The organism is Thalassospira sp. ABD4_177 (assembly GCF_056160125.1).
The window spans coordinates 2,696,155-2,753,825 of sequence record NZ_JBSWWO010000001.1; the positions used below are offsets into that span (position 1 = coordinate 2,696,155).

The 57,671-nt window shown below is 54.7% G+C and carries 50 protein-coding genes (2 of these 50 only partly in view); 22 read left to right on the forward strand and 28 right to left on the reverse strand.

Going from position 1 to position 57,671, the window contains the following annotated elements:
- The 3 genes from ACXAF0_RS12395 to ACXAF0_RS12405 all read right to left on the reverse strand — a co-directional run.
- Nucleotides 1-409, reverse strand: partial view of an ABC transporter permease gene (locus ACXAF0_RS12395; RefSeq protein WP_475346152.1) — the beginning only. Its footprint begins 1,181 nt before the window's first position; only the first 409 of its 1,590 coding nucleotides appear in the window; it begins with the start codon at nt 407-409; its stop codon lies off the left edge, out of view.
- A gap of 188 nt (nt 410-597) precedes the next feature.
- Nucleotides 598-1,716, reverse strand: coding sequence for an extracellular solute-binding protein (locus ACXAF0_RS12400; protein WP_475346153.1), 1,119 nt, complete (start codon nt 1,714-1,716; stop codon nt 598-600).
- 89 nt (nt 1,717-1,805) lie between these two features.
- Nucleotides 1,806-2,909, reverse strand: coding sequence for an ABC transporter ATP-binding protein (locus tag ACXAF0_RS12405; RefSeq protein WP_475346154.1), 1,104 nt, complete (start codon nt 2,907-2,909; stop codon nt 1,806-1,808).
- 447 nt (nt 2,910-3,356) lie between these two features.
- On the opposite strand from ACXAF0_RS12405, the gene ruvX reads away from it, so the two are divergent.
- On the forward strand, nt 3,357-3,881 hold the full coding sequence (gene ruvX / locus ACXAF0_RS12410; protein ID WP_475346155.1) for a Holliday junction resolvase RuvX: 525 nt from the start codon (nt 3,357-3,359) through the stop codon (nt 3,879-3,881).
- A gap of 58 nt (nt 3,882-3,939) precedes the next feature.
- On the opposite strand, the gene ACXAF0_RS12415 is transcribed toward ruvX, so the two are convergent.
- Nucleotides 3,940-4,755, reverse strand: coding sequence for a VOC family protein (locus tag ACXAF0_RS12415; RefSeq protein WP_475346156.1), 816 nt, complete (start codon nt 4,753-4,755; stop codon nt 3,940-3,942).
- A gap of 251 nt (nt 4,756-5,006) precedes the next feature.
- Here ACXAF0_RS12415 and ACXAF0_RS12420 point away from each other — a divergent pair, with 251 nt between their 5' ends.
- The 7 genes from ACXAF0_RS12420 (at nt 5,007) to rnr (ending at nt 15,650) form a co-directional block, all read left to right on the forward strand.
- Complete coding sequence (locus tag ACXAF0_RS12420; protein ID WP_475346157.1) at nt 5,007-5,930, forward strand: AEC family transporter; 924 nt, start codon at nt 5,007-5,009, stop codon at nt 5,928-5,930.
- A gap of 145 nt (nt 5,931-6,075) precedes the next feature.
- Nucleotides 6,076-7,035, forward strand: a complete 960-nt coding sequence (locus ACXAF0_RS12425) for an aspartate carbamoyltransferase catalytic subunit (RefSeq protein ID WP_297021309.1) — start codon at nt 6,076-6,078, stop codon at nt 7,033-7,035.
- Nucleotides 7,032-8,354 (forward strand): dihydroorotase, encoded by a 1,323-nt coding sequence (locus ACXAF0_RS12430; protein WP_475346158.1) that lies wholly within the window; start codon nt 7,032-7,034, stop codon nt 8,352-8,354. Before ACXAF0_RS12425 ends, ACXAF0_RS12430 begins: the two co-directional genes overlap by 4 nt.
- Nucleotide 8,355: 1 nt before the next feature.
- Nucleotides 8,356-9,003, forward strand: a complete 648-nt coding sequence (gene plsY / locus ACXAF0_RS12435) for a glycerol-3-phosphate 1-O-acyltransferase PlsY (RefSeq protein WP_475346159.1) — start codon at nt 8,356-8,358, stop codon at nt 9,001-9,003.
- Nucleotides 9,004-9,069: 66 nt separating this feature from the next.
- Nucleotides 9,070-10,347: a DNA-processing protein DprA gene (gene dprA / locus ACXAF0_RS12440; protein ID WP_475346242.1), complete on the forward strand. Its 1,278-nt coding sequence runs from the start codon at nt 9,070-9,072 to the stop codon at nt 10,345-10,347.
- A gap of 170 nt (nt 10,348-10,517) precedes the next feature.
- Nucleotides 10,518-13,163: a type I DNA topoisomerase gene (gene topA / locus ACXAF0_RS12445; RefSeq protein WP_475346160.1), complete on the forward strand. Its 2,646-nt coding sequence runs from the start codon at nt 10,518-10,520 to the stop codon at nt 13,161-13,163.
- 48 nt (nt 13,164-13,211) lie between these two features.
- Nucleotides 13,212-15,650: a ribonuclease R gene (gene rnr / locus ACXAF0_RS12450; RefSeq protein ID WP_475346161.1), complete on the forward strand. Its 2,439-nt coding sequence runs from the start codon at nt 13,212-13,214 to the stop codon at nt 15,648-15,650.
- Nucleotides 15,651-15,736: 86 nt separating this feature from the next.
- Here the strand turns inward: rnr and ACXAF0_RS12455 are convergent, their stop codons facing one another.
- Nucleotides 15,737-16,519, reverse strand: coding sequence for an Hpt domain-containing protein (locus ACXAF0_RS12455; protein WP_475346162.1), 783 nt, complete (start codon nt 16,517-16,519; stop codon nt 15,737-15,739).
- A gap of 257 nt (nt 16,520-16,776) precedes the next feature.
- On the opposite strand from ACXAF0_RS12455, the gene ACXAF0_RS12460 reads away from it, so the two are divergent.
- From ACXAF0_RS12460 to rpmG, 3 genes are all read left to right on the forward strand, one after another.
- Complete coding sequence (locus ACXAF0_RS12460; protein ID WP_475346163.1) at nt 16,777-17,112, forward strand: DUF983 domain-containing protein; 336 nt, start codon at nt 16,777-16,779, stop codon at nt 17,110-17,112.
- Nucleotides 17,113-17,183: 71 nt separating this feature from the next.
- Nucleotides 17,184-18,815, forward strand: coding sequence for a S41 family peptidase (locus ACXAF0_RS12465; protein WP_475346164.1), 1,632 nt, complete (start codon nt 17,184-17,186; stop codon nt 18,813-18,815).
- Between the two features lie 94 nt (nt 18,816-18,909).
- Nucleotides 18,910-19,077 carry a 50S ribosomal protein L33 gene (gene rpmG, locus ACXAF0_RS12470; RefSeq protein WP_008890790.1) on the forward strand — a complete coding sequence of 56 codons (168 nt, stop codon included), beginning with the start codon at nt 18,910-18,912 and terminating at the stop codon, nt 19,075-19,077.
- Between the two features lie 105 nt (nt 19,078-19,182).
- On the opposite strand, the gene ACXAF0_RS12475 is transcribed toward rpmG, so the two are convergent.
- Together ACXAF0_RS12475 and ACXAF0_RS12480 are read right to left on the reverse strand one after the other, a co-directional pair.
- Complete coding sequence (locus ACXAF0_RS12475; RefSeq protein ID WP_475346165.1) at nt 19,183-19,557, reverse strand: DUF423 domain-containing protein; 375 nt, start codon at nt 19,555-19,557, stop codon at nt 19,183-19,185.
- 238 nt (nt 19,558-19,795) lie between these two features.
- Entirely contained in the window at nt 19,796-20,476 is a 681-nt protein-coding gene (locus ACXAF0_RS12480; protein ID WP_475346166.1) for a Crp/Fnr family transcriptional regulator, read from the reverse strand.
- A gap of 245 nt (nt 20,477-20,721) precedes the next feature.
- On the opposite strand from ACXAF0_RS12480, the gene ACXAF0_RS12485 reads away from it, so the two are divergent.
- The gene (locus tag ACXAF0_RS12485) at nt 20,722-21,558 is read left to right on the forward strand and encodes an alpha/beta hydrolase (protein WP_475346167.1); all 837 of its coding nucleotides are present in this window, start codon (nt 20,722-20,724) and stop codon (nt 21,556-21,558) included.
- 105 nt (nt 21,559-21,663) lie between these two features.
- Nucleotides 21,664-23,451, forward strand: coding sequence for a gamma-glutamyltransferase (ggt, locus tag ACXAF0_RS12490; RefSeq protein WP_475346168.1), 1,788 nt, complete (start codon nt 21,664-21,666; stop codon nt 23,449-23,451).
- Nucleotides 23,452-23,530: 79 nt separating this feature from the next.
- Here ggt and ACXAF0_RS12495 read toward each other — a convergent pair whose 3' ends face one another.
- Nucleotides 23,531-24,196: an HAD family hydrolase gene (locus ACXAF0_RS12495; RefSeq protein ID WP_475346169.1), complete on the reverse strand. Its 666-nt coding sequence runs from the start codon at nt 24,194-24,196 to the stop codon at nt 23,531-23,533.
- 14 nt (nt 24,197-24,210) lie between these two features.
- Nucleotides 24,211-24,561 (reverse strand): ArsC/Spx/MgsR family protein, encoded by a 351-nt coding sequence (locus ACXAF0_RS12500; RefSeq protein ID WP_475346170.1) that lies wholly within the window; start codon nt 24,559-24,561, stop codon nt 24,211-24,213.
- 144 nt (nt 24,562-24,705) lie between these two features.
- Here ACXAF0_RS12500 and dusA point away from each other — a divergent pair, with 144 nt between their 5' ends.
- The 4 genes from dusA to ACXAF0_RS12520 are packed head-to-tail and all read left to right on the forward strand — an operon-like array spanning nt 24,706 to nt 29,861.
- Nucleotides 24,706-25,701 carry a tRNA dihydrouridine(20/20a) synthase DusA gene (gene dusA, locus ACXAF0_RS12505; RefSeq protein ID WP_475346171.1) on the forward strand — a complete coding sequence of 332 codons (996 nt, stop codon included), beginning with the start codon at nt 24,706-24,708 and terminating at the stop codon, nt 25,699-25,701.
- A complete protein-coding gene (gene mnmC, locus ACXAF0_RS12510; protein ID WP_475346172.1) occupies nt 25,698-27,734 on the forward strand; it encodes a bifunctional tRNA (5-methylaminomethyl-2-thiouridine)(34)-methyltransferase MnmC2/FAD-dependent 5-carboxymethylaminomethyl-2-thiouridine(34) oxidoreductase MnmC1 in 2,037 nt (678 codons plus the stop codon). Before dusA ends, mnmC begins: the two co-directional genes overlap by 4 nt.
- A gap of 56 nt (nt 27,735-27,790) precedes the next feature.
- On the forward strand, nt 27,791-28,945 hold the full coding sequence (locus ACXAF0_RS12515; protein ID WP_475346173.1) for a 3-phenylpropionate MFS transporter: 1,155 nt from the start codon (nt 27,791-27,793) through the stop codon (nt 28,943-28,945).
- 58 nt (nt 28,946-29,003) lie between these two features.
- Nucleotides 29,004-29,861, forward strand: a complete 858-nt coding sequence (locus ACXAF0_RS12520; RefSeq protein WP_475346174.1) for a class I SAM-dependent methyltransferase — start codon at nt 29,004-29,006, stop codon at nt 29,859-29,861.
- A gap of 3 nt (nt 29,862-29,864) precedes the next feature.
- Here ACXAF0_RS12520 and ACXAF0_RS12525 read toward each other — a convergent pair whose 3' ends face one another.
- The 18 genes from ACXAF0_RS12525 to ACXAF0_RS12610 form a co-directional block, all read right to left on the reverse strand.
- On the reverse strand, nt 29,865-30,419 hold the full coding sequence (locus tag ACXAF0_RS12525; protein ID WP_475346243.1) for a GNAT family N-acetyltransferase: 555 nt from the start codon (nt 30,417-30,419) through the stop codon (nt 29,865-29,867).
- A complete protein-coding gene (locus tag ACXAF0_RS12530; RefSeq protein ID WP_475346175.1) occupies nt 30,382-31,551 on the reverse strand; it encodes an ABC transporter permease in 1,170 nt (389 codons plus the stop codon). Before ACXAF0_RS12530 ends, ACXAF0_RS12525 begins: the two co-directional genes overlap by 38 nt.
- Nucleotides 31,548-32,546 carry an ABC transporter permease gene (locus tag ACXAF0_RS12535; RefSeq protein WP_475346176.1) on the reverse strand — a complete coding sequence of 333 codons (999 nt, stop codon included), beginning with the start codon at nt 32,544-32,546 and terminating at the stop codon, nt 31,548-31,550. Before ACXAF0_RS12535 ends, ACXAF0_RS12530 begins: the two co-directional genes overlap by 4 nt.
- Nucleotides 32,547-32,624: 78 nt before the next feature.
- Nucleotides 32,625-34,556: an ABC transporter substrate-binding protein gene (locus ACXAF0_RS12540; RefSeq protein ID WP_475346177.1), complete on the reverse strand. Its 1,932-nt coding sequence runs from the start codon at nt 34,554-34,556 to the stop codon at nt 32,625-32,627.
- Entirely contained in the window at nt 34,553-36,481 is a 1,929-nt protein-coding gene (locus tag ACXAF0_RS12545) for an ABC transporter ATP-binding protein (protein WP_475346178.1), read from the reverse strand. The genes ACXAF0_RS12540 and ACXAF0_RS12545 overlap by 4 nt, the downstream gene beginning before the upstream one ends.
- A gap of 2 nt (nt 36,482-36,483) precedes the next feature.
- A complete protein-coding gene (locus ACXAF0_RS12550; RefSeq protein WP_475346179.1) occupies nt 36,484-37,155 on the reverse strand; it encodes a hypothetical protein in 672 nt (223 codons plus the stop codon).
- On the reverse strand, nt 37,146-37,904 hold the full coding sequence (locus ACXAF0_RS12555) for a polysaccharide deacetylase family protein (protein WP_475346180.1): 759 nt from the start codon (nt 37,902-37,904) through the stop codon (nt 37,146-37,148). The genes ACXAF0_RS12550 and ACXAF0_RS12555 overlap by 10 nt, the downstream gene beginning before the upstream one ends.
- On the reverse strand, nt 37,901-39,043 hold the full coding sequence (locus ACXAF0_RS12560; protein ID WP_475346181.1) for a glycosyltransferase family protein: 1,143 nt from the start codon (nt 39,041-39,043) through the stop codon (nt 37,901-37,903). The genes ACXAF0_RS12555 and ACXAF0_RS12560 overlap by 4 nt, the downstream gene beginning before the upstream one ends.
- Nucleotides 39,043-39,645 (reverse strand): histidine phosphatase family protein, encoded by a 603-nt coding sequence (locus ACXAF0_RS12565; protein WP_475346182.1) that lies wholly within the window; start codon nt 39,643-39,645, stop codon nt 39,043-39,045. Before ACXAF0_RS12565 ends, ACXAF0_RS12560 begins: the two co-directional genes overlap by 1 nt.
- A complete protein-coding gene (locus ACXAF0_RS12570; RefSeq protein WP_475346183.1) occupies nt 39,642-40,784 on the reverse strand; it encodes a glycosyltransferase family 4 protein in 1,143 nt (380 codons plus the stop codon). Before ACXAF0_RS12570 ends, ACXAF0_RS12565 begins: the two co-directional genes overlap by 4 nt.
- A gap of 11 nt (nt 40,785-40,795) precedes the next feature.
- Nucleotides 40,796-42,073 (reverse strand): glycosyltransferase family 4 protein, encoded by a 1,278-nt coding sequence (locus tag ACXAF0_RS12575; protein ID WP_475346184.1) that lies wholly within the window; start codon nt 42,071-42,073, stop codon nt 40,796-40,798.
- Nucleotides 42,074-42,092: 19 nt separating this feature from the next.
- Entirely contained in the window at nt 42,093-43,295 is a 1,203-nt protein-coding gene (locus ACXAF0_RS12580; RefSeq protein ID WP_475346185.1) for a glycosyltransferase family protein, read from the reverse strand.
- A gap of 133 nt (nt 43,296-43,428) precedes the next feature.
- Nucleotides 43,429-45,003, reverse strand: a complete 1,575-nt coding sequence (locus ACXAF0_RS12585) for an MBL fold metallo-hydrolase (RefSeq protein ID WP_475346186.1) — start codon at nt 45,001-45,003, stop codon at nt 43,429-43,431.
- An 85-nt stretch (nt 45,004-45,088) separates the two neighbouring features.
- Nucleotides 45,089-46,342, reverse strand: a complete 1,254-nt coding sequence (locus ACXAF0_RS12590; RefSeq protein ID WP_475346187.1) for a molybdopterin molybdotransferase MoeA — start codon at nt 46,340-46,342, stop codon at nt 45,089-45,091.
- Between the two features lie 82 nt (nt 46,343-46,424).
- Nucleotides 46,425-48,113, reverse strand: coding sequence for an ABC transporter permease (locus tag ACXAF0_RS12595; protein WP_475346244.1), 1,689 nt, complete (start codon nt 48,111-48,113; stop codon nt 46,425-46,427).
- A gap of 154 nt (nt 48,114-48,267) precedes the next feature.
- Nucleotides 48,268-49,293: a Fe(3+) ABC transporter substrate-binding protein gene (locus tag ACXAF0_RS12600; protein WP_475346188.1), complete on the reverse strand. Its 1,026-nt coding sequence runs from the start codon at nt 49,291-49,293 to the stop codon at nt 48,268-48,270.
- A 236-nt stretch (nt 49,294-49,529) separates the two neighbouring features.
- Nucleotides 49,530-50,546 carry a Fe(3+) ABC transporter substrate-binding protein gene (locus tag ACXAF0_RS12605; protein WP_475346189.1) on the reverse strand — a complete coding sequence of 339 codons (1,017 nt, stop codon included), beginning with the start codon at nt 50,544-50,546 and terminating at the stop codon, nt 49,530-49,532.
- A gap of 182 nt (nt 50,547-50,728) precedes the next feature.
- Entirely contained in the window at nt 50,729-51,562 is an 834-nt protein-coding gene (locus ACXAF0_RS12610) for a 3'-5' exonuclease (protein WP_475346190.1), read from the reverse strand.
- Nucleotides 51,563-51,926: 364 nt separating this feature from the next.
- On the opposite strand from ACXAF0_RS12610, the gene ACXAF0_RS12615 reads away from it, so the two are divergent.
- Together ACXAF0_RS12615 and ACXAF0_RS12620 are read left to right on the forward strand one after the other, a co-directional pair.
- Entirely contained in the window at nt 51,927-52,973 is a 1,047-nt protein-coding gene (locus ACXAF0_RS12615; RefSeq protein ID WP_475346191.1) for an ABC transporter substrate-binding protein, read from the forward strand.
- A 157-nt stretch (nt 52,974-53,130) separates the two neighbouring features.
- Entirely contained in the window at nt 53,131-54,906 is a 1,776-nt protein-coding gene (locus ACXAF0_RS12620) for a pentapeptide repeat-containing protein (RefSeq protein ID WP_475346192.1), read from the forward strand.
- Nucleotides 54,907-54,945: 39 nt separating this feature from the next.
- Here the strand turns inward: ACXAF0_RS12620 and ACXAF0_RS12625 are convergent, their stop codons facing one another.
- The gene (locus ACXAF0_RS12625; RefSeq protein ID WP_475346193.1) at nt 54,946-55,314 is read right to left on the reverse strand and encodes a thiol-disulfide oxidoreductase DCC family protein; all 369 of its coding nucleotides are present in this window, start codon (nt 55,312-55,314) and stop codon (nt 54,946-54,948) included.
- A 195-nt stretch (nt 55,315-55,509) separates the two neighbouring features.
- Between ACXAF0_RS12625 and ACXAF0_RS12630 the strand changes: the two genes are divergently transcribed.
- The 3 genes from ACXAF0_RS12630 to ACXAF0_RS12640 form a co-directional block, all read left to right on the forward strand.
- A complete protein-coding gene (locus ACXAF0_RS12630) occupies nt 55,510-56,373 on the forward strand; it encodes an ABC transporter permease (RefSeq protein ID WP_475346194.1) in 864 nt (287 codons plus the stop codon).
- On the forward strand, nt 56,373-57,401 hold the full coding sequence (locus ACXAF0_RS12635; protein ID WP_475346195.1) for a quaternary amine ABC transporter ATP-binding protein: 1,029 nt from the start codon (nt 56,373-56,375) through the stop codon (nt 57,399-57,401). The genes ACXAF0_RS12630 and ACXAF0_RS12635 overlap by 1 nt, the downstream gene beginning before the upstream one ends.
- Before the next feature lie 93 nt (nt 57,402-57,494).
- Nucleotides 57,495-57,671 carry the start of an HD-GYP domain-containing protein gene (locus tag ACXAF0_RS12640; RefSeq protein WP_475346196.1) on the forward strand. 927 nt of this gene lie beyond the right edge of the window, so the window shows 177 of its 1,104 coding nt (coding positions 1-177); it begins with the start codon at nt 57,495-57,497; its stop codon lies beyond the right edge, outside the window.

The window sequence follows — 57,671 nt, forward strand, 5'->3', positions numbered from 1 at the left end:
CAGACATCATCTCGAACCAGAAGGAACCTTCTTCAAAGGCGGGATCAATGTCTTCAAGCGGGTCCTGCCAGAGTTCGCCCATATCATCAAGCGAACGACCGGTGGTCCGGAACAGCGATGATACGCCGGTTTGTTCGTAGTTCAGGCGCGTACCAAGGCGCGTATGCTGCTTTGCTTCCCCGGCTTTGAACAAATCGATGTAAAGATTGCGATAAACGTCTTCGTGCGGCGGTTGACCGGTGGAACCGTCCCATTCGGACAGTGCAACAACGGTGCCCGGAATCGTATTGGGCACGATATCGTTCTCAACCGACCGGAAAAGCATCGAGAGGATCGGTACGATAAAGGTCACCACCACAAAAATCAAAAGCGGTGCAACCAGCATGAGCGCGCGCATCTTTTGGCGCATCAATGCTCTTCGTAGACTTTGTTTTAGTGGTCTGCCATCAGCAGCTAACACTACTTCTTGTGATGTATCACCCATTACGCCCCCGTAAGCCTGCCCCGGTGTTTTCGGTCTGTTTTATCGACTGGCAATTTATTTATAGCGATCTTAGTCGGTAAAGGGGGCCGCGCACGGCCCCCTTCCCTTAGCTCTTATTGAGCGAGCCAAGCCTGGAACTTGGCATCGATGTCGTCACGGTAGTCAGCCCAGAACTCGTAGTTGTAGAGGAACGTGTTCTTGGCGTTGTCCGGATCGGTCGGCATGTGCGGAGCCATGTCGATACCGAGGTCTGCATGCTTACCAACAAGCGGTGCCGAGGAGAAACGAGCCGGGCCATACGAGATGTATTTAGCCTGGTCAGCAAGACGCTGGGTGTCGGTTGCGAACTTCACGAAGTCCAGAACGCGATTCAGGCGATCTTCCGGAAGACCTGCCGGAATGATCCATCCGTCAAGGTCGAAGACCTGTGCGTCCCAAAGCATGGAGATCGGCTGATCCTGTTCAACGATTGCGGAGAACAGACGACCGTTATAGGTCGAGCCCATAAAGACTTCGCCGTCAGCCAGAAGCTGCGGGGTATCTGCACCAGCACTCCACCAGATGACGCTGTCTTTGATGGTTGCCAGTTTGTCGAGAGCCTGCTGCTGGCCTTCTTCGGTTTCAAGAACGCTGTACACTTCGTCCTTGGCAACACCGTCACAGAGCAGAGCCCATTCCATGTTGTTGATCGGGCGTTTCTCAAGCGAACGCATGCCCGGATAGGTTTCGGTGTCGAACAGGGCACAGATGTCGGTCGGTGCCGAGGTTCCGTCCGGAACCATATCGTTACGATAACCGAAAGTGGTCGAGTAAACGATCTGCGGAATGAAGCAATCGCTTACGAGGAGATCACCGAAGTCATCTTCTGCAGAGGTGCCGTCCGGCGCTGCTGCAAGAACTTCGTCCGGATCGATTTCCATTGCAAGGCCTTCATCGCAAAGGCGCATTGCGTCAGCAGCAACAACGTCAACCAGATCCCAGGTTACGTTGTTTGCTTCGTTCATCGCACGCAGTTTTGCAACAGCTTCAGCGGAGCTTTCATCCCAAGTGATCGAAACACCCGAGTTGTTCTCCATGTAAGGCTCAGCATAAGCCTTGATCTGGCTGTTCTGGTATGCACCGCCCCAGCTGACGAGGGTCATGTCCGATGCCATATGGTCATCGGCATATGCCGCACCAGTTGCGACAACGAGCAGAGCTGTTGAAGCAGTGAGGGTTTTAATGAGTTGCATTAATAGACTCCCTGATTGTTTCCCGGACTATTCGTTGAGGACCAGCACCCGGGCGTGCAGGTCCTGTATCTGCCTGACTCAAAGATTAATTACGACGCGTCGAGCGCGCGGCAATCCTCTGCAAGCCAGCCGATTTCAATCTCTGTCCCCGGCGTCAGGCGAACCTGATCGGGTGCGTTCCTGGTTTTGATGATGAACTCATCATTTCCAGCCACACGCAAACGTGTACGGAATATATCACCCATATAGATGAATTCGAGCACCTCGGCCTTGAGCGTATGAGCATCTTCATGCAGACGATCACGGTTATATTCGACACGTTCAGGACGGATCGAAACACGCGTGCGTTCGCCAACTTCGCTCACATTGACCGGAACGGCATCGATGACTTCGCCACCATCAAGCTGAACAACACAGGTGTTGCCCTTGATTTCCTTGACGATGCCTTCGAGCGTATTGTTCTCACCGATAAACTGCGCAACAAAGCTGTTCTCGGGTGCTTCGTACAGTTTATCTGGCGGTGCAAGCTGCTGAATACGACCATCATCAAACACAGCGACGCGGTCTGACATGGTCAGTGCCTCGGTCTGGTCATGGGTCACGTAAACAGTGGTAATGCCAAGCTGATGGGCAAGGTGCGTAATTTCAAACTGCATCTTCTCACGAAGCTGCTTGTCGAGTGCGCCAAGCGGTTCATCCATCAGAACCAGTTCCGGCTCAAACACCAGTGCACGTGCCAACGCGACACGCTGCTGCTGACCACCGGAAAGCTGTGCCGGACGACGGCCGCCAAAGCTGCCCATTTCGACCATGTCGAGTGCGCGCTTGACCTTTTCTTCCTGTTCCGCCTTGCCCATTTTGCGGACTTCAAGCGGGAAAGCCAGGTTTTCGGCGATCGTCATGTGCGGGAAGAGTGCGTAGTTCTGGAAGACCATGCCGATACCACGCTTGTGCGGCGGGATATCGTTGATCGAAACGCCACCCAGACGAATATCGCCGTGAGTCGCAGTTTCAAAACCGGCAAGCATCATAAGGCAAGTTGTCTTTCCTGACCCTGACGGACCAAGCATCGTCAGGAACTCGCCCTTTGGCATGGTTAGGTTGAGATCTTTAACGACGAGTGACTCGCCGTCATAGCTTTTTTGTACACGTTCAAACTCAACGAACGCTTCATTCGATGCACCGTCGGCCAAACCCTATACCCCCTGATATGTCATTGTTTGTTCAGCGTTTTCGCTCTTGGTGATTATTCTATGCGGAAATCCACTGGAACCAATCCAGAATGACGGTTCCTGAACCCCATGGATAGAAGCATTGCGACACTACCATGTAACAGGTGCGCTGCGTCTGCCTGTTTTGTCTCTCTCAAGATGACCTGCATAAATGCGGTCAGTGTGCCTCGCCCTGCTTATTTCGATTTCGATTAATTTCTGCAGTGCGACATTAAAACAAACCTGCTATGGCACTTCAACCCCCCATAATTCATAAAGATTTTTCCGCTAGGAAATCCGCCATTCTTTGCGGTGTTTAGTATAAAATTCGCTTATGTGCGCAAATGAGCATGTTTTCTTCCATAAATCGGAAAACGATAGACTTGCTTTGCACTGGAAATTCCCGGCAAACACACCTATAAGGTCGCCATGATTTGTAATGATACTCAGGAAATGCTGCGGTTCTTGCCACCGGCAGCACGTGTTTTGGGCCTTGACCTTGGTACCAAGACAATTGGCGTTGCCCTGTCGGATGTCGGGCTTCAGATTGCTTCACCTTATGAACTGATCTCGCGCAAGAAGTTCACGCGAGACATCGCGCAGCTTTCTTCGATCATCGACAAGCAGAATGTCGGCGGCATCATTATCGGCTTCCCGCGCGAGCTTGACGGTACGATCGGCAAGGCCTGCCATCGCGTCTATGCGTTTGTCGATGAAATGGAAAAGTATATCGACCTGCCGGTTCTGATGTGGGACGAGCGCCTGTCGACCAACGCCGTCGAACGTATCCTGATCGACGAAGTCGACATGACCCGCAAACGTCGCGCTGAAGTCGTCGACAAGACCGCCGCTGCCTATATTCTGCAAGGGGCGCTGGACCATCTGAACCGCCATACGGATCCCGGCGAAAACGCCGAACCCGATGAAGACGATATCGAGGCTGACGAAAACTAATCCGGCCAGATGTCTTGGCAAAACAGTTCAAAGCTGCCTGTTTATTCAGGCAGCTTTTTTATTTGGTCCGTATCACCATCATCACGCCAAAGAATCGTGATGGCGGGAGAATAAGGGCATCCCCCTGCTCGATCGCGCCCATGGCAATGGCCGCGTCAGAGATCTTGGCAAGATCATCCACAATCAACTCAAACCCGGCAAATCCATCAGTCGGGAAAGCCGGATCTTCAATGCCAAAGCGCTCGACCAGCTCATCGCCATGCAAGGCATCGACGATCCCGTCGACTCCGATCTCGGCATAAAAGTCTCGCACGGCGTCCGCCGCCCAGTGGTCAATCACGACCTTGCCAATTCTGAGCGCCCCGTTCTCATGGCTCTGATAAGCCGGGAAATAGAAATTCTGGACCGGATGACGATGCTGGCAGACAAACGTCACCGCATGGCGCAGCAACGGGTGGTTCGCGTAGGCAAGCGAGAATGCTACGCCAACCGTGTCCCCTTCGGGCGTCTTTGCATCCCGTTCGAAGTGAAACACCGGCGGGACAGCTGCCCCTGCGGCCATGAACCTTTCGCGGTCCTGCTCGGCATCGTCGGACTGCAGGGCAAGCATCGACATACCTTCACGTTGGCGCAGATAATCACGATTATAGATCGGAAAGGAGAACGGCTGGGCAAGTTCGGTCTCGGCAATCTTGGCTGGATCAACGACGGAAAGAAGTTCGATATACATCCCGTCCAGCTGCACCAGCGCATTACCGGTTCCGAAGGGATGAACTGCACGCGGAGTCACTGTGAAGCCAAGCTTTGAATAAGCGGCGATAGCGGCATCAAGATCATTCACACATAAGACAATGTGATCAATCGCGCGTGTCATGGCGTCCCTTTCCTTGAATATTCAGCGACCTGGACGACTTTTGAGTGCAAGCAGTGTATAGACGCCAAAACCTGTTGGCTGTGCTGACTATCACATCAAAAAAAGCACGGGCAAAGAACAACTGGCGCACAAATGAATTTTAGTCACCTGAACGGGTGACGGAGCGCGAGTGTATTTCACCGGGGCCACATTGATGGTAACACTGGGGCGGTATTGACCTTTTCTCCGCACATCGTGCTGAAAGTCCGTTGATGATCGCCGTCCTGTCCGCCTTGCTGCCAACCTTTGCCCTGATCGTTCTGGGCTATGTGTTGCGTGAACGGAAATTTCTGCCAGACAGCTTTTGGCCAGGTGCGGAAAAGCTGACCTATTTCATCACCTTTCCCGCCCTTTTGTTTTCCAACACGGCAAAAGCCGACCTCGGCAGCCTGCCGCTGATCGGGATTGCGACGGCGATGCTCGGCACGATTGCCATTTGCACGGTCCTGATCCTGGCGGCCCGCCCCCTTCTTAAGGTATCTGCGCCGACGTTCTCGTCTCTGGTTCAAGGCGCCATTCGACCCAACACATATATCGGGCTTGCTGTTGCAGCCGCCTTGCTTGGAACCCATGGCCTGACCGTCACGGCACTTTGCGTGGCGCTGGTTGTCCCGACCGTAAATGTCATATCAGTTCTGGCCTGTGCACATCTGGGCGACAATGACCGCAAGCCGGGCGTTTTATCCCTGCTCCGTGATGTTGCAAAAAATCCGCTTTTAATTGCCTGCGTTTTGGGCAGCGTATTTAACCTGCTTGATATCGGGTTATCGCCCATTGTGAGACCGTTCCTCGAAGTTCTCGGCCGTGCGGCCCTGCCCGTTGGCTTGCTGGCAGTTGGTGCGGGTCTAGATATAAGTGCAGCACGCCGCGCGGGTTTTCCGGTTGGTGTTTCAACCATCGGCAAGCTGGCGCTGAGCCCGGCAATTGCCGCAGGCCTCTGCTTGATGCTAGGGCTGCCCGCGACCGAACTTGCGGCTGTCGTGCTTTACGCTGCCCTTCCCTGTTCTGCCAGCGCATATGTTCTGGCCCGCCTGATGGGCGGTGACGCGCAAATGATGGCCAGCATCATTACCGTGCATACCCTTGCCGCCATCGCCACCATGCCGGTGATCGCTATTCTGGTTCAGGTTGTTTGATCGCCACAGTGAGCTGACCAATTGGTCAGGAAAACACAACCAATTGGCGGGAATATTTACCTTTTCGTGACTGGGGCAATTCGTTATGCTCCGCGCGAAATTCTTGCAAGACCATCCAAGGGAAATGTGCAACGCCATGAGCGTCATGGGACCAGCGGCGGATCATTATCCGCACCCACACCTCCTCGGGATCGAGGGCCTGACCCCCGGGGAAATCACCCTTATTCTGGACCGCGCCCAGCACTATGCGGAAAAAAACCGCTCCGCTGACAAGACCAGCAATATTCTGGCCGGCGCGACAGTTGTTAATCTGTTTTACGAAAATTCGACCCGGACGCTGACATCGTTTGAACTTGCCGCCAAACGCCTTGGCGCAGATGTCATCAACATGACGGTCGGCACAAGCTCGGTCAAAAAGGGTGAAACCCTGATTGATACAGCCATGACCCTGAATGCCATGAACCCGGATGCGCTTGTTGTCCGCCATGGTGACAGCGGTGCGGTCAAACTGCTGAGTGAAAAGGTCAACTGCGCAGTCCTTAATGCCGGTGACGGTCGCCACGAACACCCGACCCAGGCACTTCTCGATGCGCTGACCATCCGCCGCCACAAGGGACGCCTGCACCGGCTTAATGTTGCGATTTGTGGCGACATTGCCCATTCGCGGGTCGCACGATCCAATATCCTGCTTTTGAACACCATGGGATCACGTGTGCGCCTGGTGGCGCCGCCGACCCTGATCCCGTCAAAGATTGACCGAATGGGCGTTGAAATCTTCCACGACATGGAAGAAGGCCTGAAAGACTGTGACATCGTCATGATGCTGCGCCTGCAGTTGGAGCGTATGGAAGGAAGCTTCATTCCGTCTGTGCGCGAATATTTCCATTTCCATGGCCTTGATCGCGCCAAACTGGCCAATGCCAAGCCCGACGCGCTCATCATGCATCCCGGTCCGATGAACCGCGGGGTCGAGATCGACAGTGAAGTCGCTGATGACGTTGAACGTTCCGTCATTCGCGAACAGGTCGAAATGGGAGTTGCGGTGCGCATGGCAGCGCTTGAATTGCTCGTGCAGAACCACAGAAAGATGGGAGGTCAGGCATGAGCCCCGCAATTCGCGCCAAGGGTGCCGGCAAAAAGGCCTTCATCAATACCCGCCTGCTTGATCCGGTCAAACAGACCGATGAAACCGGCGGCCTTCTGATCGAAGATGACACCATCCTTAAAAGCGGTCCGGACATTACCGAAACCTCGGTTCCAGAAGGCTTTGAAGTGATTGACCTTGGTGGCGCCTGCCTGGCGCCTGGCCTGGTCGATATGCGTGCTCAGTTGCGTGAACCGGGTTTTGAGCATCAGGAAACCATCGAGACCGCTGGCAAGTCGGCCGCAATTGGTGGTGTCACAACCATCATCGCCCTGCCCAACACCGATCCGGTGATTGACGATGTCGCGGGCGTCGAATTCATCGCCCGGCGTGCACGCAAGGTCGGTTTGGCCAAGGTCTTTGTCTATGGCGCGGTTTCCAAGGGAATTGCCGGTCAGGAAATCACCGAGATGGGCTTGCTTCATCAGGCAGGTGCTGTGGCGTTCTGTGATGGCATCAACACCATTGCCAGTGCGCGCCTGCTGCGCCAGGCACTTTCCTATTCCGCCTTCTTTGACGGCATGATCGTTCAGCACCCCGAAGAGCCCGAACTTTCCAAGGGTGCCGCCATGAATAGTGGCGAACTGGCGACCCGACTTGGCCTTACAGGCGTTTCTCCACTCGCCGAAGTCATTCAGATCGAACGTGACCTGCGCCTTGTTGAAATGACCGGTGGGCGTCTGCATTTTGCCCATATCTCGACCGGGGAATCGGTTGATGTCATCCGCAAGGCGAAGAAACGCGGCCTGAAAGTCACCTGCGATACGGCACCGCCCTATTTTGCACTGAATGAGAATGCGGTTTCGGACTACCGTACCTTTGCCAAGCTTTCCCCGCCGCTTCGATCCGAAGATGATCGTCAGGCAATTGTTGCGGGCTTGGCCGACGGTACGATTGATGCGATTGCATCGGATCATAACCCGCAGGATGCCGATTCAAAGCGCCTGCCCTTTGCGCAGGCCGCAGCGGGTGCTGTCGGATTTGAAACACTGCTTCCGATGGCGCTGGAGCTTTATCACAATGATCACATGTCGCTTCTTGACGTGATCACCAAACTGACCCGCACGCCAGCAGAACTGGTGCGCATCAAGGGCGCTGGAACGCTTGGCGAAGGAACGGCTGCCGATCTTGTGATCTTTGATCCGGATCGCCCGTGGAAAATTGATCCCTATCAGTTCCAGTCGAAATCCAAAAACTCCCCATTTGATGGCCGTTTGACGCAGGGACGCGTATTGCGCACCCTGATTGATGGTCGCGAAGTCTTCTCGGAAGGTGCCTGAAATGGAACTTGATGCCACCTACAAGGCAATGTTGATGTCGCTGCAAGTTGCGACCGTGTGTGGTTATCTGCTGGGCTCGATCCCGTTCGGACTGGTTCTGACCCGCATGGCCGGCCTTGGTGATATCCGACAGATCGGTTCCGGTAACATCGGTGCGACAAACGTTCTGCGCACCGGGCGCAAGGGGCTGGCCTTTCTGACCCTGATCGGGGATGCCGGCAAAGGGGCCTTTGCCGCCTTGCTGTTCACCCACCTTTATGGTGCCGAACAAGGCATTTTTGCCGGCGGTGCCGCAGTGTTTGGTCACATGTTCCCTGTTTGGCTTCGGTTTAAAGGCGGCAAAGGGGTCGCGACGACCCTTGGCACGCTGGCTGCTGTTAACTGGATCATGGGGCTTTGTGCAGCCCTGACCTGGCTGGTCATGGCGCTGATTTTCCGCATTTCATCGCTTTCGGCATTGATTGCGATGATTGCAGCCCCGCTGGCGGCGTTCTTTATCGCCAATGATCCGGGTGCCGGATGGCTTGGGGTGTTTCTTGCCGTAATCGTCTGGCTTGCCCATCACGCGAATATCGGTCGATTGCTGCGCGGTGAAGAACCCAAAATCGGCCAGAAGAAAAAGCAGGCTGACGAAGAAACCACTGCGTAACCGACGCAAACCGCCCCTTCGAATAGCTTGACGAACGAACGCCCGGATGATCACAATCCGGGCGTTATGCATTTTCCCGACCAACAACCCACGCGATTATCACAATCAGAACGCCTTGCACGCATGCGGCTGGCGCGCAGTACCAATGTTGGTCCGGTTACATTTCGCAAAATGCTTGAACGGTTTGGCTCTGGCCGCAACGCGATTGAAGCCCTGCCCGATATCATTGCACATGCCAAAACACCGCGACAAATCAAACTGGCCACCCGCGATGAAACGGTTACCGAAATTGAGACCGCCAAGGCATGCGGGGCAAAACCAATTATATTTGGCGATCCGGAATATCCCACCCTGCTAACCCGCATCGATGACGCGCCGCCCTATTTCTATGCCATCGGTCGGATCGAGCTCCTGACGAAAACTGCCATCGGCATCGTGGGGGCGCGCAATGCCTCGGCGACTGGGTGCGGTTTCGCCCGAAAGATCAGCCATGAACTGGTAACTGCAGCCTATGTGGTCGTGTCAGGCATGGCACGTGGCATTGATGGCGCGGTACATAGCGCAGCCCTGCAACGCACAGGCGGCGGGGCTGCTGGAACTGTTGCCGTTCTCGGAGGCGGTGTGGATGTTGTGTACCCACGTGAACATCAGGAGCTCTACGAGAAGCTTTGTGATCATGGCTGTGTGATATCGGAAATGCCGCCCGGCCTGAAACCACAGGCACGCCACTTCCCCCGGCGCAACCGCATCATATCCGGTCTGTCTTATGGGGTTGTCGTTGTTGAAGCTGGTCGTAATTCCGGTTCCTTGATTACCGCACGATTTGCCGCCGAACAGGGACGTGATGTCTTTGCCGTTCCGGGTTCGCCAACCGATCCGCGCGCGGCTGGTCCAAACAGTCTGATCCGCGATGGGGCGATCCTCTGCGACTCTGCCGACGTAATTTTGGATGCGGTCCGCCAGGCCGAAAAGAACAGCAATCTGTTTGAAGAATTTCACACCTTCAACACAGACGCCCGCACAGAGAGCGTAAACCCGTCCTCGGGCACATATGCTGAGATCTATGCTTCTGTTGAGCAGGACGCCGTGACGCGTAATATGAATAAAACGCCGCAACCAATTGAAATAACTACAGTTGAAAGCGATTCTGCCGACGACATCACCCCTGTCGAAGATGCCGAGAAACTGTTTGATTTGCTCTCGTCATCTCCCCTTCTTGTGGATGAGCTCATCCGTACGTCGGACTTGCCTGCCGAACAGGTTTCGACAATTTTGATTGAACTCGAACTTGCAGGAAGGGTTGAACGTCACCCCGGAAATAGGGTATCGCGTATCGCCAAATGAGAGTCGCGTCGAAGTCGGATGTGACAAATATTGTTGTGATTTGCCGCAATTTGCGCAATTTGATCTGAAAAACAGCCACACACTATAATATATGTGTGCAGACCTTCAGGTTACTGACGACACAGCATAATGACCGCCTTCGGGCGCAAGAACCGGACACGAAAAACGTAATGAATCTTGTCATCGTCGAATCCCCGGCCAAAGCCAAGACGATCAACAAATACCTCGGTGACGATTATAAGGTGCTGGCCTCGTTTGGTCATATCCGCGATCTGCCGTCCAAGGATGGTTCGGTCGATACCGACAACGACTTTTCGATGGTCTGGGAAACAGATGGCCGCTCGGAAAAGCAGATTCGCGAAATCGCATCGGCGGCGCGGGATTCTGACACCATTTACCTCGCGACTGACCCGGATCGCGAAGGAGAAGCCATTTCCTGGCATATTCTTGAAGTTCTCGAGCAGAAAAAACTGCTCCGCGGGCGCGATGTCCATCGCGTCGTGTTTCACGAGATCACCAAGAAAGCCGTAACCGACGCCATCGCCAATCCGCGCGAACTCAATCAGGAACTGGTTGATGCCTATCTGGCGCGTCGTGCCCTTGATTATCTGGTCGGCTTTAACCTGTCGCCGGTTCTGTGGCGCAAGCTGCCCGGTTCGCGGTCGGCCGGTCGTGTTCAGTCCGTTGCGCTGCGCCTGATCTGCGAACGCGAGATCGAGATCGAGGCCTTTAAGCCCGACGAATACTGGTCGCTTGAAGCTGGCTTTGCCGTGCCGGAAGGCAAGTTTTCAGCACGCCTTACCCATCTTAATGGTGAGAAGCTCGATAAACTTGCGCTCGGTGACGAAAACGCCGCCAAAATCGCCAAGGAAAAGGTCGAAAGCCGCAGCTACGCCGTTTCCAAGGTCGAGCGCAAAGATGTCAAACGCCGTCCGCAGCCGCCTTTCACCACATCAACCCTGCAGCAGGAAGCATCGCGTAAGCTTGGCTTTGGCGCAAAACGCACCATGCAGCTTGCCCAGCGCCTGTATGAAGGTGTCGATATCGGTGGCGAGACTGTCGGTCTGATCACCTATATGCGTACTGACGCGGTTATTCTGTCACAAGAAGCGCTTGCGGCGGCGCGCCGCCTGATTGGCAAGGATTATGGTGACGAGTACCTTCCGGCCAATGCACGCAACTTTGCCAATAAAGCCAAGAACGCACAGGAAGCGCACGAAGCGGTCCGCCCGACCGATCTGTTCCGCCGCCCGGAACAGGTTTCGCGGCATCTCGACAAGGATCAGCTGGCACTGTACACCCTGATCTGGAAACGCACAGTGGCGTGTCAGATGGAAGATGCCCGCTTTGATCAGGTGGCGGTTGATCTGTCGTCGAATGACAATCATGTGGTTCTGCGTGCCAACGGCTCTGTGGTGAAATTTGATGGCTTCCTGAAGCTTTATCAGGAAGGCAAGGATGACGAGTCTGATGACGAGAAAGATCGTCGTCTGCCGCCGCTGAAAGAAGGTCAGAAACCCGACCTTGACAAGGTCAGCATTGATCAGCACTTCACCCAGCCCCCGCCCCGCTATACCGAGGCGAGCCTGGTCAAGAAGATGGAAGAGCTCGGCATTGGTCGCCCGTCGACCTACGCATCGATCATCTCTGTCCTGCAGGATCGAAACTATGTGCTTTTGGAACGGCGTCGTTTCATTGCACAGGACCGCGGCCGTCTGGTAACCGCCTTCCTGTCGAAGTTCTTTGAACGTTATGTGCAGTACAACTTCACAGCCGACCTTGAAAACCAGCTTGATGAAATCTCGATGGGCAAGCTTGCCTGGAAAGACGTTCTCAAGGACTTCTGGAAATCGTTCAAAGGCAATGTTGACGAAGCCAAGGAACTGAAGATCACCGACGTTCTTGATGCGCTTCAGGTGATGCTGGAAAACTATCTGTTCCCGCCGCGCGAAGACGGCACCGATCCGCATAAATGCCCGAAATGCGATGATGGCCAACTCAGCCTCAAGCTCGGCAAGTTTGGCGCCTTCCTTGGCTGCTCGAACTATCCGGACTGTAACTATACCCGTCCGCTGGTCGCTAATGAAAACGGCGCTGATTCCGAACTTGATGCCGGTCCGAAGGTTTTGGGCGTCGACAAGGATACCGGCAAGGAAATCACCCTGCGCAAAGGGCCGTACGGAGTTTATGTCCAGCTTGGCGAAGAAGAGGAAGTCGAAGGCAAGAACGGCAAGCCCAAAAAGGTTAAACCAAAGCGGACCTCCCTGCCCAAGGGCCTGGAGCCATCCGTTGTCGACCTGACCAAGGCAGAAGAGTTGCTGACCCTTCCGCGCACTGTCGGGATTTTCCCGGAAACCGGCGAGGAAATGAAAGCCAACATTGGCCGTTTCGGCCCCTATGTTCAGGCCGGCAGCATCTTTGCATCCCTTAAGGCCGATGACGATGTTCTGACCATCGGTGAAAACCGGGCCATTACCCTGATCGCAGACAAGCGCGAAAAGGCCGGCAAGGAAATCGGCAAGCATCCGGATGACGGCGAACCGATCTTTGTTGCCATCGGCCGTTGGGGACCGTTCGTAAAGCACAAGAAAACCATCGCCAATATCCGCGATGTAGAGCGCGACGACATCACGCTTGAAATGGCAATCAAGGCGATCAAGGACAAGGAAGTCAAGTCGGGCAAAACATCCAAAACCACGACAAAGAAAACGGCGACCAAGAAGACAACGGCGAAAAAAGCTCCAGCCAAAAAGAAACCTGCTGCCAAGAAAACCGCAGCGAAAAAGACAACCACGAAAAAGGCGGCGGCGAATTAATCGCCGCCTTCCTTTTCTCTGGAATACCTATGAAAGGACGCCGCACCGTTGGCGAACGATACTGAAGACAAAAAACACTTCCCGACCAAGGAAGAGATTGTCGAATTCATCGATATGAGCCCGACACCTGTCGGCAAACGCGAGATTGCGCGCGCCTTTAACATCAAGGGCGCAGCCAAGATCGAACTTAAAAAGATCCTGAAAGAACTGAAAATCGGCGGCGATGTCGTCAAGGGACGCCGGCGTTTTGACAAACCAGACCGCCTGCTCCCGGTTGAGGTTCTTGAAATTACCGGCATCGATGATGATGGCGAAGTTCTAGCCAAGCCGAATGTCTGGAAGCACGACTATGACCCGCCGCTGATCGTCGTCAAGTCGATCCGCCGAGGTGGCCCGAGCGCGCCGGGCATTGGTGACAAAATTCTGGCCAAGCTGCGCTATACCGGCAAGCATACTTATGAAGCCAGCATCATGCGGGTCCTTGGAAGTGGCCCACAGCGCGTTTTGGGACTTTATCGGCCCAACGAACGCGAAGGCCGCGTTGTGCCCACAGATCGCAAGGATAGCGGCGAGATCGCCGTCCCGCTGGATGATCACCCTGATCTGGAAAGCGGCGCGCTGGTTCTGACCGAAATCCTGCCGGGCAAGCATTTCGGGCTGCGCAAGGGCCGCATTACCGAGGTTCTCGGTAATATCAACGAGCCGAAATCGATCAGCCTGGTGTCGATCCATGCGCGTGGCATTCCGTTTGAGTTCCCACCAGAAGTTGAACTTCAGGCGCGGGAATCCAAGGCAACCCCGCTGGGCAAGCGCACCGATCTACGTGACATCCCGCTGGTCACCATTGATGGCGCAGATGCGCGCGATTTTGACGATGCTGTCTGGGCCGAAGCCGATCCGGATCCGGAGAATGAAGGCGGCTGGCACATCATGGTCGCGATTGCCGATGTGTCCTGGTATGTGCGCCCGGGCGATGCGCTTGATCGTGAAGCAGTCAAACGCGGCAACAGCTGCTATTTCCCGGATCGCGTGGTTCCGATGTTGCCGTTTGAGTTGTCAAACGGCTGGTGCTCGCTTGTTCCGCACGAAGATCGCGGCTGTATGGCCGTTGAGATGTGGCTTGATAAGCATGGCCACAAGCTGCGCCACAAGTTCTGCCGCGGGATGATGCGCTCTGCCGCGCGCCTGACCTATGATCAGGTACAGCGCGCCATGGATGGTCAACCCGATGACACCACCGGGTCACTGGTCGATACCATTATCAAGCCGCTTTACGGCGCGTTTAACGCCTTCCTCGAAGCGCGCAAGAAGCGCGGTGTTCTGGAGCTTGACGTGCCAGAACGCAAGATCGAGCTCAATGATCAGGGCCAGATCATCGCCATTGCGCCCCGCGCGCGCTTTGACAGTCACAAGCTGATCGAAGAATTCATGATCGCGGCCAACGTGTGTGCGGCCGAGGAACTTGAACGCATCAAGCAGCCCTGCATGTATCGTATCCACGATGCACCGAGCGAAGAAAAGCTTGAAGCCCTGCATGAATTCCTTGAAGGCGCCGGGTATAAGCTCAACAAGGCATCGGTTCTGCGTCCGCGTGACTTCAACCGGATCCTTGAATTGGCCAAAGACACGCCAGAGGCCGAACTGATCAACACGGTCGTGTTGCGCAGTCAGTCACAGGCGATGTACAGCCCCGACAATATCGGGCATTTCGGGCTTGCGCTTAAGAAATATGCCCACTTCACCTCCCCGATCCGACGCTATGCCGACCTTCTGGTCCATCGCGCCCTGATCGCGGGGCTCAAACTTGGCGAAGGTGGCCTCACGCCCGAAGAAGGCGAACGGTTCGAACAGATTGGCGAAGATATCTCTGGCACGGAACGCCGCGCGGCCATGGCCGAGCGCGACGCGGTTGACCGGTATGTCGCGGCCTATATGTCCGATAAGGTTGGCGCAGAATTCCCCGGCAAGATTTCCGGGGTGACGCATTTCGGCCTGTTCATATCGCTGAACGAAACCGGTGCGGACGGTCTGGTGCCGATTTCCACCCTGCCCGATGATTACTATGTGCATGACGCCGCAAGTCATGCACTGGTCGGACAGAACCGCGGCAAGAAGTTCCAGTTGGGCGATTCCGTTGTCGTGCGCATCGCTGATGCCGATGCTGCCACCGGCTCTTTGGCGCTGCGTCTGGCTGAGCATGCCGAGATTACCGAACGTGACCTGATCGAACGTCCACGCGGGCGCCGCGGATCAGGCAAACGGCGCGGTAGCCCGGGCGATCGCAGCCACCGTCATGGCAACAAACCAGGCTTCCGGTCTGGCCCGCGCGATGGCAAGGGTGCCGGCGGTGGTTCCGCCACCAAATCAAAAGGCAAAGGTGCCAAGGCTGGTGGTAAGAAAAAGACCACGCCGAAAAAGCAGCGCAAGCTGGTGGCATCAAACCGGGCATCGCGCAATGCGGCCAAGCACAGTTCCAAACCGGAATAGGTCGTCCGGTTCGCATTCAAACATCAAAAAAAGGCGGTCCTTTCGGGCCGCCTTTTGCTTTTACGTCCGAGTGAACTGAGCAGTCCTCAAAGCATGGTTTCAACAAACTTTGAAAGTTGCTCTGACGTCTGTTTGCCGCGGTTGCTGATAATCGCAACGTTGTCTGGCAAACCTTCCAGATCCGGGTGGGACGCCTCGAAACTTGTCAGCAGGCCGAGTTTTTTGTCTTCCAGTGTCTTCATCGCCGCCAGCGCCCGGATCAGCTCAATCCCGCTTAATCCGTCAAGGACTGCGGCCGTAATCACGGCATCTGGACGCGACTGTACGACGGTCTGGAAGGCCTCGACAGCTGATCTGGCGGTGATTGTCCGAAAACCTTTCTCGCGCAGCTCACGCTGCAGGAAATGGCCCTGCACGGCCGTTGCTGTCACCAGAAGGACTTCCTTGTCCTGGGCGACGGCAACGTTGGATGCCTCGTCTTTTTCATCGGCCTTGGCACTTCGGGTCGGCAAGGAGCGCAGGATGCGGGTTTCTTCCTCGGCCTGTGGATTGGTGCCACTTTCGATGATTTCCCGAATCCAGCTGGTGAAATCAACCAATGAGGCGGCCTCAAGATCGTCAATCTCGGTCAGATCGGCGATATAATCCTCAAGCCGGTGCGCAATTGCCCCGACCAGCGGGAACCCGAAGGATCCGGCAAGGCCTTTTACCGTGTGGGCTTCGCGCCGAAGTTCGGCAATACCGGGTTCGGCGGCATCCATCCCCCCGGCAACGCGATCAATCGTTGTTTCAATGCGATCAATGCGTTCAAGTGTGTCCTCAATGAAATCCTGTTTCAGACCGGCAACGACTGCGTCCGCATTTCCCATTGGGCACTCCTTTGGCAACTGCCCGATCAAGCAAACGTGACCTCAAATGCGCCCATAAGGCGAATAACACGGGTCGATTTTACTTGCTTGCGCGACCGAACATCATGATGATGGCTCACCGTCTCAATGCCCGTTTTCGTCACCCGGATCAAGTGCGCGCTGAGATGTGACAGGAGTAAATTTTGACCATGAATGCCCCACACGATCTTTCCCCCGATACAAACGATACGACCCAAAATCAAAATGGCAGCCGTCTTATGACCGGGCTTCGCCGCGGGTTTCGCCGCAAATGTCCGAATTGCGGCCATGGCTTTGCCTTCGGTGGATATCTGAAGCTGCGCCCGGAATGCGATGTGTGCAGCCACCCGATCGGGGAATATCGCTGTGATGATGCCCCGCCCTATTTCACGATCTTTCTGGTCGGGCATATCGTGGTCCCCGGCGCACTGGCCGTGGAACAGAATTTCAGCCCGTCGCTTGCCTTGCAGCTTTCAATTTGGCTTCCGGCGACGGTTGCATTATGTCTTGGATTCCTGCCCTTTATCAAAGGTGCTGTGCTTGGCACACAATGGGCCATGCGCATCAAAGGATAGCCATTGGCCAAACGCCAATTTTTCCATTAGAATGCGTAGGTTATCTAACCTGAATTAAACGGATTGTTTAGTTGGCCGCACTGGGTATTTCGCAGAAAACACATGACATCACCGACATCAGGTCGCAGGCGTTGAAACGCATCTGCGCGGCAGTCGGGATTTCGCTTTTTCTAACCGCCTGTGCAAGCTCGGACCATGTTGGTGTAAGCTCCCCGGACGATCCGCAAACCCGTGAATTGATTTCCCAAACCATTGAGCTGGTTGCCACGCGCTATATTGACCCGATCAGCCGCGAACAGATTTTGGTCAACTCACTTGATGGGCTGTCGATGATTGATGACGCCATCCGTGTCGACATAACGCCGTCTGATCTGGTGCTGCAATATGATGCCCGTACGGTGGACCGTATTGCCCTGCCCGCGGTGTCGGGCGATGCCAATGATCGCGATAACCTGCAGGTCTGGTCCGAAATCACGCTTCATGGTCTGGCCAGCTACCGCGCGCATTCAGCCAAACTGCGCAATGCACCGACCAAAGATGTCGAGTCTGCACTGATCAGTGGCGCGATCCGCAACCTTGATCGTTATAGCCGCTACGAAGGCCCGGAGCGCGCCAAGAATGCGCGCAATCGCCGTGATGGCTATATCGGGATCGGGGTTCGGGTTGTTGGCGGCACAGGGTACCCCATCGTCAAACTTGTCCATCCTGAAAGCCCGGCGTCCCGTGCGGGACTTAATCCCGGTGATCAGATCCTGACCATCGACGGGCGGGATATGTATGGCAAGGCCAGCCGCTACACCGCCGACCTTTTGCATGGCGAAGAAGGAAGTTCTGTTCTGATCGAGGTAAATGCCGCCAATAGTGCCGCCATAACCCCGATGGAAATTCTGCGCGAACGCGTGATTGACCGCACCGTTTTTGCCGAAATTCGCGACAATGTCCTGATTGCGCGGCTCAGCAGCTTTAATTCCGCGACTGCCTCCACCCTTGCCGATAACATCATGAAGGCCAAGCTGTATGACGGCGGCCTTCAAGGCGTTGTTCTTGATTTGCGCGGCAACCGTGGTGGCCTTTTGCAGCAGGGTGTGGCTGTTGCCGACCTGTTTCTGGCGGACGGACCGATTGGCAAGACGTTTTCGCGTGTGACCGCCGCGCGCCACATCTTCAAGGCCGAAACCAACGACCTGACGGATGGTGTGCCGCTTGTCGTCCTGATTGACGGGCGCACAGCGTCCTCTGCCGAACTGGTGGCCGCAGCCTTACAGGACCGTCACCGTGCCGTCCTGATCGGCTCTACAAGCTTTGGCAAGGGATCTGTTCAGGCGATCAATGACCTGCCAAACCATGGTACGCTAACCTTCACCTGGTCACGCATGACAGCACCATCGGGCTACACCTTTGACAGAATCGGTCTTTTCCCCGCCATCTGCACGCAAGCTGATGGTGGCAGCACCGCAACACATCAGGTAACCGATGCCCTGTCACAGCGCGACAAAATCGCTTCGGTCATGATGAAATGGCGCAATCTTGATTATCAGGATGAAAAATCCCGTCGCGAACTGCGTGATGTCTGTCCGGCCAATTCAAATGGCGCCACATTTGACATCGACGTCGCCCTGGAACTGCTGAAAAATCACCGTGAATACAAGAATCTGGCCTATGCCGGACAAGAGGAAATCGCCGATACATTTGCCAGCCAATAAATTTGCATTCTTTTTTGCCAAAATGGCTTGACACTCAGGCGATAACCTTTATGTTCCGCCGCCTGAGATACACCTGAACACAGGATGCAGAGACATGGCGAAGCCCGCTTCGATCCTCGTAAAGTTGGTAAGCACCGCAGACACCGGTTACTTCTATGTTGTTAAGAAGAACCCGCGGAATACCACCGAGAAATTCCAGTTTCGCAAGTACGACCCGGTCGTGCGTAAGCACGTCGTGTTCAAAGAAGCGAAAATGAAGTAATTCTGTTCTTCGGAACAGATTGCAAAGATCAAAAAAGACGTGTCCTTCGGGATACGTCTTTTTTGTTTCTACTCAGCTCTCGGCAAAACCCCGGCGCGAAAGATATCAGCCAAAACGCCGATACCCGGCAGCTGCCAACAACAGCCAGCCCCCGATAAACGAAAACCCGCCAATCGGAGCCACGGCCCCAAAGCCAGACATGCCAGTAAAGGCGATGGCATACAAAGATCCGCAGAAGAACAATATGCCGACAAGCATCGCATAGGCCGCGATGCGCAGGAATTTTTCATCGGGCACATGATGCACAAGACCGGCAATGGCAGCCAAGGCAACAGCATGGATCAATTGATAATGCGCGCCCTTTTCGACAAGGCCGCGCGCATAGTCCATTTCACTGCCTGCCATACCGTGGGCCGCAAACGCGCCCAACGCGACGGCCACTGCCCCATTCAGTCCGGCCATAACCACAGATACACGCATTACAGGCTCCCTGTCTTAAACTAAGCAATTGTTTCGCTTACCTTAGACAGGCCCGTGGAGCCGCGCCATGCGAAAACGCAAAAAAATGGCCGTACAAATAAATGTACGGCCAGTAACTCTCTTGGGGGAGATGTGCCGGAACATCGAAATGTCCGCCACACCGATATAGTTACCTGCCAAGTGCCCTATTCTCTGTGACAGTCATCACATAAAGGCAAAAAAATCATCCAAATATAAGCTAGTGGATCGACTCGCTGAGGAATTCTTCCAGTCTGCGCACATCAGGCACAAGTAACCCGCTATCGACTTTCTCTACCAGATTGCGACGCGCCAGCGTCCCCATGACGCGCGCCACGGTCTCGCGTGATGTACTCACCCGACCGGCGATTTCGGAATGAACCGGTACGGGTGAAAGAAGGGCCGTGCCACTGCCGTCACAGACGCTGGTGGCCCGACGCAAAATCTCTGCCACCACGCGTTCGTTGGCTCCGAGCGTACTGACATCGACAATCCGTCGTGTCGAATTGCGCACGATCCTTGCCAACTCCCCGATCACATTCCAGGCGACGGATGGATGGCTTTTGACAACTTTTTCGAAATTGGCCGGGCTCAGAATACCGACATTGGTATCGTTCACAGCAATAACACAGGCCGAACGCGGCTCCCCGTCAATCGCAGAAAGCTGCCCGACACAGCCGCCAGCGCCAATTTCCTCAAGCGTGATTTCACGCCCGGAAAGCGAATAATTGACGATCCGAACGCGCCCCGAAAGGATCAGATACACGTCCGAACTGTCAGACTCTGGCTCGATAATTTGCGCCCCGGCCGAAAATGTCTTTCGGTTAACGTGACGTTCGACATCTGCTATCGCGCTCTCATCGAGATCCGCGAAAATGCCGACCACAGATAATTTAACCATATCCCCCAAGCTTTTCACTACGGTGTTGTTCTTATCTGGACGCCAGATTTTTGGCATCCCCTCACGTCTTTTGCTGTCCCGGACGCAATCATAAGCAAACAACTTCAGACTGACAATCATTGCCAAACCAAAGTTGTATCCCCACTTGTGATTAGACAGAAATATGCTGCATGTGCGAACATAATGGATATCTGATCAGTCAAGGCGTCTATTTGCATTCATCCCGTAGCGCGAGGAGACAGGCCATGAGTCCCGATTTGGAGATTTTCCGCCGCAGCCCAACCGGCAAACCCAAAAGCAAACATCCATTGGTGTTCGTGCATGGGGCCTATACCGGGGCGTGGTGCTGGAACGAACATTTCCTGACCTGGTTTGCTGATCGCGGATTTGAAACCGTCGCCTTCTCGTTACGCGGCCATGGCGGAAGTGGTGGGCGCGAGTTGCGCAGCCTTGCTTCCATTGATGATTACGTCGAAGACCTTGAAGAGGTCGTCGAGACCCTTGGCAAAAAGCCCGTGCTGATTGGCCATTCGATGGGCGGCTATATCGTTCAGAAGTATCTCGAACGTCACAGTGCAGAAGCCGCTGTCCTTATGGCGTCTGTCCCGCCAGAAGGCCTGATTGCCAGCAACGCCATGATGGCGATGGCCCAGCCCGACCTTTATTTCCAGATGTTCTGGCTGCAGGCCATTGGGCCGCATACCATGCTGCGTGAACGGCTTGGTCGCGCGATGCTGTCACCTGACATCGCAGAAGACGAAGGCATGATCTATTTCGGGCGCCTTGAAACCGAAAGCCAGCGCGCAATCGCTGATATGATGGGGGCCAACCCGATTTTCCTGTCAAAGGAAGACGTGCCGTCCATGCTGGTGATGGGCGCGCGATATGACGAAATCATTCAAAGCGAGCTGATCCATCACACAGCAAAGCGTTATGGCGCGGACTATGCCCTAATCGAGGATATCCACCATGCCATGATGCTCGATAAAAACTGGGAAAACGTCGCCGAAACCATGCTGGAATGGCTGCAGGTCAAACTCGTCAGTCAGCAGCGCAGCAAGGGCAACAAGACAGCTGCCTGAGGTAAACAACACCTGATTTTTACTGCACATTGACACCCGCATCTGCCACGATGCGGGTGTTGTTTTTTATATACACGCTCTCTAGCAAACCGAGAGGTCTGGAACATGCCCCACAACGCTTCCGTCTCTGTCGCATTGATCAAGTCTGTGGTGACAGCAGCTCTTTTATCGACCTGCCTGATTGAGGGTGCTGTTGCCCAGCAAACAACGGACGCGATCGCGCCCGAAGCAAGCACAAGCGGCGCGTCCAACCAGACCCGTGGCATAGTCACGGCCAATGACTGGATGATCAGCGCTGCCAACCCGCTTGCGGTCGAAGCCGGCGCCACTATTTTGCGATCCGGCGGCAACGCCATCGATGCCATGGTCGCCATTCAGACCATGCTTGGCCTTGTGGAGCCGCAATCATCCGGGCTTGGGGGTGGTGCCTTTCTGATTTACTTCGATGCGAGAAGCGGACAGCTCACCACCCTTGATGGGCGCGAGACCGCACCACTGAACGCGACACCAACACTGTTCCAAGACGAAAATGGTGAACCGCTTAAATTCTATGACGCTGTTGTTGGTGGCCGATCGGTTGGTACGCCGGGCACCCCTGCCCTGATGAAAGCCGCACACGAAAAATGGGGTCAAATGCCCTGGAAGACCTTGTTTGATCCGGCAATCAATACCGCCACCAACGGCTTTGAGGTCTCGCCACGTCTTGCCACACTCATCGCCAATGATCAGGAAAAGCTGTCCCGCGATCCTGAAGCGAGGGGATATTTCTTTGATACCGATGGCGCACCCCTGACGGCGGGCACACTGCTTCAAAACCCGAAATACGCCAAGACGCTGCAAGATATTGCGACCAACGGGACGGTGAATTTCTATCAGGGACAAATTGCCCAGGATATCGTCGAGAAGGTCAAGGGAGCCGACTGGAACCCCGGCGTACTGTCACTTGCCGATTTCGCCAACTACCAGGTCAAGGAACGCCAACCTGTCTGCGTCGAATATCGTGGTCTTGATGTATGCGGCATGGGTCCCCCCTCGTCCGGGGCGCTGACCGTGGGGCAAATACTTGGTCTATTGGCCCCCTACGACATTGCCACCATGGGTCCGGATTCCGCGAAAAGCTGGCGGTTGATTGGCGATGCATCCCGGCTGGCTTTTGCCGATCGCGGGCGTTACATGGCAGATATCGACTTTGTCCCGATGCCACTCAACGGGTTGCTCGACAAGTCCTATCTGGCGGAGCGATCAAGGCTGATTGATCGTGAAACAGCACTCAAAACGGTCGAACCGGGCACGCCAAGCTTTAGTCACACCATGCGACAGGCAGATGACGAAGCCATTGAGCTCCCCAGCACCAGCCATTTCTCGATTGTTGATATCTATGGCAACGCGGTTTCGATGACCACCACCATTGAGAACGGCTTTGGATCACGCCTTATGGTCAATGGTTTTATGCTCAATAACGAGCTGACCGATTTCTCGTTCCGAACCCATGTTGATGGCATACCGATCGCCAATGCCCCGGCACCCGGCAAACGACCACGTTCATCCATGGCGCCAACCATCGTCATGAAAGATGGCAAACCCGTGATCATTACAGGGTCACCGGGTGGATCACGCATCATTGGGTATGTGGCGCAATCACTGATCGGCATGATTGATTGGAACATGGCCCCACAGGATGCCATTGACATGCCCCATCTGGTCAACCGGTTTGGCACCTTTGACCTTGAGGCCGGAACTGATGCCGAAAGCCTTGCGCCAGCCCTTGAAGACATGGGTTTCACAACCAGCATTCGTGACCTTAACTCCGGCATTCACGCCATCATGGTAACGGAAGACGGCCTGATTGGCGGAGCAGATTCGCGCCGCGAAGGCATCGTGGTTGGTCAATAAGGATCAGAGATCGTCAATAGAAAACGGGCAGCGCCCTCACGATGCTGCCCGTTCGTTTATTGAACCGTTATCAGTCGGTCTATACCCAATCTGCCAACAGGCGATAAAGGTCCTTGTGATCGGATGCGATATGATGCGCTCCAGCATCGCGCAAATATTCCGCTGGCGTAATATCAACAAGACCAACGGTCGTCGCGCCCGCTGCAACACCGGCCCGCACGCCATTCTGGCTGTCATCAACGACAATACAGTCGCTGATATCCAGACCCAGCCTTTCGGCGGCCAGCAGGAACACATCCGGATGGGGTTTAGCATTGGCCACATCATGGGCGGAGCATATCCGGCCTTCAAAGCGATCCTTCAGCCCTACCTTGCCAAGCGATACTTCCATTTTGGCATGTGGTCCGTTGCTGCCGATCGCCATGGGAATGTCATTCGCCTCAAGCAGATCAAGTACCGGCTCAAGATGCGGGAAAGGCGCAAGGTCATTGCGAAACGCGACAAATGTGCGCTCATAACATTCAGACAGCCAGTCGTCGGGCAAGGTGATCCTGAACATCTTTTCCATTTTGGGCGGCACCATTGCCAGTGTGCCGCCAATGAAAAGATCGTGGGTCTTGTCCATGTTCATGTCGCAGCCATAATCGCAAAGCTGCTCTGTCAGCACACGACAGGCCAGCGTTTCGGTATCGACCAAAACACCGTCACAATCAAAAATCACGCCCCGAACGACAGGCTTTTCCATGGATAAATCCCTTATCAACCGGCCAATTCGGTCCAGCATGCCTCATCATAAGCGACCGTGCGGGTCGATCCGAAATCGACCACCGGGCGTTTGATCACGGTCGGGTTCGCGGCAAGCACTGCGGCCGCTGCGGCACCGCCATTTTCCAGCGTCGCCTTGTCCTCATCGCTCAGGTTGCGATAGCTCGGTCCGCGCTTGTTGATCAGAACTTTGCCGCCGACCTCTTCAAGCCAACCTTCGATGGTTTTGGCATCAATCCCGTCGACCCGGAAATCATGGAGCTTGTTTTCGATGCCCTTGGCGTCAAACCATTTCAGGGTTTTGCGGACAGTGTCGCAGTTCTTGATGCCGTAAATCGTAACCATATCAAATCCTGTGCTTTAAAATCTTCGGGATGCAGCCATGCATCGCGCAATCGGTTTTGACCCTAAATCCCGGAACCTATATAAAGACCGCGCTTGGAATACAGCAACCCTCTTCACCCCGCTTTGATGAAAAACGGTAGGCATATGACTGTTAATCGGCGTATTTCCGTCGCCCCGATGATGGATTGGACGGATCGGCATGATCGCTATTTTCTGCGGCAGATCAGTCGTCATACGTTGCTTTATACCGAAATGGTCACAACCGGCGCCATCCTGCATGGCGGGGTTGATCGGCACCTGCACTATAACGATGCCGAACATCCGATTGCGCTTCAGCTTGGCGGCAGCGATCCGGATGATCTGGCGCGTGCGTGTGAGATCGCCAATCAATATGCCTATGACGAAATCAATCTGAATTGCGGCTGCCCGTCTGATCGCGTTCAGAACGGGGCATTTGGCGCCTGCCTGATGGCGACACCCGATATTGTTGCGACTTGCGTAAAATCGATGATTGCCGCCAGTGACGCACCGGTCACCGTCAAAAACCGCATTGGTATTGATGATCAGGAAGATTACCCGTCGCTTAAACGCTTTACCGAAACGGTAGCCGAGGCTGGCTGTAAAACCTTTATCGTTCATGCCCGCAAGGCGTGGCTCAAGGGCCTGTCGCCCAAAGAAAACCGCGAAGTCCCGCCGCTTAAGTATGAACTTGTCTATCAGCTGAAACAGGAATTCCCCGAGCTGGAAATCCTGATCAATGGCGGCATCAAGACGCTTGATGAAACCGAAGAACACCTCAAACAGGTCGATGGTGTCATGATCGGGCGTGAAGCCTATCAGAACCCGTATGTTCTGGCCGATGTCGACCGCCGTTTTTATAGTGATGATGCCAAGGCAAAAACACGCCATCAGGTGGTTGAAGCCATGCTGCCCTATATCGAAGAACACCTTAAAGAAGAACATGGCACCATTGGCCACGTGACCCGCCATATGCTGGGCCTGTTCCAACAGATGCGCGGTGCGAAACAATGGCGCCGCTACCTCAGCGAAAATGCCCATCGCAAAGGCGCAGGCACCGAAGTCGTGCGCGAGGCCCTGGCACTTGTCCCCGAACAGGATGACGAGGTCCTGTCTGCATGACCGCCAAGGATGTAACCAAGGCACCAGACGGTGATGGACCAAGGCCTGCTGGCGAAATAACCTGGCGCGATGGCGACGTGCCCTACTCACCGCATTTTGGTGACATCTATTTCAATCCCAAGGATGGGCTGGCTGAAACACGCTATGTGTTTGTCGAAGGTAATAACTTGCCAAATGCCTGGCAAGTCTGCGAAAACTTCGTAATTGGCGAAACCGGCTTTGGCACAGGGCTTAACTTCCTTGCAGCCTGGCAATGCTGGGACAGTGACGACAACCGTTCAAAACGCCTGCATTTCGTTTCGGTCGAGAAATACCCACTATCACGCGATGACATGATCCGTGCGCATCAAAGCTGGCCGGAACTCTCGCACTATTCGGCGCAGCTTGCCGATATCTGGCCGCATGAAACCATGTTGCCCGGTGTGCATCGGTTTTCGCTAGTAGATGGTGCTATCAGCCTGACCCTTTTGATCGGGGATGCGATTGAATGCTGGTCGGGCTATGACGGGAAAATTGATTGCTGGTTTCTTGATGGCTTTGCCCCGTCCCGCAATCCCGACATGTGGCATCCGGATCTGTTTGCGGCACTTGCTAGCGCATCCAACCCCGATGGCGCAAGTCTTGCCACCTTTACCGCCGCCCGCATTGCGCGGGACGGACTGGAAAGTGCGGGCTTTGAGATCAGCAAACGCAAGGGGTTTGGCTATAAACGCGACATGATCACTGCTACCCTTCCTCCACGCGAAGAGGTAGCGACTGCGTTCGAGATTGCCGATGATCCATGGTTCAATCTGCCGCGCGCCCAAAACGCAAAGTCAGTCGCCATCATTGGTGGCGGTCTTGCCGGTGCGGCCTGTGCCAATGTCCTGAAGGTCCACGGCTGTGCGGTCACGCTTTTTGAAAAGGCCGATCAACTGGCCAATGCCGCTTCGGGTAATCCGATTGGGATGCTGGAACCCTATTTGACCGTTGATGACGCGATCATGGGCCGGTTCTATGAGGCCGGTTATCGTTTCAGCCATCGTATGATCAAACGGCTTTCTGATCAGGGACTGGTCGAAGCCGATTTCTGCGGCGTGATTGATCTTGCGACCAGTGATCGCAAACGCGAACGGCTCGATGGTCTGATCGCGCGGCTTGGCGATAAGCCCGATCTTGTTGAGCCACTTGATGCGGGTCAGGCGTCAGAACGATTTGGCCTGCCCTTGCCCCATGACGGTGTTTTTTATCCCTCTGCCGGATGGGTCAATCCGCCCTCCGTCGTGCGCAATCTTGCAGATGGCATTGATGTTCGCCTGTCGACAACGATCACAGGCATCAAAGACGCCGACCCGGGCAAATGCCTAACCGATCAGAACGGCTTGGAATATGGTCCGTTTGATACGATCATCATTGCAGGTGCCTTTGAAACCCGGTTGCTTGAGCAAACCCGATGGCTCGAAGATCACCTCAACCCGGTTCGCGGACAGATCAGTTTTATACCCGAGGACGTCGTATACGGTGCGTCAGAAGGCGGAGCGATCAAACGCGTCCTCAGCCACAAGGGCTATGTCACACCGGCCCGCAATGGCAAGCATGTCTTTGGCGCCACGTTCGGCCGTGATGATACCAGGACCGACCTCCGTCAGGATGATCATGCGTTTAACATCGCCCATCTTGGCAAGGTGCTGCCCGACATTGCAGAGAAACTCTCACCAGACATCCTTGACGGGCGTGCGTCCTTGCGCACAACAACAGCGGATCATTTGCCACTGATTGGTCCGGCACCGGATTTCGACGCCTACCTTGCGGCCTATGGCGATATCGACAAGGGTAAAAAAGGCGCCCGATATGTCGATGCGCCCTACCACAAAGACGTGTATATCTGTACCGGCTTTGGGGCGCGCGGCTTGATCGGCGCCCCACTTGCCGCCGAGATTCTTGCCAGTGAGATTTGCGATATGCCCCTGCCTCTGGAAAAAGCGCTGATGCATGCCATTCATCCGGCGCGGTTCATTATTCGTGGCCTTAAACGGCGGCAAATCACAGCATGAAAACACCAAGCGCCGCCGCGTCCCCAACACCCTCGCCGGACAAGGATCCTGATCGCATGAAAACAGCGACCATCCTGGCGCTGTTCTTTTCCGGGTTGTTCCTTATTCAAGGTGTGTTTCTGCCCTACTGGCCGGTCTGGCTGAAATCACAAGGTCTGTCTGCGGCTGAAATCGGCATCCTGCTGTCGCTGCCCAACTGGGTACGTGTCTTTGCCGATCCATTGATTGCCCAACGCGCGGATCGCACCGGTAACCGCAAGACACCGATGCTGTGGCTTGCCGGGATTTATGTGGTTTCAATTCTGGCCTTTCCGCTTTCAAGTGACTTCTGGTGGCTTGCAGGTCTGTCGGTCGTGATCGGCTTTACATTCTCGCCACTTCTGCCGCTTGGCACCACCATCACGGTCCATGAATGCAAGGCGCGTGAACTTGATTACGGCCGGGTCCGGCTTTGGGGATCACTCGCCTTTATTCTGGCGTCCTATGGCGCGGGTTGGGTTCTTGACGGTACCTCGACAGAATGGATCGTCTGGATGCTGTTCGTTGCCGGGATTGTCAATTTTGCCATCACAACCCGCATGCCCGATCCACAAACCGATCGTCCTTTGCGGTCCGGATCGTCGCTGGTCTATCTGCTGCGCAAACCGGTTTTTCTCATCTATCTGGCTTGCATCGGCTTTGCACAAGGGGCACATGGCACCTACTACGCCTTTGCGTCGGTCCATTGGGAATCGGTTGGGTTTTCCCATGAAATGATCGGTATTTTCTGGTCGATCGGTGTGATTGCGGAAATCGTTCTGTTTGCTGTTGCCGGGCGATTTGTCCGTGGCCGGCATCCCGGCATTCTGTTTGCGTTGGGCACCGCTTCGGGGATTTTACGTTGGATTGTGCTGGGCACAAGCGGCAATCTATGGTTGATTATCCTTGTTCAACCCCTTCATGCCATGACATTCGGGATCACACATTTGGCAGCCGTAAGTTTCATCGCCCGCGCCATACCATCACAACTGGCCACATCGGCGCAAAGCCTCATGGCGACGCTGTCGATGGGGGTGTTCCTTGGCACCAGTATCTGGATATCCGGGCCGCTTTACGATCTGTTCGGATCACAGGTTTACTACCTGATGGCCGCATTCTCGGCGATTGCGTTTTGCTTTGCCATCTGGCTAACCCGGACATGGCGTGGAGAGGACCAGACTTTTTGCGACTGAATAATAACATCTGCAAGAAACGACCGACCGCAATATTGAACTCAAAGGGGCCTTTAATATGACCTCCATGCCGTTCTCTCGCAGAATGCGCCGTTGGAAACTTGGTTTGAAAACCCTGTTTGGTAGTGAACCTGCCGGCTATTTCATTCCCTATCGTTACGCCAGTGAAACTGCAAAGGCGGTTGGGCGCCCGACCTACCCGGCCATTGAAACCATGATGGATACGGCAGCCCCGACGATGAAGGCATGGCTGACCAAGGCCGCCCAGTATCAGGAGGCTTTTGCAAGTTTCGGCAACGCAACCCCGCCCGAGCCCCGCTGGCAACAAAGCTGGTTTCCGCGCCTTGATGGCATGATGGCCTATGTCTTTACCCGGGAATTTCGACCAGACCGCATCATCGAAATCGGATCGGGTCATTCAACACGGTTTTATTACCGCGCGATCAAGGATGGCGAACTTGAAACGGCGTTTCATGCAATCGATCCCGCCCCGCGCGCAGATATCGCAAAACTGCCGATCAGCATTGAACGGACCATTGTCCAGAAAGCCGATCCCGCGGTTTTCAAAACCCTGACCGGGGCGGACTTTCTGTCAATCGATTCCAGTCATATCCTGATGCCCGGTACTGATGTTGATCTTCTGTTTTCATCGGTCATCCCGACACTGCCAAGCGGTACGATCATCCACATCCACGACATCACCCTGCCGGATGACTATCCCGAAATCTGGCAATGGCGCGGATATAACGAACAACAGGGTGTGGCAGCACTTCTGGCCGGTGGCGGCTTTGAAATCATGTGGTCAAGCGCCTATGCCACGACCCGCATGAGCGATGAAGTACATCAATCGATCGCCAATGGCATTCATCTGCCCGACGGGGCACATGAGACCAGTCTGTGGCTGCGCAAAAAGTAATCCTTATTTTGGGCGTGCATGCCTGAAAACAAGGTCATTCGGATCAGGCCGCTGCGCGGTCTGGTCCAAAACGGCACCAAGGCGTTCCGCCAGAGTAATAGAACGATCATTTTCTGGTGCGATGTAACTGACAAGCGTTGGCAAGCCGCGCGCGTTAAACGCCCAATCACTCAAGGCCGTTGCTGCCTCAAACGCATATCCCTTGCCTTCTGCATTCGGATACACAAGCCAACCTAATTCATATTCAGGGAACGGCGGCCCAAAATTGATGCCCACTTGACCAACGCAATGACCGGTCGATTTCTCATCCATCATCAGCGCACCAACGCCGAACAAATCCCATTGAGCAGCATCGCGACAAAACATAGCCCATGCACCCTCAGCATCATATGGGCCGCCCATGTGTGCTGAGCGCTTTGACGCAAGCATGGACGCGTAATCCGGCCAGTCGTCAAACGACATCCTGCGCAGTATCAGGCGTTCGGTCTCAATCCTAGGGGCCTTAGACGACATAATCCGCTCAGTTCTTGTAGGGGTCGGCTGCATCCCGCAGCCCATCGCCAAGGAAATTAAAGGCCAGAACCACAATCACCACCGGCACCACTGGCAACATCAGCCATGGATACACCGCGACCGCATTGATGTTCTGTGCCTCGTTCAGCAGGACGCCCCAACTGGTCACAGGCGCGCGCAGGCCAAGCCCAAGGAAGCTCAGCGCTGTTTCGCCCAAGATCATGTTGGGGATGGAAAGTGTCACCGAAGCAATCAGATGACTTGCGAAGTTTGGAAGAAGATGACGGCCGATAATGCGTTTTGGCTTGGCCCCCATCAATCGGGCCGCCAGTGCGTAATCCTCTTCGCGTAGCGCAAGCAGCTTTGATCGCACCGCACGGGCAAGCCCTGTCCAGTCGATCAGGCCCAGAATGATCGTAATCCCGAAATAGATCAGAATGGGGCTCCAGGTGACCGGCAAGGCCGCCGAAAGCGCCATCCAAAGCGGGATTTCAGGCAAGGAACGAATAACTTCAATCGTGCGCTGCGCAGTGGCATCGACCCAGCCACCATAATAGCCGGCCGCGCCCCCGATCAGGATCCCCAGTAGGAAGCTCACCGAAATACCGACAAGGCCAATTGTCAGTGAAACACGCGCGCCGTAAATGATGCGCGAGAACATGTCACGCCCAAGCCTGTCCGTACCCAGCATAAACAAGGTGCCGTTTTCTGAGGGGCAGACGAAATGGAAATCCATATCGACCATGCCCCAGAATTCATATTCATCCCCCGAGCAGAAAAAACGCAACGGCTCGATCCGGTCCGGATTAACCGTGTAGGTCGGCTTGAGCGTCTCCATATCAACGGAGAAATCGGTCCCATAGGTAAATGGCCCGACAAATTCGCCGTCGTGGAACAAATGCACGCCCTGTGGCGGATGGTGAATGTATTCGGAGCTGCGCGTTTCCTGCGCATAGGGCGCGATAAATTCGACAATAAACACCGACGCATACATGATCGCCAGAATGATCAGCGAAAAATACGCCAGACGGTGACGTTTCAGCCGCCGCCACATCAACTGCCACTGCGACGCCAGGAAGTACTTTTCCTGTTCGGGTGTCAGCTCCTCACGCTCCCATGGATTAAACGGGGCGGAATCAACAAAATGCTCGTTACGCTTTTCGGTTTCCTTGCTCATTTACCGACCCCTCCCTGCAAACGGATACGGGGATCAAGCCAGGCGAGCAAGACATCGGAAACAAACATCCCGACAACCGTCAGAAGTGCCAGGAACATCAGGAACGAACCGGCCAGATACATGTCCTGACTTTGCAGCGCTGTCAGGAGCATCGGCCCCGTGGTCGGCAGAGACATCACAACCGACACCAGAACAGACCCGGACACCACCTGCGGCAGGATATTACCGATATCGGCAATAAACGGATTGAGCGCCATGCGCAGCGGATATTTGAACAACACCTTTTTGGGTGACAGCCCCTTGGCATGGGCGGTCACGACATATTGCTTACCCAATTCATCCAGAAGGTTCGCGCGCAGACGACGGATCATGGAGGCCGTGCCGGACGTCCCGATCACAACAACCGGCGCCCAAAGATGTTCGACAACCGAGATCATCTTGCCAAGCGACCAGCCCTCATTGATGTATTCCGGATCCATCAGTCCGCCGATAGACGTGCCAAACACGACGTTCGCGTAATAGAGCAGGATGAGCGCAAACAGAAAGTTCGGCATTGCCAGGCCAAGGAAACCGAGCAAGGTAAAGCCATAGTCGCCCCAGCTATATTGTCGGGTGGCGGAATAGATCCCGATCGGGAAGCTGACGATATAGATGAACAGAACCGTGCTGAAATTCAGCACCAGCGACAGCCAAAGCCGATCCCCCACGACCTCTGTCACCGGCAGGTTATATTCAAACGAGAAGCCAAGATCGCCCTGCAACAGCCCCCATGCCCATTCGGCGTACTGAACATAGATCGGTTGATCGAGCCCATATTGCCGTTTGAGAAACTCGATCTTCGCCGGGTCGACGGCCTCGCCCTGGGCCTGCAGCTCGTTAAGGTACGTGGTCAGAAAGTCGCCAGGGGGAAGCTGAATGATCACGAACACCAACACACTGATCAGGATCAGTGTCGGTATCATCACAAAAAGCCGTCTTGCCAGATAGGTCAGCATCGGCGCTGTCGCTCCCCCGAGGTCGTTTCACGCCATTCCCTCAACGGCGAAGAAACGACACGTTTTTGATTTAAAAGATTATCTGTCCCACCAGAAGGTATCAGGTCGATAAATCCCAAAGAACGCCCCCGGCTCCCAGCTATGAATGCCTTTTTCCGGGACGTTGCGCATATCCTTGTCTACGATAACCGGCTGCGGCACATTGCCGATCAGACCGATCGAAAACATGTTTTCCGAATTGATATCCAGAATGGCCTGCCATGCTTCTTTCTGGCCGGCTTCATTGCTGGTTTGCCATTTCTGATACTGTTCCATCAGTTCCTTGGCAGCTGGCATATCCGGTGCTTCGCCTGCTTCACCATCGGTTTGATAGTACTGGCCCCATTTCGGCCATTGCAGGCTGTCTTGCAGAACGGGGACAAACTCATCCGGTGCAGTGTTGGGCGTGGCCAGTCCGTTATCAATACCGTTAAAGATCGACATGATGGTTTCGCCGCTATAGGCACGGCTACGCATGACTTCGCGCTGCAAGCCTTTAACGAGCATCTTGATGCCGACCTGACGCCAGCTGTCACCAACCAGCTCCAACATATCGTCATGTTCTGGGTTCTCGCCGGAGGTCTCGACAATGATTTCCATCGGACGACCGTCCGGCAACAAGCGAATGCCTTCGTCGTTACGCTCGTCCAACCCCATTTTATCAAGCAAGGTGTTTGCTGCCTTGATGTCAAAATCGGTGTAGCTTTCGCGGTATTCCGGTTTAAACAACGGGCTTTTTGGCAGAACCGTATTGTTGGTCGGCTTGGCCAAGCCAAAGAACATCACACGATTGATCTCGGTCCGGTTGATCGCAAGCGACAGCGCGCGTCGGAAACGCACATCACGCAGAACATCGCGCCAAACCGGATCGCTGCAGGTCAGGTTGGGATAAAGAGCTGCATAGGCACCTGCCCCCACATCCCACAGACGCACGTTATAGTTCTGCTTCGCTTCGGATTGTTTCAGGAACGTATAGTCCTTCAGCGACAGAATTCGGCTTTGCAGATCGACCTCGCCCGCACCGACCTTGGCCGGAACAAGCTTGGCGTTCGAAATATTGAAAATCATGCGATCGATATAGGGAAGCTGGTTCCCTTCCGGATCGACCCGGTGATAATACGGATTGCGGACATATACGAACCGGTCTGACGGTTCTTCCGTCGTGATCAGCCACGGCTCAAGCGACGGACGATGGATGTTTGACAGCTTGTAAGGCCGGTCCATATCCGTATGCAAAACCGCCCAGCTCCGAAGCCCGCGCTCTTTAACGATGGCGTCAAGCTCGCCCGCATCGCGGTAGTTCTCGTGAAACTGTTTCAGATAGTGCGCCGGGCGATAGATAAAGGGCGGACGTGTGCCAGCCAGCTCCGTCAGGAAGAACGGGTTTGGCTGTGACCAACTGTATCGCACCGTATATTCATCAAGAATTTCAAAGGTTGCCGGTTCATCCCCGACAAACAGGAAACGCGGCGGACCGACCGGGAACAATTCGTCATTATTGACGATGTCTTCCCAGTAATAGCGGAAATCCTCGGCCGTCAACGGCGCTCCATCAGACCATTTGTGACCTTTGCGGATATGCAACGTAAACGCGTTGCCTTCCTCGTTGACATCAAGCGCTTCTAGGATATCAGGTTTGAGGTTAAGGTCCTGATCATAGCCAACCAGCCGCGCATAGCCGTAAACAACCGCCATGCGGATATCTTTGGATCGTCCCATGATGGTGGTGAACTCCCCACCATATTTGCCGATTTCCTTGCCCTCGGCACCGAAGTCGATGACGTGCGGGTGTTCCGGCAGGCGGTCATTCATCGCCGGCAGCGAACCACTTGCGACCTGATCCTCAAAATACGGAATTTCCGCACGCGCAGATGTCGTGAAGGCGCCTGCCCCCAGAATACCGGCTGTCATCATCAGACCGGTTACCGCACGATGAAGTTTGGTCGTCGACGGGTTCGAAAGGCTGATCATATGGCGATCTCCGTAAAGTCGGCACGTTCGGCACGAACAAAGTGATCTTCTGCGACCTGCATCATTTTGGGATCGCTTGTCTTGTTGATCGTAAATGGTGCTGGCCAGCGGGCCGGATCAGATGCCTTGCCATCCACGATCTTGTCGAAATCAAGCAGGTGATCCAAATCCGCAAACGGCACGGCATGCAGCAGCGCCTGCGTATAGGGATGCACCGGATTTTTAAACAGCAACTCACGCGGCGCAGACTCAACAATGCGCCCGGCACACATCACAGCGATCTTGTCCGCAACGTAATCCACGACCGCCAGATTGTGCGATATAAACAGATACGTCAAATTAAGATCACGCTGCAAATCTTTCAAAAGATTAAGTATTTGCGCCTGAACCGATACATCAAGTGCTGATGTCGGCTCATCAAAAATCAACAGGTCCGGCTTCAGGCCAAGGGCACGTGCAATGCCGATACGCTGGCGCTGCCCGCCGGAAAAACTATGCGGATAGCGGTTCAGGAAGCGCGGATCCAGACCAACCAGATCCATCAATTCCAGAACCATTTTTTGACGATAGGCACTGTCGCCAACACCGTGGATCAGCATCGGCTCCGTGATGATATCCTGCACCGTCATCCGCGGATTAAGCGACCCGAACGGATCCTGAAAAACAAATTGTATCCGTTTTCGGTAAGGATTTAGCTGATCTTCATCAAGCCCGGTCAATTCGGTCATCTGCCCGCTTTCGCCTCGGAACAGAATGGATCCTTCGTCCGGGCTCATCGCGCGCATGATCAGCTTTGAAAGTGTTGTTTTGCCACAACCACTTTCGCCAACAAGCCCGACGCATTCCCCGCGATTAACCGTCAGGGAAACATCCGACACGGCGGGCACGAGTTGTTCTTCCGATTTGATCCAGTTGCCCTTGCGGGTGGTGAAGCTTTTGCTGAGGTGACGCACGGCCAAAACCGGTTCACTTGCCATTGTCGGATGCAGGGCGAGCGACGCCGGAACATCTGACGGGTCTTGCTCCGCGACCTTGTCGCCCGCATCGGCCAACAGACTGCCGGTTTTTGGTTTGATCTCACGCAATGGGCGCAGGCGTTCATCCGGACCCATGTCGAAATGCGGAACAGCCGCCAAAAGCGACCGTGTATAGGCATGACCGGGATTGATGAACACATCATCGGTTTTCCCGGATTCAACCACCCGTCCGTCGTAAATCACAACCATCCGGTCCGCCATGTTGGCCACTACACCAAGATCGTGCGTGATCAGCAGGACCGACATCTGCAATTCTGCCTGCACTTCCTTGATCAGGCGCAGGATCTGTGCCTGGATCGTCACATCAAGCGCAGTTGTCGGTTCATCGGCAATCAGCAGTGCCGGGCGGCAAACCAGTGCCATCGCGATCATCGCACGCTGGCGCAACCCACCGGAAAGTTCGAACGGATAGGTTTTCAGTGATCTTTTGGGCTGCGGGAAGCCGACAAGTGTCAGCATTTCAACGGCAAGTTCCCGCGCCTCAGCGGCACCGACCTTGCGATGCAGTTTAACAGCCTCGCAGATTTGGTCCCCGATGGTGTGAAGCGGTGACAGGGAACTCATGGGTTCCTGGAAAATCATTGAAATACGGCCACCGCGGATCGCACGCATTTCCGACCCGGACCGATCCAGCATCGCGATATCAACACGGGTTCCGGGCTTTTTGGGGTCGGCAAAAATGATCGAACCGTTGGTGACTTGGGCGACCTTAGGCAGCAGGCCCATGATCGCCTGCGAGATCGTGCTTTTGCCTGATCCGGACTCACCGACCAGGGCGACGGTTTCCTGCGCACCGATGCGAAAGCTTACATTCTCGACTGCCTTGACCCGCATATGCGGCAGGACGAATTCAACTTTCAGATCCTTGATACGCAGAATATCGGTCATCTCTAGCGCGTTCCACCCTCGAGGCGTTCAGATGCGGCGGCCTTGACGAGTGTTTCAGCCTCATCCATCCGCATCAGGTTTGTTCTTGTAACGTCATCAACCAGCAATTGGTTATCTTTCGCCCAATCGCGAGAAATTTCAAGGAGATCGTCAAATCCGTCCAGTGTTGATTCTGCGACAATTTTTGCTTCGCCTGCCTGCAAGGTCAGCTCGAACCAGCCCTTGTTGCCATCACGCTTGGTACTAAAATAACGCAAACGGAACTTCGAAAGTTCCGACCAAGCGAAGGCGGTCCCACCACGGATGCTTGAAAGACGGATGCCATATTCCGAGACATAGATCTTGGACTGGAAGCGGATAATTGTGCGCGCAAAATAGAACACGAACAGCAACGCCAACCCGGCCGCGGTCCATTGGATGATCTCAAGCATCTCGGGGATGAAGGCAATCACGCCACAAATCAACAATCCGACAATCGACTTCGCCAGGTCCGGCGCCATCAGTTTCGACGGATAGCCCATTGTCTTAACTTCACTATCACCAACACCGGCCGGCTTTACCGGATCCACGGTGCTTGGCACGCTGGCAGCCGGCTCAGGCGCGATATCTTCGGGCGTGACTTGTTCGGGGGCCACCTGTTCGGGTTCTCGACGTCTTCTGCGGTTTACTGCCATGGAAATACTCCGGGTATTCTCAACCAGCTCAAAGCTGAATGGTCCATAGAAAACAGATTATCAAGGAACTTCGTGGTGGCCTCGTCATGGACAAGATGGTGGGTCAGAATGCCGGTCGGCTCGTCCGCGTCCGCCTGCCCTGTTCGTCTTGCGGCAAGATGCGCAATCATGGCGCCAAGGGCGACGTCTTCACCAACGAAACCGCGCGTGCCGCGCCAGTCGATAACGTCCACATGGGTGTTGACCTGCGTGATGCCCTTATAAGGTTCTGCTGCCTTGCGGGCGTTGAATGTACTGATCCCGCAAAAACCAAGCGAATGCAAGGCGGCCACGACATCCTCAGCCACGCGGTTCCATGGCGGCACCAGAACCGGCAGGAAGCGGTTGCCAAAGCGTGATTGCAAAACAGAAAAGCCGTTACGCAGATCGGCAACGACGTCGCCCAGATCACGCACGTCATCAAGTTCCTGCTTCTTGAGACCGTCCGGCATATGGTTCTGATGCGACCAGCCATGTTGCAAGACACGCGTATCAAGCGTTTCGACCAGCCGTTCGACCAGATCATCCTGCAAATCAGCGGGAATGACAGCAAGGGCAAGCGGGACCTTGTAGTCCTGTTCAAAGGCCAGAAGCGTCTCGAGCGCCGGGGTCACGGAAACAGCGTCATCATCACGCCACCATGTAGTGGCTGTCCGTTCCTCGGACTGCCACAGATCAAGCTCTGCGCGTAATTGATCCCAACTGCTCATGCCTTCCCTTTGATCTTGTCTGCGATGATTGACGCAGTTTTTGCCGCCCCGTCCAATGCGATTTTAATCCCGCTTGGCTGTGTGGCGTTATCTATTTGTTTTGCTAATGATTGCGCAGACAGGCCATCAAGATCAAGCAGGGAAATAACCCCTTCTTTTGAAAGGACTTCTGCACGTTCTGTTTGCTCGCTTTCCCCACCCTCGGCAAAGGGCACCATGACGGCTGGCGTGTGGGTTGCCAGCACATCCATCAGGGTGTTGTATCCGGCTTGCGAAACGGAAACAGCCGCCCCGGCCATCTTTTCGCGAAAATCAGACAAGAACCGATGCAACACCACACCATCCGGCAATCGGCTTTGCAGCGCATCGAACTGATCTGACGGGAAATGCGGTCCGGTGACAATATCCCAAGTCGCGTCATTGTAGTTTTGGGAATACGCACGCGCCGCGATCGCAAGCCTGATCAGTTCCGCGCCGACAGCACCGCCCCCCGCCGACACCAGAACACCATCACGATGTGCGTCACCGCGGCCCATGAGCGTTTCGTCAATCGTGGGCGCTACATAGCCCGTATAGGTAATCAGATCCGAAACATCATCCGTGAACTCAAAGCTGCGATCAAAACCAAACAGCTGCGGGTCACCATGCACCAAAACCCCATCCAGATATTTACGCGCCGTATCGCGCATCCATTCAGTCTTGCGGATGTCTTTTTTGCGCACCAAAAGGTCTCGGACAGAACAAATGACAGGAATGCTCGCTGCTTTCGCGGCATCAAAAAGCGGGATCAGTTCAAATCGAAATGCCCGGCGCCCGAAGGGGAACATTTCAACCATCAGCAGCTTTGGCGCGGTTTCCGTAAATGCATCCAACAGCTGCTTTTTGCGTGCTTCTTTCCAGTCATCAGAAAGGGAATGTCCATCCGGATCGACAAGCCCGGAAAATCCGGTATCGGATGTCTTGCACGGAGCAAGCTGAATAACCTCGCTTGCCGCAAAATCAAGGCTGTCATCCGGAACACCACCGCTTGCGACCGTGACGCTGATACCCTTGTTGCGAAGCGCCTGATTGATCAGCGCCATCCGGCGCACATGACCAATGCCAAGCAGGTGCTGCACATAGACCATGACGTCACTCATCAGGCTGTCTCCTGTGCAGGCGCGAGCGGGACATTCAAGGCCTCGATAGATAACCCTGTCGCGTCAGACCAAGTAAACACCTGCAAGCAATGCCAATCGAGTTTATCTGGAATTTTCCCCATCATGTCCCATCCGCGTGCGGCAGCATAAACAGCCCGTATCACACCCTTGTGCGTCACAGCGCCAAACTGCGGCAAGTCACACTCTTTCAGGAATCCCTCAACACGTCCTAGAACGTCGCGCGGGCTCTCGCCATCCTCTGGCCGGAAGTCCCATCCACGATCTTCGTTTTCTTGAAGGCTGTCGCCCAAGCTTGCGCGAAGGTCCGGCAGCTTTGCGCCTTCCCACGCGCCCCAGTCCATTTCGATGAACGCGGGCTCTGAACCGATGGGGGCTATCCCCAAGGCATCGACCGTCTCACGCGTCCGCGACAAAGGCGAGGTAAGCCATGGCACATCCCGCCATTCGGTCGGCAATCGATGTTGGCGATACCAATTAGCCGTTTCGGCGGTGATCGAGATATCCGTGCGGCCCTGAATACGCTTTTCGGTATTCCAAGCCGTGACGCCATGGCGCAGCAATGCAAAACGGATCTGTTTCATACCAGGCCCTGCCCGCCGTTGGCATCAACCACTTTATGGATGGTCGCAGACAACAGGTTGGCTGCCGCTTCCACCGTGTGGTGTTGAGCCGCTTTTGACGCCCCGGCCTGCCCCATCCTGCGCAGCAGGGTGACATCGGCCTGAACACACTCGCCCAAACGGCTGGCAAAGCCCCCTACGTCACCGACCGGGACCAACCATCCGGTGACACCCGATGACACAATGCCCGAGACCCCACCCGTATCCCCGGCCAGAACCGGAAGCCCTGCCGATTGCGCCTCAAGCAAGGCCATGCCGAATGCTTCGTTGATCGCCGGCCAGACGAACAGATCCAATTTGGCAAGGATATCTCTGGTTTGTTCGGGTGTTTTAAGCCCGACGAGCGAAACTGCGCTTTCACCAAGTTCCTGTTCATCAAACAGGTCCTCAACCTTTTGCCGGGCCGGCCCATCCCCAATCACGCTCAGGTGCCAGTTATCGACGCCGCCCCGCTTTAACTGCCCCAGCGCCTTTGCCAGAACCCCATAAGATTTAAGCTTGTCGCCATCGCGCATCATGGCGGTTGTCACCAACCGGACACAGCCCGGATCGATATCCGGGCGCTGAGCAACGTGCCAATCGGAAACCTGTGTAAAGGGTGGCAGGAAATGCAGGCGGTCCTTGGGACAGACCTGTGCCAAGCATTCCATATCAACACGGTTGAGCGAGAAAACAGCATCCGCCTGCCTGAGCGCCGTTTCAACTGCCGCGTGGCTTGGTGCCCAGGGGCCGTCAGCGCGCTTGGGCGCAAAGGATGCTTCGGCGACGACATAGGGAATACCCAGCGCATCGGCCACAATCGGCCCGATCCAGTCCGGCGCCTTGTAATAAAGATGATAGGTAAACCAGAGATCGGGCTTGGGTCGAACGCCCGACTGATACTGATGAAGCAGCCTTGCCGCCAGCTTGGTCCCCAGTTCTGCCAAGCGTGCCTGTTTAAGAACGTTACCATCGGCATCCCGACTGCGCAGGCGCGCGGCAATATCAACTTTCATACCGGCTGTTTGAAGCGCCTCACACAACATGCGGGCAATCAGCCTGTCCCCGGATGGAACGGGATGATCAATCGGCTTTAACGGGGCGTAAAAGGCAACCTGCAAATGTGTGCCTCCTACTCTGCCGCGGGTTGTTTTGCTGGGTCTTCCGCGTGTTCGTTGCTTGGTTCTGTAACGCCAAAGCGTTCCGCCAGGTCCTTCATCCCGCGATAGAACGAGAAATCACGCCGCACAATTTCATTGCCCTTGCGCCCCATCGTCTCGCGAAGCTTCGGATCAACAATCATGTCGTTCAGTGCGGTCGCAAGGGCATCCGGGTCACGTTCCGGGACAAGCATGCCATTCACGCCATCCTCAATCAGCTCTGGGATAGCCGAAATCGCGGTCGAGACAGCGGCCAGTCCGCACAGCTGTGCTTCCATCAGAACGTTTGGCAAACCGTCGCGGTCACCGTCCTTTTCAATCCGGCTGGCCAGTACGAACAGATCCGATGACTGGCAGGCCGCAATTACTTCCTTCTGATCACGGGCGCCTTGCCAATCGCAGCGATCCGCAATCCCAAGTTCGGTCGCGAGTTTCTGGTATTTATCACCATCACCGCCCCCGATATGGATAAACCGCCAATGCAGACCGTCGGGCAGTTTTACCAAGGCGCGTAGAAGATCGTCATAGCCCTTCTTGCCCACCAGGCGCCCGACAGACAGGATCATGACCGGGTTTTCCGGATCACTGCCGTCCCGAACAGGACGATTTGGCAATTCTTCCGGGAAGCGGGAAAAATCAAGACCGTGATAGAGCAGATTGACCTTGACCGGGTCTTCGGCAAGGTTGCGCAGATAGTCGACATTGGCCTTGGTGCAGGTCACAAGCCAATCCATATCGCGCAGCTTCTCGCGCATGTCCCAGTCCTGGCTGGTATAGATGTCCTTGGCATGTGCAGAACAGGACCACGGCAAACCACGTATGATCGCGCAATAGCGCGCCACCGAAGCCGGGGTATGCAGGAAGTGGGCATAAATGCGTGTGATGTCACTAGGCAGTTCAGCGGCCATCACCATCGCCTGAGCAAAACGTCGTGCCCGATTGGCCGTGCGATCCCGGCAATAGTCCTGCCACCAGATATTCACCGCGCGGCGATATCCCGGCATTTTGCGGGCCTTAAGCCAACCTCGCAGAACCCGCATCGGTTCCTGATAGGCATATTCAGGCAAATAATCGACCGCGCCCGTGATGCGCTCATTGATCGGATGGCGTTTCTTGTCGGTCGGATGACGCAGCGAGACGATCCGGTACGGAATGCCTGCCTGCTGAATGCCAAGAATTTCCTGCGCTATAAAAGTCTCCGACAATCGCGGATATCCCTTTACCACGATTGCCAGATTATCGCGTGCCATCAACTTTGTTCCCGATGATTTATTCTGCGGCCATTTGTGGTGGAAGCCAGCGATCCACGAGATCCCCTACACGATCCAGCCCGCCCATAAGGTTCGGAACCGTTACATGCGACGGTTTGGGTTGGTCGATCAACCCCCGAAGCGCATCGGCCATTTCGCGCGGATCGCGCCCGCCATCTTCGGTCAGCATCTTGATCAGGCCAAGCTTTTCAGCCGCTGATGCCCGCACATACTGTTCAAGACGCGGCACCGTCCGCGGCACAATGACCGCTGGCTTGTCAAAGGACAGGATTTCACAGAACGTGTTGTAACCGCCCATGCCAATCACACCGGCCGATTTATGCATCAGCACTTCGACATTGGCATCAAAGGTGATGACTGAAAGCTTGTCGATCTTCTCGGCACGCTTCATGAACTCGTTTTGCTGTGCCGGGCTCATGAACGGCCCCAACACCACAAGGGACGGCACGGGTATATCCGGGTCGGTTTCATAGGCGCTGATCACCCAGTCAACCAGATTGACCCCATCGCCGCCACCGCCGGTGGTTACCAGATAGAACGGCTCCTCCAGCCCAAGCGCCCCGTGCTCGGGTGCGGGTCTACGGGTTGCTGTACGCGGCAAATAACCTGTGTAGGACATCTTTTCTTCAACGCCCGGCGGCAAATCAATACCTTCCAGCGGATTACAGATATCCTTTAGGCCATAAACCCAGATTTCATCATAAAGATCGGCCAGCGCCGGGACGCATTGCTTGCGATCCCATTCTTCGCGCAGATTGACCGGATCATCCATCACATCGCGCAAGCCCATGACAAGACGGGTGCGGCGGTGACGCAGCATCTGCAATGTGGACTCCACCTCGCCGCGCAGGCCAAGCGGCTCCTTGTCGACAATGAAGATGTCGGGATTAAACACATCGGCTGTGTGCTTGATGATGGATTCCCTCATCGCCAAAATCTGGTCGACATCAATATTGAGATTAAGCGAGGTGTATTCACCGTTGGACAGCTTGATCACGCCCGGAATGCGGACAAAGTCCACGCGCGAACGGAATTCGAAGCTGCCAATGATCGGCGACCCAGACAGGATCAGAACCGAGACATCATCACGTCGTGACACCAGCGCATGCGCAATGGTGCGGCAACGGCGTAAATGCCCAAGCCCGAAAGTATCATGGCTATAAATCAGAACCCGATAACCGGAATTCCCTACGATTGACATCTACCCGCCCGTCTGCGTAGTGGTCTCATAGACCTGCACAACCTGTATTCAGGGTGACAGGCTCTCTCTTGTTGGTAACTGAATCCGTGAATGCGGGTTTTACGCCCTTCTTTCGGCTCCAGAATAATTGCTCTCACACTGACCCGATATCGCGCAAGACTTTTTCGAGCATCTCTTTTCTTTCTTCCGCGGTTTCCAGCGACCGAAGCTTCTCGGAAAGTGCCGTAACCGTCCCGGCATAAAGATTGTGCCAGTCGTCGCGCGAAAGTTCTTCACCCGAAAGGCGCGCCTCCGGAATGGCAGGTTTGGCATCGCCCTTCTTGAGCGTGACCGTATCATCAAGCATTGGCATGGAAATCAGCTTTTCTTCAATCCCGTGCGCCACCAGAACCTCGCGGAAGGCCGCGCGTGCGCCTTCCTCGCCGTGGGTCAGGAAAATCTGGCGTGCCACCGGCAAGCGGTTTTTGGTCCATTGCAACAGCATGTCCTGATCTGCGTGACCGGAATAGACATCAAGCGTGCGAATACGTGCGCGCACTTCGATTTCATCCCCATGGATCCGCACATGCTTGGCCCCGCCCTGCAACACGCGCCCGAACGACCCCGCCGCCTGAAAACCAACCAGAAGCACGGTGCTATTGGCGCGCCAAAGGTTGTTTTTCAAATGGTAGCGAATACGCCCCGCATCGCACATGCCACTCGCCGAAATAATGATCGCGCCGCTTGTAACCTGGGCCAGCTGTTTACTGGCCTGCACATCCGGGACCATGTGGAATTTCGGGTGCGACAAGGCCTGCGCGTCACCGCGTTTGAGGTGCTTGGCAAAAACATCGGTTGCGCGCTGTGCCAACGGGCTATCGACAAAGACATTAGCTGGTGGCAACTCACCGCGATTGAAAAGATGGGCCAGGTCGACAAGCAGTTCCTGCGTTCTGGCAACCGCAAAGCTTGGAATCACCAGATTGCCGCCACTCTCAAGCGCGTCGCGCACTTCCTCACGCAACATCGAACGGCGTTCTTCATCCGTGATCACCGGGCGCGCGCGATCACCATAGGTGGTTTCGATAAACAGATAGTCGATATCCTTTGGTGCTTCGGGGGCCTCGTTAAACACGGCCTCCCCGGTGCCAACATCGCCGGAAAACAGCAAACGGGTCGGCTCGCCGTCTTCGTCACCGTTTTCAATTTCCACCTCGATCGATGCCGAACCAAGAAGATGGCCAGCATCCCAGAAACGGGCGCGCACGCCTTCAATTACCGGCAGCCAGTCATGATATTCAACGGTCTTGAGTTGTGAGAGCGTATTCTCGGCATCTTCGCGGGTATAGATCGGGGTCACTTCCGGACGGCCACGGCGCGCATTGCGACGATTAAGACGTTCTACCTCGCTTTCCTGAATGTAGCCTGAGTCCGGCAGCATATAGGTCAGAAGATCACAGGTCGGTTCGGTCGCGTAGATCGGCCCGCCAAACCCGGCCTTGACCAGTTTCGGTACAAGACCGGTATGGTCAATATGGGCGTGTGTAAGCAGAACAGCCGAAATCCGATCCGCTTCAAACGGGAACTTGCCATAGTTCAGTTCACGAACCGTCTTGCTGCCCTGAAACATGCCGCAATCGACAAGGAAGTTGCCATGATCGGTCTGCAAGAAATAGCAAGACCCTGTCACGCCGCCAGCAGCACCACAAAACGTTACCGATATCGTCATTCTATTCACTTTCGCGGATTGGAACCGATCCAACAGTCTGGCAAACGATCTTCGTTTGCAATGATTTGGATCATTTTTGATGAAGTCACTGCAAGCCTTGCAGCGGCAGATAAAGGACACTTTCACCCTTTGTGATCTGACCGCAATCTTCTGGAACTTCAATCAGGCCTTCGGCCCAGACCATGGATGACAACATCCCCGAGCTGGTTGAGGCAAAGGCGATTGCTTCGAACACGCCGTCATCATTCTGAACCAGCCGTGCGCGCAGCCATTCACGCCGACCGGTCATGCGTTTAAAATCAAACCCGGCCCGCACCGGAATGCGGGTGGGCGCCAGTCGGGATCGATCCGCCCCCATGGCATGACGTAACAAGGGCAGCACATACAACAAACCGGAAACCAGAACCGATACCGGATTGCCCGGCAGCCCGATAACCAGGCAATCGCCGATCTTGCCGCGCATCAACGGCTTGCCCGGTTTGATCGCCAGTTTCCAGGCGGTGATTTCGCCAAGGCTTTCCACAACTGGCTTTAGAAGATCCGCCTTGCCGACCGAAACCCCGCCAGAAGTAATCATCACGTCATGGGACTTTGCCGCATCGGCCAGTGCGCCTTGCAGCACATCAAAATCATCGGTCAGCAAGCCAAGGTCGGTAACGTCGCATCCAATCGAGCGCAGCATTCCGATCATGGCAAAGCGGTTGGAATCATAAATACCACCCGGTGGCAAAGGATCACCGGGAATGGCCAGCTCATCACCGGTCGAGAAAACGGCAACCTTTAATGCCCGGGCCACCGACAAGGTTCCACATCCCTGCCCGGCGGCAATCGCTATATCCTGTGGCCGCAGGATCGCGCCCGCTGACAAGACCGTATCACCGGCCTTGATGTCTTCGCCCTGCCAACGGATATTCTGATGCAAGCTGGTGCGCGCAATCACATCAGCATCGATTTCGATAACGGTTTCATCGGCGTTGGCCGTGACATTTTCCTGAATGATCACACAATCCGCACCATCCGGGATTGCCGCCCCGGTCGCAATGCGAATGGCTGCCCCCTTGGGCAGCGTTCCGTCATAGGGATGACCGGCCAACGAAACACCGACAACCGGAACCGGCCCATTGATTGCGACAAGGTCCGCATGACGCAACGCATAGCCATCCATGGCCGAGTTATCGACGGACGGCACCGAAACCTTCGCCACCACGTCCTGGCGCAAGACGGCACCATAACAATCGCTGATAGCGCGGTCTTCGGCAGGCGCCATGACCGGCACTTCGCCATAAGCGATTTCGAGTGCATCGGAAAGTTTGGTCAGTCCCGGTTTGATCGTTTGCATCTGGATGGTTTCCTGCCGGCCCTTGGTCTTGTTTTGATTTTCAGATCGGCAATCAGGATAGCCTGATCGCAGACGCGGCGCATCAGGATTGTCCGCCATGCCCCGGGCGGGACTTGGAAATAGCACGGCTCAGCATGATCACCGGCACAACACCCACCAGCACAATGGTCAGCGCCCCAAGGGCAGCATGTTCGATCATTTCATCCTTGGCGAACTGATAAACATGGGTGGCCAGCGTATCAAAATTGAACGGACGCAGAATAAGCGTTGCTGGCAGTTCTTTCATCCCATCGACAAAAACCAGCACCGATGCGGCCAGAATGCCGCCACGCACCATCGGGAAATGAATGCGCTTAAGCGTTCCCCACGGGCTTTCACCAAGGGTGCGGGCCGCGTCATCCATACTTGGGCGCACCTTGCCAAGCGCTGCTTCGATCGAGCCATAAGACACCGCCATGAAACGCACCGCATAGGCAAATACCAGCGCAAACACCGTCCCACTCAATAGCAATCCGGTTGAGATGCCGAAGGTATCGCGCATCACAGCATCGAGCGCATTGTCAAACCGAGCAAACGGGATCAGAACCCCGATGGCGAGCACTGCACCCGGCACGGCATAACCAACCGATGACAGGCGCACAAAGAACTTCAAAAGCGGTTGCGGGAATAGGCGCAGCGCATAAGCCATAAAGATCGCACAGCCGACCGCAACAAGTGTCGCAAGCCCTGACACCAGAAGGCTATTCCCGGCAAACTCAAAGAAATCCGCTGTCCAGCTTTGATCAAAATAGCCGATGGAATAATAGATCAGCACCAGTGACGGCACGACAAAGCCCAACACAATCGGCAGAATACAAACCGCCAGCGCCCCAGTCTTGGCAAGCGGGGTCAGCTCATAGCCCGGCAGTTCCTGAAAACGGCTGGTGGTGTCATGGAACCGCTGACGGCGGCGCGAATAGCGTTCGATCACCATCAATGCAATCACAACGGCCAACATCGTCAATGCGATCTGTGCTGCCCCACCGGCATTGCCCATACCAAGCCAGACATTGAAAATGCCAGCGGTTAGAGTGTGTACCGCAAAGAAATCAATCGTGCCGAAATCATTGAGTGTTTCCATCAGGGCGATCACAACGCCAACAACGATGGCCGGTCGCGCCAGCGGCAGGGCCACGGTGAGGAACGAGCTCCAGGCACTTCGTCCCAGAATACGGGCCGCTTCAATCGCGCAGATGGACTGCGACAGGAATGCTGCACGCGCCAGCATGTAAACATAAGGGTACAGCGTCAGGCTAAGCACAATGATCGCACCACCCTTGGTGCGGATATCAGGGAACCAATAATCGGCCGCCGATTGCCAGCCAAACATATCGCGCAGCATCCGCTGCACCGGCCCGGCATATTCCAGAAGATCGGTATAAACATAGGCCACGATATAAGCCGGGACCGCCATGGGCAGCAGCATCGCCCATTCAAAGAACCGCTTGCCCGGAAGGCGGCACATGGTCACAACCCAGGCCGAGGCAACCCCGATCAGGGTCACCCCGATGCCAACGCCCAGCATCAATATCCCGGTGTTTTTAAGGTACCTTGGCAACATGGTTGATGCCAGATGCGGCCAGATATTCTCGGTCGGGAACAGGGCGATCCAGGCCACTGCAACGATCGGTGCCGCGACCATCGCCGCAACAATAAACGCCCCGATCAGCCAGACAGCCGACTGACCACGCGGCAACCAACGCATTGCCGTGCGCCCGGATGGTGCACGCATCGGATCAAAGGTTTCCGTCACGGCGGCGGGCCGGATATCCTCTTCCTCTGGCGTCTGGCAAGCGTTGTTCAAGGCTGTTTCCGTTTCCTGCGTCGCGGATCATGCCACCCTGTGCGGGGCGGCCGGTCTTGATACCTTGGGATCGGCGTCCGGTCTACTCGTTAAAGCCGACTTCATCAATCAGGCGGATCGCCGCCCCACGATTGGCCGCAACCGTATTGAGCGGCAAATCATCATGAACGAACGTGCCCCATGCCCGAACCCGTTCGGACCAGGCAACACCTGGCTTGACCGGGTATTCGAAATTGATATCGGCATACATATGCTGGGCTTCAGCACTTGAGAGGAATTCCACCAGCTTGATGGCGTTTTCCTTGTTCGGCGCATATTTCATCAGCGCCACACCGGAAATATTCACATGCGTGCCGCGATCTCCCTGATTGGGGAAGACGATGCGGACCTGCTTGGCGGCATCGGCCTTGTTCGGGTCATCAAGCATCTTGCCGTAATAGTATGAATTGCCAATCGCTACATCACAGACGCCCTGTGACACGGCCTCGATCTGGTCGGTGTCCCCACCTTGTGGTTTGCGTGCCAGATTATCCTTAACCGCACTCAGCCAGGTTTTGGTTTCTTCTTCGCCATGATGGGCAATCATCGAGGCGATCAGAGCAATGTTATAAACATGCATGGCGGAACGCACACAAATGCGGCCCTGCCATTTCGGATCGGCGAGTTCTTCATAGATAGTAATGGCATCGGGCGCGACGCGATCAAGCGAGGTATAAAGCACACGCGCACGTGTCGTCATCCCAACCCAAAGCCTGTCATCATCGCGGAACTGATCAGGGATATTCGCATCCAGCACCGGACTTTCGATCGGCTGGGCGATATCGGCATCCACCGCATCCTGAATACGTCCGATATCGACGGTCAAAAGCAGATCGGCAGGCGTATTGCGCCCTTCATGCTTGATGCGTTCCACCAGACCGCTTTGCGAGAACAGCGTATTGACGCGAATACCGGTTTCCTCGGTAAAGCGCTTGAACATCGGCTCAATCAGAAACGGCTGCCTGAGCGAGTAGACATTGACTTCCTCTGCCCCGTGGGCGGCGGACAGGGCCGAAAGCCCCATCGCGGAAACAACAAGACCAAGAACGGTTTTGCGCAGAGAAATCATAAATGCCTCATCTGGATCAGCTGCAGGTGGCGCAGCAATTAGGAATGATTTGTATTTGCCAAGCGCGAAATTAAAGGGCCAGCCCGCTTTTTTGCAAGCACGAAAACCACATAGCTGCCATGGATCGGGTCACAAAACCGCGACGATGGCGCGCATCCGCCCTGCCCCCGGAAACAGAAAAAGGGGTGGCACGACACCACCCCTTTCAAAAAGACATTCAAGCTCAGTCGGTTTGACTATTCGTTATAACCAATCTCATCGACCATCTTGATCGCATCCGGGCTAAGGCGCGCAATTTCGGCCAGCGACAATTCATCGGCCTTGAACGTTCCCCAGGACTTTACGTTATCGGCCCATTCGACGCCCGGCTTGACCGGGTATTCGTAATTGACCTCGGCATAGATTCCCTGTGCGACATCATCAGACAGGAATTCCATCAACTTGATCGCGTTTTCGCGGTTCGGCGCATCGGCAATCAGGCTCATGCCCGAAATGTTCATCGACATGCCCCGGCCACCCTGATTGGGGAAGACAAGGTTGACCGCATCGGCCCATGGGCGCTGTTCCGGGTTATCGAGCATCTTGCCGTAGTAATAGGTATTGCCGATCGAAAGATCGCAAACGCCTTCCTTGATCGCCTTGACCTGTGCGCGGTCATTGCCCTGCGGCTTACGTGCGAGGTTGCTCTTAAGACCCTGCAGCCATTCCTTGGCCTTTTCCTCTCCATGGACGGCGATCATGGATGCAAACAGCGCAACGTTATAAACATGGCTGCCCGAACGGGTGCAAATGCGCCCTTCCCATTTCGGATCAGCAAGATCTTCGTAGGAGGTAATTTCACCTTCTTCAACGCGGTCTTTGGAAGCATAAATCGCACGACCACGCTGGGTCAGGGCAAACCAATGGCCATCAGGATCGCGCAGATGCGCCGGGATGTTGGACGCCAGGGTGTCGTTTGAAACCGCCTCGGTCACGCCAGCGTCAACCGCCTGCTGAATGCGGCTGATATCGACCGTCATCAGGATATCGGCCGGGCTGTTTGCACCTTCCTGCTTGATGCGTTCGACCAGACCTTTTTCGGCAAAGATCACATTAACGTCGATGCCGGTTTCGGCTGTGAATTTCTCAAACAGCGGCTCAACCAGAAACGCCTGACGCAGGGAATAAACATTAACTTCCTGTGCCGTTGCGGTTGTCGCTGCGATTGCGGTTGCGCCAAACACGGCCCCGCCAATGAGCTTTTTGATATCCATGTGAACGATCCCTGTTGAGTTTGCTTTGGGCACCAAACGCCCTGACGTTGCAACTTACTTGCATCTGCAATGCAAATAAGATCAACTCGCATTCAATTCAACAGTGTTTCACCCTTTTCAACCGGGCAGTGTGACTCACTTCACTTATGCCAATGTGCGCATGAAACGGAATGATGTCGCGCTCAAAGCACGTTAAACGACCCGCCACTCGATTGCTTCCAGGCATCAAGGAATTCCTGATAGGCGGGAATGTCCCCTGCCCGCTCTTCAAGCCAGCCCACAGTCAGATTGATCGCATGGTTATAGCCATCATGATCCGTCATCCCGGTATGAAGGGCATGACGGAGATACAGCAGATAGGTATTCAGAACATCCGTCTCGCAATAGCGGCGAATGCCATCAATTTCGCCATTGTCATACATGTCTGAAACCTTGCTGCCATCGACCCCGGTCTTGCCCGGAAGGTCAAGGGCGGCACAGACTTCATTCATCTTGGTGCGCGCCGATGCACCGTAGTCAGACAGAACTTCCGCCAGATCGCAATGCCAGTGCGGCGCATAGCGTGCGGTGTAGTTTTCCCATTTGTTGGACGCCTGATGCAGCCAGCGCGCCGACACCCCGTGCTTCATCGCGCGGTATTTCAACACCGGCAGATCAAACCCGCGCCCATTGAAACTGACCAAACGCGGATACAGCTTACCGCAATAGGCAAAGAAGCCATTCACAAGGTCCTTTTCCTCGGACGCCAGTTCCCCACCCGATCGCAGCTCTTCGATCTCGTACATCTCGGTATCGCCGTCACGCTGGATCGTGGCGCGCAGGAAACTGATCGCCACCACCTTGTGAAACGGCTGACGCGGAAAGCCATTACGCCCACTGGTGATCTCCAGATGATAGTCTTCCAGCATCTTGCGACCGGCTTCAGGATCGGGTGCGGTTTCGCCAGTTAATTGCGGCAGCACATCAATATCGGGCACGGTCTCGATATCAAAAACGAACAGGCTGGAATGCATCATGACGGCCTCTGAATATGTGTGCCCGATTAAGTTGTGGACTCAACATAACGATGTTTATCGACAAATTCACGGGCAGAGTTAAACCGATCACGTCGGCAACCGTAAATCACATTACCTGACATCTCCTGCCATTCCTGTCAGGAGCATTCTGTAATGATATCAGGATGAAACCGACATCACGTCGACGTTACATTCCATACCCGGGGTTGCGCCCGTTCGACAGCCATGTCTAGAATTGGCGCACCTGTATCAGGGGCACGGTCATGATCAAGTTGGGACAAATCAGCCCCCAACCCTTGCGGTTTATCCGCACCGACCATGCATTTGATGCGATTCCGGACCGCAACAACGAAGGGACAGAAGGATGAAAACCCTGCCTACCGGAGCCGCAATGCTGATGGCCGCTGGCCTCGCATTTACCCAAATTCCGTCAAGCGCCCAAGCACAAGCAGAGGCACAGGATGCCACTTGCGAAATTGATCGCCCGGTGATGTTTGCCGGGCTCAATTACGACAGCGCGCTTTTCCATAACGCCGTTGCTCGCTTCATCATTGAAAAGGGCTATGGCTGTCAGACCGATGCCCTGCCCGGCGATGTCATTCCGCTTCTGACCGGCGCTGGCAAGGGGGACGTTGATGTCGTCATGGAAATCTGGCGCGACAACGTTGCCGAAGCCTGGACCAAGGCCGAGGACGCCGGCAATGTCAGCCAGATCGGGGTGAATTTCGATGACGCCGTCGAAGGCTGGTTCGTGCCAAGCTACGTGATCGAAGGCGATGCCGATCGTGGCATCGAGCCTATGGCGACTGACCTCAAATCGGTCGATGATCTGGCGAAATATACCGAGCTATTCGAGGACCCGGAAGAACCCGGCAAGGGCCGCTTCTATAACTGCCCGTCAGGCTGGGTCTGTGAAAAGGTCAACTCGGCCAAACTTGGCGCCTATGGCCTTGATGATGATTTCACCAACTTCCGCCCGGGCACGGGAGCTGCGCTTTCGGCGGCCATCGCATCGGCTCATAAACGCGGTAAACCGGCGCTTTATTACTATTGGGGCCCGACCTGGGTCATGGGTCTTTATGATAGCACGCGCCTTGAAGAACCCGCCTATGACAAGGCGATCTTTGACGCGCTGAAAATGGAAAAAAAACCGACCAAGGCAACCGCCTACCCGCAAAGCACGATCACGATTGGTGTTAATAACGCCTTCAAAGCCGCTGCACCAACCCTGATCAGCTTCCTGACCAACTACGAAACCAGCAACGCGCTGGTCTCGGAAATGCTGGCCTATATGCAGGAAAACAACGAAAAGCCCGACGGGGCTGCGATGCATTTCCTGAAATCCAAGCCGGACGTCTGGAAAGCTTGGGTGCCCGATGATGTTGCCGCACGCGTTGAAAGTGCGATGTAACCTTTAAGGCTGCACCTGTTCAAACACCCCGCCAGAGAAATCTCGCGGGGTGTTTTGTGTTCGATAGGCCCCAACCACAATTCCCGATTGCAAAGCATCTCCAAGGCACGTTTAATCAGACAAACAGCATAAACCGCCGATGGCATTGGGGAGCCAGATGAATCAGGAAGAAACACTCGCGCTTTGGGACGAAGGACTCGGCAAAGAGGCTTGGAATGCTTGGGCCGAAAAGATGCTGGCAGAACGCAAGGCGCTTGAAGAAAATGGGGAATGGTTGATTCGAACTAATACCTCGGACGGCGAAATTGGTGCTAATGAGTGCACTAGAGCTTGGCTAGAAACTGCAACCAGTATTTTTTCGTCCAAGCATTCACCGCACACGTTCGACGTTAACGCCTCTTTTGAAGGCTTCATTTTCCCGGCTGATGCGATATTTGAGCACGCGGTTTTTCGTGAATTTGCTGAATTTTCTCACGCTACATTTTCAGGTATTGCGTTATTTGAGAGAGCACGCTTAACGAATGCGGCTTTTCAGGCTGTAAACTTCCATGGCGCTGCGGTCTTCAACGGTGTCACACTGGAAGACACGGCATTTTTCTGTGACGCTACATTTCATCAAAATATCTTCTTTATACGTGCTGCTATTAAGTCACATACTGACTTTGAGAATGCCACACTCAAGGCTGCTGCAGCATTTAACGGCGCTTCTTTCGAACAAATTACCTTGTTTTCAGGAGTACATTTTGAAGGGCCAGTGAATTTTTCGGGAGCAACCTTTGCTGCACCGATGAGCTTTGAAAAGGTAGTTTTCGGCGGATTTTCTGATTTTGAGCATGCGCGCTTCAAGGTATCTGCAATTTTTGATAGTGCTAAGTTTAATTACACTACGCTTTTCAGAAGTTCGATTTTTGAGTGCGACGCTAGGTTCGAAAGAGCACAGTTCTTAGACTATGCTTACTTTGATAGTGTCAAATTTTCTGGCTATGCTCATTTTGAAAATGCTAGATTTCGCCGCGCTGCAAACTTTCAACTTAGCTGTTTCGAGAATGATGTTCGTTTTATCAAAGCGTTATTCCAAGATGACTCGGAATTCAAAGCCACACGCTTTGTAAAGGATGCCGATTTCAGCAAGGCCGTTTTCAGGGCCGACGTAAACTTTAGCGACTCAACGTTTAAAAATGCCGCTTCATACCGCGGCGCAATTTTCAAACAAAACACTAACTTTCGCGATACGACATTTCGAGCAAATATTTCTTTCAACTCAGCGCAAGTCAGTCAAGCCTTTGATTTAAGTAACACTCGCTTTCTCCAACCACCAGACTTTCGTCAAACCCATTGTGAAGAGGCTCCGCTATTAGATGGAGTGATAATTAGCAATACTGTACCAGTAAAAAAGCGGTATCCTTGCAAGTCGGTTTTCTCAGTAACCACCAAATATCGAGCGCTCAAACGTCTTGCCATTCAGGGGCATGATCACAAGCACGAAGTGGAATTCTTTGCCGAAGAGCTCAGAACCCGCCGAATAATGGTGGACACGCCACGCGACCCAAGTTGGTGGCTGAGTTTTGTTTTTGAAGAATTGTCTGATTATGGCCGGTCGATCGCAAGGCCGCTGTTGTACTGGCTTGGCGTGGTCACGCTGTCCGCTGTGCATTACATCGCAATGGCGACACCATTGGACATTGTGCGCGCAGAAAAATGCTTCGCGGGTGCAGGGTCACAAGTAAACACCGCTTACCAGTTGGCCTTTGCAAAAGGGCTAATTGTTCCGGGATTGGCAGACAGGACGATCATCACGCAGGCTTATGACTGCCTTTTTGGCAGTATCATTCCCGGAAGTGCCACTATCGTTGCAAGTGTTCAAACATTGTTGTCGACAATCCTGCTGTTTTTGTTGCTGCTTGGCATCCGCAACCGCTTCAAACTAAAATAGCACAGTACTGCGCAGCGCAAATCGACAACGGGTCCCACCTTACTCATTAGCAACAGCAAGTTGACAGTGGGTAAGACGTTTGAAGCGCCATGTTGCCCATAGACGGTACACAAGGTTTGCGATCTGACGAATGATCGGCAGGGCTACGATCGCGGCCAAAACACGCCATCGGTTAAGCTGTCGCCAGATCAAAATGAAGGCATCGGCACCTGAGTGCCACTGCCCGTCTGAATCCAGGGCGCGCATTTGCTTTAATCCTTCGACAAGGGAAATACCGTGCTTTTCAAGATCACCGGCATGTTCCGTGACGTCCCGCCAGTCGAAAACGCCGCTTGGTGCGATCTTGCGGTAGTAATTGATTTCGCGCGCACACAGACCGCATTTTCCGTCATAGAACACCGTGATCATCGCAACCTCTCTGGAAAGCAAATTTGTCTGTGACTTACGGCTGCGGCCTGCCTCTGGATTATCAATCACTGGAATACACTTCCAAAAGACGTCAGGAGATATCACGCATGGTTCGATTAACGGTCGCGCGCACCAGACGATCTTGTTAGGCTCCTACGCTCATTGATTTTTTGAGCAGATCGGGCCGGTTGCGCCATGTTTCCAGAACAGTTGAATGTGCCGTTGGGCAAGTGGGTCAATCAGTTTGTTGATTGGCTGGTGATCAATTACGGCGCAGCGTTTGAAGCCTTTGCCGACAGTTTACTGACCGTTCTGGTCGCACTCGAGCAGGTTTTGCGCGGCGCGCCCTGGTGGGTGGTTCTGATCGCGATTGCCGCCATCACCTGGCATGCCAGCAAGAACTGGAAGCTGGTTGTCGGGCTGGTTGTGGCGATGTTTGCGATTGGCATGCTGGGTCTGTGGGACAAGGCGATGCAGACCTTGGCTCTGATGATTGTCGCGACGTCGCTTTCGGTCCTGATCGGCATTCCGGTCGGGATTGCCATGGCGATGTCAAATCGCCTGCGGGCCGTCATGTTGCCGATCCTTGATACCATGCAGACCATGCCGAGCTTTGTCTATCTGATCCCTGCCCTGATGCTGTTTGGGTTGGGCAAGGTTCCAGCGATCCTCGCCACGGTGATTTATGCCGCCCCGCCCGTCATGCGACTGACCGATTTGGGCATTCGCCTTGTTGATCAAGAGGTCCTCGAGGCATCCCGATCATTCGGAGCCAGCCGCAAGCAGATCCTGTTTGGTGTGCAGCTCCCACTGGCGCTTCCCAACATCATGGCCGGGATCAATCAGACGACGATGATGTCGATTTCGATGGTCGTGATCGCATCCATGATTGGCGCGCGTGGATTGGGCGAGCAGGTCCTGATGGGCATTCAGCGTCTGGACGTAGGTGCAGGCATGGAAGCCGGCATTGCGATTGTGCTTCTGGCCGTGGTGTTTGACCGGATCGGTCAGGCCTATGGCAAGCGATCGCAGCGCAATCCGAATGCGGAGGACGCGTGATGAGCTATATCGAAATCCGCAATATTTTCAAAATCTTCGGGCCTGACCCGAAATCGGCGCTTGAACTGGCAAAAGGGGGTGCTGACAAGGATGAAATCCTTAGCAAGACCGGGCATACGGTTGGTCTGCATGATGTCTCGCTGTCCATTGAACAGGGTGAAACCTTTGTCGTCATGGGCCTGTCTGGATCGGGGAAATCGACGCTGATCCGCCATCTTAATCGTCTGATTGATCCGACGGCGGGCAATATTTCGTTTGGCGGGGAAGACATCCTTGCCATGGATATCCCAAACCTCAATGCGTTTCGCCGCAAGCGGCTTGGCATGGTGTTTCAACGCTTTGGCCTGCTGCCCCATCGCAATGTGATGGATAACGTCGCCTATGGGCTGGAAATCCAGGGGGTTGCGCGCAAGGAACGCGAAGCCGCAGCATCGAAATGGATCGCGCGGGTTGGTCTGGCCGGGTATGAGACAAAGTTCCCCGACCAGCTGTCAGGTGGCATGCAGCAGCGTGTCGGCCTTGCCCGGGCGCTGGCGACCGATCCGGAAGTGCTTTTGATGGACGAGGCGTTTTCGGCCCTTGATCCGCTGATCCGGTCTGACATGCAGGATGAGCTGATGAAGCTTCAGGCGGAGCTTCACAAAACCATTGTGTTTATCACCCATGATCTCGACGAGGCGCTTAAGATCGGGGATCGGATTGCGATCCTGAAGGATGGCAAGCTGGTGCAGGTCGGCCGGCCAGAGGAAATCGTGCTCAAACCCGCCGACGACTATGTGCAGGCCTTCACCCGCGATGTGAACCGATCAAAGGTCTTGCGCGCCAAATCGATTATGGAGCCAACAACATCGAAAGCGAAGTCTTTAGACAACGTCGGCTTTACTGTTGACGCCGATGCCCGCCTCGAGGCGATTCTTCCCCACCTCATAACAACCTTTGATAGATCATATATAGCCGTAATCGACCGAAACGAATGTATAGTTGGGTATATTCATAGGACTCATATTTTACAAGCATTATCGAATTAATGGAGATCACCAGCGCACAAGTCCTTGATGTTCCATGAAAACGTGTATAGCAAACATGAAATCGACTTTCACGATAATTGTCGGGGCAGCCAGATGTCGCAGAAATTGCGCACCACTTTGCATGTTTTCACAGAAGACGATCAGTTTGGGTATCTACCGACGACGGTAATGGGCGTTGAAGTGCAATTTCTAAAAACGGGCGCACCAATTCCCGCCGAAGTTGAAGTGCTGCTTGTCGATATAGATCTTAAAAATCCTGCATTGATCGAT

Coding starts and splice junctions, on each gene's coding strand:
- ACXAF0_RS12400 (WP_475346153.1), bottom strand. CDS start 1,716: ATGCAACTCATTAAAACCCTCACTGCTTCAACAGCTCTGCTCGTTGTC.
- ruvX (WP_475346155.1), top strand. CDS start 3,357: ATGATTTGTAATGATACTCAGGAAATGCTGCGGTTCTTGCCACCGGCA.
- ACXAF0_RS12415 (WP_475346156.1), bottom strand. CDS start 4,755: ATGACACGCGCGATTGATCACATTGTCTTATGTGTGAATGATCTTGAT.
- ACXAF0_RS12420 (WP_475346157.1), top strand. CDS start 5,007: ATGATCGCCGTCCTGTCCGCCTTGCTGCCAACCTTTGCCCTGATCGTT.
- ACXAF0_RS12425 (WP_297021309.1), top strand. CDS start 6,076: ATGGGACCAGCGGCGGATCATTATCCGCACCCACACCTCCTCGGGATC.
- ACXAF0_RS12430 (WP_475346158.1), top strand. CDS start 7,032: ATGAGCCCCGCAATTCGCGCCAAGGGTGCCGGCAAAAAGGCCTTCATC.
- plsY (WP_475346159.1), top strand. CDS start 8,356: ATGGAACTTGATGCCACCTACAAGGCAATGTTGATGTCGCTGCAAGTT.
- dprA (WP_475346242.1), top strand. CDS start 9,070: ATGCATTTTCCCGACCAACAACCCACGCGATTATCACAATCAGAACGC.
- topA (WP_475346160.1), top strand. CDS start 10,518: ATGAATCTTGTCATCGTCGAATCCCCGGCCAAAGCCAAGACGATCAAC.
- ACXAF0_RS12455 (WP_475346162.1), bottom strand. CDS start 16,519: ATGGGAAATGCGGACGCAGTCGTTGCCGGTCTGAAACAGGATTTCATT.
- ACXAF0_RS12460 (WP_475346163.1), top strand. CDS start 16,777: ATGACCGGGCTTCGCCGCGGGTTTCGCCGCAAATGTCCGAATTGCGGC.
- rpmG (WP_008890790.1), top strand. CDS start 18,910: ATGGCGAAGCCCGCTTCGATCCTCGTAAAGTTGGTAAGCACCGCAGAC.
- ACXAF0_RS12475 (WP_475346165.1), bottom strand. CDS start 19,557: ATGCGTGTATCTGTGGTTATGGCCGGACTGAATGGGGCAGTGGCCGTC.
- ACXAF0_RS12480 (WP_475346166.1), bottom strand. CDS start 20,476: ATGGTTAAATTATCTGTGGTCGGCATTTTCGCGGATCTCGATGAGAGC.
- ACXAF0_RS12485 (WP_475346167.1), top strand. CDS start 20,722: ATGAGTCCCGATTTGGAGATTTTCCGCCGCAGCCCAACCGGCAAACCC.
- ggt (WP_475346168.1), top strand. CDS start 21,664: ATGCCCCACAACGCTTCCGTCTCTGTCGCATTGATCAAGTCTGTGGTG.
- ACXAF0_RS12495 (WP_475346169.1), bottom strand. CDS start 24,196: ATGGAAAAGCCTGTCGTTCGGGGCGTGATTTTTGATTGTGACGGTGTT.
- ACXAF0_RS12500 (WP_475346170.1), bottom strand. CDS start 24,561: ATGGTTACGATTTACGGCATCAAGAACTGCGACACTGTCCGCAAAACC.
- dusA (WP_475346171.1), top strand. CDS start 24,706: ATGACTGTTAATCGGCGTATTTCCGTCGCCCCGATGATGGATTGGACG.
- mnmC (WP_475346172.1), top strand. CDS start 25,698: ATGACCGCCAAGGATGTAACCAAGGCACCAGACGGTGATGGACCAAGG.
- ACXAF0_RS12515 (WP_475346173.1), top strand. CDS start 27,791: ATGAAAACAGCGACCATCCTGGCGCTGTTCTTTTCCGGGTTGTTCCTT.
- ACXAF0_RS12520 (WP_475346174.1), top strand. CDS start 29,004: ATGACCTCCATGCCGTTCTCTCGCAGAATGCGCCGTTGGAAACTTGGT.
- ACXAF0_RS12525 (WP_475346243.1), bottom strand. CDS start 30,419: ATGGGCTGCGGGATGCAGCCGACCCCTACAAGAACTGAGCGGATTATG.
- ACXAF0_RS12530 (WP_475346175.1), bottom strand. CDS start 31,551: ATGAGCAAGGAAACCGAAAAGCGTAACGAGCATTTTGTTGATTCCGCC.
- ACXAF0_RS12535 (WP_475346176.1), bottom strand. CDS start 32,546: ATGCTGACCTATCTGGCAAGACGGCTTTTTGTGATGATACCGACACTG.
- ACXAF0_RS12540 (WP_475346177.1), bottom strand. CDS start 34,556: ATGATCAGCCTTTCGAACCCGTCGACGACCAAACTTCATCGTGCGGTA.
- ACXAF0_RS12545 (WP_475346178.1), bottom strand. CDS start 36,481: ATGACCGATATTCTGCGTATCAAGGATCTGAAAGTTGAATTCGTCCTG.
- ACXAF0_RS12550 (WP_475346179.1), bottom strand. CDS start 37,155: ATGGCAGTAAACCGCAGAAGACGTCGAGAACCCGAACAGGTGGCCCCC.
- ACXAF0_RS12555 (WP_475346180.1), bottom strand. CDS start 37,904: ATGAGCAGTTGGGATCAATTACGCGCAGAGCTTGATCTGTGGCAGTCC.
- ACXAF0_RS12560 (WP_475346181.1), bottom strand. CDS start 39,043: ATGAGTGACGTCATGGTCTATGTGCAGCACCTGCTTGGCATTGGTCAT.
- ACXAF0_RS12565 (WP_475346182.1), bottom strand. CDS start 39,645: ATGAAACAGATCCGTTTTGCATTGCTGCGCCATGGCGTCACGGCTTGG.
- ACXAF0_RS12575 (WP_475346184.1), bottom strand. CDS start 42,073: ATGGCACGCGATAATCTGGCAATCGTGGTAAAGGGATATCCGCGATTG.
- ACXAF0_RS12580 (WP_475346185.1), bottom strand. CDS start 43,295: ATGTCAATCGTAGGGAATTCCGGTTATCGGGTTCTGATTTATAGCCAT.
- ACXAF0_RS12585 (WP_475346186.1), bottom strand. CDS start 45,003: ATGACGATATCGGTAACGTTTTGTGGTGCTGCTGGCGGCGTGACAGGG.
- ACXAF0_RS12590 (WP_475346187.1), bottom strand. CDS start 46,342: ATGCAAACGATCAAACCGGGACTGACCAAACTTTCCGATGCACTCGAA.
- ACXAF0_RS12595 (WP_475346244.1), bottom strand. CDS start 48,113: ATGCGTGCACCATCCGGGCGCACGGCAATGCGTTGGTTGCCGCGTGGT.
- ACXAF0_RS12600 (WP_475346188.1), bottom strand. CDS start 49,293: ATGATTTCTCTGCGCAAAACCGTTCTTGGTCTTGTTGTTTCCGCGATG.
- ACXAF0_RS12605 (WP_475346189.1), bottom strand. CDS start 50,546: ATGGATATCAAAAAGCTCATTGGCGGGGCCGTGTTTGGCGCAACCGCA.
- ACXAF0_RS12610 (WP_475346190.1), bottom strand. CDS start 51,562: ATGATGCATTCCAGCCTGTTCGTTTTTGATATCGAGACCGTGCCCGAT.
- ACXAF0_RS12615 (WP_475346191.1), top strand. CDS start 51,927: ATGAAAACCCTGCCTACCGGAGCCGCAATGCTGATGGCCGCTGGCCTC.
- ACXAF0_RS12620 (WP_475346192.1), top strand. CDS start 53,131: ATGAATCAGGAAGAAACACTCGCGCTTTGGGACGAAGGACTCGGCAAA.
- ACXAF0_RS12625 (WP_475346193.1), bottom strand. CDS start 55,314: ATGATCACGGTGTTCTATGACGGAAAATGCGGTCTGTGTGCGCGCGAA.
- ACXAF0_RS12630 (WP_475346194.1), top strand. CDS start 55,510: ATGTTTCCAGAACAGTTGAATGTGCCGTTGGGCAAGTGGGTCAATCAG.
- ACXAF0_RS12635 (WP_475346195.1), top strand. CDS start 56,373: ATGAGCTATATCGAAATCCGCAATATTTTCAAAATCTTCGGGCCTGAC.